The following is a 57671-nucleotide window of genomic DNA, read 5'->3' on the forward strand; positions in this document are numbered from 1 at the left end:
CGGTGGAGTCCTCCCGGGTCGGCTCCAGGAGCTGCAGGTAGGAGGCCCCGCCGTCGGAAGTCTCGTTGATCTTGAGCATGGCCTCGCGCACGCCCTGCTCCTCGTTGACCTCGGAGTGGAACACCTCGAAGCCGTAGGTGGCACGGTAGAACTCGACGGTCTTGTCGAGGTCGAAACAGGCGATTCCGATGTGGTCGATTCGCGTCAGCATGGGTTCAGTGCAGCGCCCCAGAGGTGGTTACGCAACGTGCGCGCGATCACACCGACGGCCCGGTGACGGCACGGAGTGCCACTCAGTACATTCGAAGTAAACCCTCGTTCACTCCTCGGCTGTGCAGGCCGGTAAGGGGATCGCAGCTCATGACTTCTGGAACGTCCGGAACTTCCGGAGCGAACAGCTCGGTGATCGTCGCGGGCGCGCGTACGCCCATGGGACGGTTGCTCGGATCGCTGAAGTCCTTCTCCGGAGCCGACCTCGGCGGCTTCGCGATCAAGGCCGCCCTCGACCGTGCGGGGATCGGCGGCGACCAGGTGCAGTACGTGATCATGGGCCAGGTGCTCCAGGCCGGGGCGGGGCAGATCCCGGCCCGCCAGGCCGCCGTCAAGGCCGGCATCCCGATGAACGTGCCGGCGCTGACCATCAACAAGGTCTGTCTGTCGGGCCTCGACGCCATCGCGCTCGCCGACCAGCTCATCCGCGCGGGTGAGTTCGACGTGGTCGTCGCCGGCGGCCAGGAGTCCATGACCAACGCGCCGCACCTGCTGCCGAAGTCCCGTGAGGGCTTCAAGTACGGCGCCGTCGAGATGCTCGACTCCATGGCGTACGACGGTCTGACCGACTCGTTCGAGGGCGTCGCCATGGGCGCGTCCACGGAGAAGCACAACACCCGCCTGGGCATCGCGCGGCCCGAACAGGACGAGATCGCCGCGCTGTCGCACCAGCGGGCGGCGGCCGCCCAGAAGAACGGCCTGTTCGAGGCCGAGATCACGCCCGTCGAGATCCCGCAGCGCAAGGGCGACCCGGTGCTGTTCAGCAAGGACGAGGGGATCCGCGGTGACACCACCGCGGAGTCGCTCGGGAAGCTGCGTCCGGCCTTCGCCAAGGACGGCACGATCACGGCCGGTTCCGCCTCGCAGATCTCCGACGGTGCCGCCGCCGTCGTCGTGATGAGCAAGGCCAAGGCGCAGGAGCTCGGCCTGGAGTGGATCGCCGAGATCGGGGCGCACGGGAACGTGGCCGGGCCGGACAACTCGCTGCAGTCGCAGCCGTCCAACGCGATCCTGCACGCGCTGAAGAAGGAGGGCCTGGAGGTCTCGGACCTCGACCTCATCGAGATCAACGAGGCGTTCGCCGCCGTGGCCGTGCAGTCGATGAAGGACCTCGGCGTGTCCACCGAAAAGGTGAATGTCAACGGTGGTGCCATTGCCCTGGGTCACCCGATCGGGATGTCCGGTGCGCGGCTCGTGCTGCATCTCGCGCTGGAGCTGAAGCGGCGTGGTGGCGGTGTGGGTGCGGCGGCGCTGTGCGGTGGTGGTGGGCAGGGGGACGCGCTGATCGTGCGCGTGCCCAAGGCCTGAGTCCCGGTACGTCCCTCATCGGTACGTCCCTTATCTGAACGGAGCTGTGATGCAGGACGTCTCCACCCTGGTGGCCCAGGCCAGGGAAGGCCGGCCGCGGGCCGTGGCCCGGCTGATCTCCCTGGTGGAGGGGGCGTCCCCGCAGCTGCGGGAGGTCATGGCGGCGCTGGCGCCGCTGACGGGCGGGGCGTACGTGGTGGGACTGACCGGGTCGCCCGGGGTCGGCAAGTCCACGTCGACCTCGGCGCTGGTCTCCGCGTACCGCAAGCAGGACAAGCGGGTCGGCGTGCTCGCCGTCGACCCGTCGTCCCCGTTCTCGGGCGGTGCGCTGCTCGGGGACCGGGTGCGGATGTCGGAGCACGCGTCGGACCCGGGGGTGTACATCCGGTCGATGGCGACCCGCGGGCATCTGGGCGGGCTGGCGTGGTCGGCTCCGCAGGCGATCCGGGTGCTGGACGCCGCCGGCTGCGACGTGATCCTGGTCGAGACGGTGGGTGTGGGGCAGTCGGAGGTGGAGATCGCCTCGCAGGCGGACACGTCCGTGGTGCTGCTCGCGCCGGGAATGGGGGACGGGATCCAGGCGGCCAAGGCCGGGATCCTGGAGATCGGCGACGTGTACGTCGTGAACAAGGCGGACCGGGACGGGGCGGACGCGACGGCCCGCGAGCTGAACCACATGCTGGGGCTGGGGGAGTCCCGGGGGCCGGGCGACTGGCGTCCGCCGATCGTGAAGACGGTGGCCGCGCGCGGGGAGGGCGTCGACGAGGTCGTCGAGGCGCTGGAGAAGCACCGGGCGTGGATGGAGGAGCGGGGTGTGCTCGCGGAGCGGCGGTTGTCGCGGGCGTCTCGGGAGGTCGAGACGATCGCGGTGACGGCGCTGCGGGAGCGGATCGGGGACCTGCACGGCGACCGGCGCCTCGGGGCGCTGGCGGAGCGGATCATCGCGGGCGAACTGGATCCCTACCGGGCGGCTGACGAGCTGGTGGCCGGGTTGACGGAGGGCTGAGCCGGTGGTGGGGTGCGCGTTCCTTTCGCCCTCGCGTGGGGTGTGGGTCGGGGCCGCGCCGGGGGGTGTCCGTCCTCGGAACGGCGCGATGGGGTTGCGTACCGACTAACTCCCCGTTGACGCGCCAACCGCTGCGGGCGGACACCCCCCGACACGACCCCTTGCGCCGTCCGGCGGCTAGCTGCGGGCATGCGTGCCGCTAAGGGCGGCACGGGTGGGCGCAGCGGCACCCCGTTCCGCCGGGCTGCGAGCCCACCCGGCCTCAGCGCCGATGCCGAGCACCCCGAGACGCCGAGCTGAGGACCCACCCCGCCTCAGCACCGACGCCGAGCCTCCCGAGACGCAGGGTCGGTGCAACCGCTGATCAGTCCTGGTCGTCGTCCTCGTCGTCGTCCTGGTCGTCCGCCGTGACCTTGCCCGAGGCGAGGTCGATCTTCCAGTCCTGCTCGGCGCCGCCGGACTTGCGGGTCTCGGCCTCCCAGGACGTGTTCTTGCCGTCGTCGTCGAGGTCCACGGACGTCACCACGCCCTTGCCGGCGGCGGCCTTCGCCGCCTCCTCGGCCGTCACCGACGAGCCCTTCAGAGCCGCCCGCACCTGCGCCGTGTCGTCCTCGTCGTCGGTGTGCGAGCCGAGGACCTTGCCGCTGGCCGGGTCGACGCTCACGCTGTGCCAGGTGCTGTCGCCCGAGAGGACGTCGACCGTCCAGACGACCTTGTCGCCGTCGTCCTCGTCGTCCAGCTCGGCGGAGACCACCGTGCCCGACGTGTGCTTCAGCGCGGAGGCGATCGCCTCGGACGCCGTCACGTCCGCCGACACCGTCTTCTCGGCGTCGTCGTCCCGGTCGCCGTCGTCGTCCCGGTCGTCGTCGTTCGACGCCTGCGTGGTGGCCGCCTGCCGCGCCGCGCCCTGGTCGCCTCCCGCGGTCGCGAGAGCCGTGGCCGTCCCGCCTCCGATCAGGGCGGCGGCGGTCACAGCGGCGATCACGATGTTGCGCTTCATGCGGATTCCTCCCGAGTCGTTTTGTTTGCGACGTCTTCGACTCTGGCCGACGGAGGCTGAGAGGAACCTGAAGCCCCCTGAAGGGATCTTCAGGTTCCTTTTGCCACTCTTTACGGATGCGCCTGTTGATCGTGGAGGACGAGAAGCGGCTGGCCCTGTCGCTCGCCAGGGGCCTGACGGCCGAGGGGTACGCCGTGGACGTCGTCCACGACGGGCGGGAGGGGCTGTACCGGGCCTCGGAGGGCACGTACGACCTGGTCATCCTCGACATCATGCTGCCCGGCCTCAACGGCTACCGGGTCTGCGCCGCCCTGCGCGCCGCCGGGCACGACGTGCCGATCCTGATGCTGACCGCCAAGGACGGCGAGTACGACGAGGCCGAGGGGCTCGACACCGGTGCGGACGACTATCTGACCAAGCCGTTCTCCTACGTCGTGCTCGTCGCCCGGGTCAAGGCGCTGCTGCGGCGGCGCGGGCAGGGCGCGGGGGCCTCGCCTGTGCATGTGCACGGGGACCTGAAGGTGGACACCGCGGCCCGGCGGGTGTTCCTGGGCGAGGACGAGATCACCCTCACCGCCAAGGAGTTCTCCGTACTGGAGCAGCTCGTGCTGCGGGCCGGCGAGGTGGTGTCCAAGTCGGAGATCCTGGAGCACGTCTGGGACTTCGCGTACGAGGGTGATCCGAACATCGTCGAGGTGTACGTCAGCACGCTGCGGCGGAAGCTGCGGGCGGGGCTGATCCGGACCGTGCGCGGGGCCGGATACCGGCTGGAGCGGTCGCCGTGAGGCGGCTGTTCGGGTCCGTCCGGGCGCGGGCCACGCTGGGCGCGACCCTCGTGGTCGCGGTGGCGCTCGTGGCCGCCGGGGCCGCGGTGCTGCTGTCGCTGCGGTCCAACCTGATCGGCGAGGCCGGCACGCAGGCGGAGCGCTCCGCGCGGGCGGTCGCCTCCGAGCTCGCCGCCGGGACGTCGTACGACAGGCTCTCGGGGCTGGACGGCGACGACGGGCCTGTGCAGGTCCTGGACGAGCACGGGCGGCTGGTCGCGGCCAGTGAGGATCTGGAGGAGATCAGCGGGACCGACAGCGGGCAGGTGAAGCCGCGGCCGGCGGTGCAGCCGACCGGGGACGACGATGACGACTCCGACGACGCGGGCGAGTCCCTCGAAGCCGGTGAGATCTCCGGGGAGAGCGTCTTCAGCAACGGGTCGGCGACCATCGACGGGGACGCGGAGGACTACCGGTTCGCCGCCGTCGAGGTGGAGACCCACGACCGGGGGCACCTCACGGTCTACGCCGGTTCCCCGCTGGCCGCCGAGCACGGGGCCGTGCGGACCGCGCTGACGGTGATGCTGATCGGCTTCCCGCTGCTGCTCGGTGTCGTCGCGGCCGTGACCTGGCTGGTCACCCGGCGGGCCTTGCGGCCCGTGGAGGGGATCCGGCGCGAGATGGCCGCGATCACCCAGTCCGAGGACCTCGCGCGGCGCGTTCCGGAGCCGGACACGCACGACGAGATCGCCCGGCTCGCCAGCACCACCAACGAGACGCTCGCGGCGCTGGAGACATCCGTGGAGCGGCAGCGGCGGTTCGTCGCCGACGCGTCCCACGAGCTGCGCAGTCCGATCGCCTCGCTGCGGACCCAGTTGGAGGTGGCCGCCGCGCATCCCGAACTGCTGGATCTGGACGGGGCCGTGGAGGACACCGTCCGGCTGCAGCGGCTGGCGGCCGACCTGCTGCTGCTCGCCCGGCTGGACGCGGGGGAGCGGCCCGGCGACGCGACGGTCGACCTCGCCGGACTCGCCCGGGAGCAGGCCGAGGGGCGGTCGGCTGTCACCGTGGACGCGGAGAGGGTGGAGGTGGCCGGGTCGCGGGGGCAGTTGGGGAGGGTGCTCGCCAATCTGCTCGACAACGCCCAGCGGCATGCCCGGTCGGCCGTGACGGTGAATGTGCGGCGCGAGGGTGACCTGGCCGTGGTCGGGGTGGCCGACGACGGTGACGGGGTGCCGGAGGACGACCGGGAGCGGATCTTCGAACGGTTCGTCCGGTTGGACGCGGCCCGCAGCCGCGACGACGGCGGAGCCGGGCTGGGACTCGCCATCGCCCGCGACGTGGCCGTCCGGCACGGCGGCACGCTCACGGCAGGACGGGGGCCCGCAGGCGGAGCCCTGTTCGAACTCCGCCTGCCGCTCGTCCAGCGGGGATCGCGGTAGCGGGCGCCGCGGTTACGGGCGCCCGCGCTGGCCGCGCAGGTGCTCCGCGATGGGCTTGAGGGCCTTGTCGAGCTCGGTCAGGGCCTCGGGGGACAGCAGGTCGATGAAGTGCCTGCGCACGGACGCCACATGGTGGGGCGCGACCTTCTGCATCGTCGTCATGCCGTGGTCGGTCAGGACCGCGTAGAGCCCCCGGCGGTCCGACTCGCAGTTCTCCCGCCGGACCAGGTTCGCGTTCTCCATGCGCGTGATCTGGTGCGAGAGGCGGCTCTTGGACTGGAGGGTGGCGGACGCGAGGTCGCTCATCCGCATCCTCTGGCCCTCGGACTCGGAGAGATTCACCAGGATCTCGTAGTCGTTCATTGTCAGGCCGAACGGCTGCAGGTCCTTCTCGAGCTGGTACGTCAACAGCCTGTTGACCTCCAGGTGGGTGCGCCAAGCGCACTGCTCCGCTTCGGTCAGCCAGCGGGTGGCCGTCTCGGTCTCCATGAATGAAGTCTACCTAAAATGTTGAAAGGCGAACTAGTGAGGGGTGGCGTGTGACCGCGCACGCCTGGCGAACAGCAGTGCGCAGACGTTCGATGTCACACTCCGCAGACTACCGCTCACAGCCCGAAGCGACGCTGGAGGTCCCCCAGCTGTCCGGGAAGGCGCGGTACGCCGGACTGTCCGGCCTGGGGGCTGTGCGCTCCGCCGCCGGGCACCCCGGCCTGGTGCGGAACGGCCCCCGTGGCCTGCTCGGCCATCAGGGTCTCGGACGACTGGAGCAGCACCGTCCCGGCGCCGACGAACTCGAACTGGTGCTCCTCGCCGGAGGCCCCGCCCAGGCCCGTCAGCGCACGTAGACCGCCCATGACGCCGGTCATGTACCCATGGTCGTAGTGGTGGCACGGGGAGGGGCAGTCGGCCCAGCCGACCAGGGCCTGGGGGTCGACCCTGATCGGGGGTTCCATGAAGACCACCGGTCCGTTCGACGCGGCCACGAACTTTCCGGTTCCGATGAGGGTCAGGAAACCCGGCACGATTGACTGCTTGAGCGACAGAGTTGGCTGAAAAGCAAGCAGGTTGCCGCTGCGAATGGTCAGGTTGCCGTCCTCGAGGTCGTACGAATTGACGTCGAAGGCCCGGTCGGCGAGGAGCATCTTGCCCGAGCCCTCCGCCACGACCCAGTCGCTCGCGTGCAGTGGCGAATGGAACGACGTGCGGACGAGACGGTCCAGCCGGCCGTGTCCGACGCCGTTGAAGTCGATCGACCCGTAGTAGGCGATCATCTTCCCCTTCTGCAGGAACCACTGGCTCCCCTTCAGTTCCACGCAGAAGGTGTACGCGTTGACGTTGTCGTCCGCCGGCAGCGTCGCCGGGTCGAGGACCACGGGGCCGGCGCCGGGGCTTCCGTACGTGCTCACAGCTTCTCCTCCGACGCCTGGACGTACACCGCACCGCTGCCGCTCAGCTCCAGCTGGAAGGCCTCGCCCGAGCCGCGGCCCACCATGTCCCGCCAGCCGAGCGCCGTGGACAGCTTGTTGCGGACGTCGCCGTGGTGGGCGACGTAGGCCTGCGGGTCCACATGGACCGGCCGCTGCGGGCTGATCGGGATCTCGATGACGCCGCCGTGCGCCATGACCGCGACGGCTCCGTGGCCCTTCAGCGTCGTCGTGAACAGCCCCTGGCCGCTGACCTGGCCCCGCACCATGCCCATGACGCCCCCCTGCGAGCCCAGGAACATCGTGCCCTGCTGGAGCGTGCCCTCGAAGGCCAGGAGGCGGTCCGCCTCCACGTACAGCGTGTCGCCGGAGAGCCGGATCACCTGGACGTGGTGCCCGCCGTGCCCGAACAGGACCGTGCCGCTGCCCTCGACGGACATCAGGGGGGTGTCCTCGTTCGCCACCCGGCGGCCGATCATCGACATGAGCCCGCCCTGGCCGCCCGCCATGCTGGGCGTGAACGACACCTCGCCCTTGTACGCGAGCATCGCGCCACGCTGACTGAACAGCCGCTGTCCCGGCACGACCGTCGCCTCGACCATCTTCCCGTTGATCTCCCGGAAGGCCATCTCACACGTCTCCCGCGATCGTGTTCCGCTCGCTCGGCTGCACGTACACCAGCCCGTCCCCCTCGAACCGCATCTGGAAGGCCTCGCCGCCGCCCTCTCCGAGCAGCGTGCGGAACGTCACACCGGACTGGAAGGACTGCCGCAGATTCCCCTGGTGCGCCACGTACGCCCCCGGGTCGACGGTCAGCGGGTACTGCGCGCTCACCCGCAGCACCACCGCCGGGCCGTCCGACATGATCGCCGCCTGGCCGTGGCCCTCGACGGTCGTCGTGAACAGCCCGTTGCCCTGCGAGGCGCCGCGCAGACCCGTGAACTCCGTGCCCGTGCGCAGCCCGCCGTCGGTCGCGAGCAGGTTGCTCGACTCGACGTAGAGCTTGTCGCCCTGGACGCTGACCAGGTTGATCTCGGAGGCGCGGTCCGCGAACCAGCAGGTCCCGCGCCCCTTCACCTCCATCAACGTCATCTGCTCACCGGTCAGCCGCCGGGTCACCATGCCCCGGATGCCCTCACCGCCGCCGCTGAGCTTCTTGAAGGCCATCTCCCCGTCGTACGCGACCATCGAGCCGTTCTTCGCCTTCACGGCATCCCCGGTCATGTCGACGGCGAGCACCTTGCTGCTCTGAAGTCGGAACATCGCCACGACTGGAAGGTAGCCGCAGGTCCGGCCCCCGGGACAGGGCCCGTGGGTGGAGAACGTCCCTGAGCGCACCCCTGGGGGCCGGGGGCCCGGGCGGTTTGCCACAATGGGCGGGACGCTTGTGCGCGTGTTCACAAACTGTTTCTCTCCACACCGAAGGTGACCCGTGGACCTCAAGACCGCCACCGCCATCCGCCGCCTCCGCCTGGTCTCGGCCCCCGAGGCGATCTCCTTCCTCCTCCTGCTGGTCTGCTCGGTGCTGAAGCGGACCACGGAGTTCAACGCCGTGCCGGTGATGGGCGCGGTGCACGGCGCCCTGTTCGTGCTGTACGTGATCTTCTGGGCCGACGCGTGGAACCGGGCGAAGTGGTCGCTGAAGACGGCCGGGCTGTACTTCGTCCTCTCGGTGCTGCCGGCCGGCGGGTTCTTCGCCGAGCGCATGCTGCGGCGTGAGGCCGAGGACGCGGTTATCGCCTCCCGGGCCCGCAAGGAAGACGTGGTGGGCGCGTGATCGTCGCCTTTTCCGTGACGCCGCTCGGGGTCGGCGAGGACGTGGGGGAGTACGTCGCCGACGCCGTGCGGGTGGTGCGCGAGTCGGGGCTGCCGAACCGCACCGACGCGATGTTCACGTCCGTCGAAGGAGAGTGGGACGAGGTCATGGACGTCGTCCGGCGCGCGGTCGCCGCGGTCGAGCGCCGGGCACCCCGGGTCTCCCTCGTCCTCAAGGCGGACATCCGCCCCGGCGTGACGGACGGCCTCACGTCCAAGGTGGAGACCGTGGAGCGGCACCTCGCCGAGTAGCGGCCCCGCACACGCACCCGACCCCGCCCGCCCGAAGGGCGAGACAGGGCTGACCGCCATGTGACCGGCCGGTAAGGTCGGGTTCGTGCCGAAGCCGCTCAGTCTCTCCTTCGATCCGATCGCGCGCGCCGACGAACGCTGGAAGCAGCGCTGGGGAAACGTGCCGTCCATGGCCGCGATCACCTCGATCATGCGCGCTCAGCAGATCCTGCTGGGCGAGGTCGACGCGGTGGTCAGGCCCTACGGGCTGACCTTCGCGCGCTACGAGGCGCTGGTGCTGCTCACCTTCTCCAAGTCCGGCGAGCTGCCGATGTCCAAGATCGGTGAGCGGCTCATGGTGCACCCCACGTCCGTGACGAACACCGTGGACCGGCTGGTCAAGTCGGGTCTGGTCGCCAAGCGGCCCAACCCGAACGACGGCCGCGGCACCCTCGCCAGCATCACCGACAAGGGCCGCGAAGTCGTCGAGTCGGCCACCCGGGACCTGATGGCGATGGACTTCGGGCTCGGGACGTACGACGCCGAGGAGTGCGCGGAGATCTTCGCGATGCTGCGGCCGCTGCGCGTCTCGGCCGGTGACTTCGAGGAGGAGTGACCCGGGGCAAGATCCCCCGGAACGGGTCGTTACGCTCGACGGCATGAAGAAGAGCGTGCTGACCCGCTACCGGGTCATGGCCTACGTCACCGGTGTGCTGCTCGTCGCGCTGACCCTCGGCATGATCGGCAAGTACGTCCTGCACCTGGGCGGCGCGGCTGATTTCACCCAGGTGGTCAGCATCGCGCACGGCTGGTTGTACGTCGTCTACCTGGTTTTCGCCTTCGACCTCGGCTCCAAGGCGAAGTGGCCGGTCAAGAAGCAGCTGTGGGTGCTGCTGGCCGGCACGATCCCCACGGCCGCGTTCTTCGTGGAGCGCAGGATCAGCCACGAGCTGGAGGGCCGGCTCGCCCAGGACGCGCCCGCGACGGTCAAGGCTTAGGCGCCCCCGGACCGCCGCACGCGTGCGTGCGGCGGTCGTTCTCACCCGTTCGCCAGGTCACTGCCGTCAGCCATCGACATTTACTAGGACGTCCAAGTAAATTCGAGGGTATGGACGCTGACGCCATCGAGGAGGGCCGCCGCCGCTGGCAGGCCCGGTACGACGCCGCACGCAAGCGCGAGGCCGACTTCACCACGCTCTCCGGCGACCCCGTGGATCCGGTGTACGGGCCGCGGCCCGGTGACACCTACGACGGGTTCGACCGGATCGGCTGGCCCGGGGAGTACCCCTTCACCCGCGGCCTGTACGCGACCGGCTACCGAGGGCGGACGTGGACCATCCGGCAGTTCGCCGGGTTCGGCAACGCCGAGCAGACCAACGAGCGCTACAAGATGATCCTCCGCAACGGCGGAGGCGGGCTCTCCGTCGCCTTCGACATGCCGACGCTCATGGGCCGCGACTCCGACGACCCGCGCTCGCTCGGCGAGGTCGGGCACTGCGGCGTCGCCATCGACTCGGCGGCCGACATGGAGGTCCTGTTCAAGGACATCCCGCTGGGTGACGTCACGACGTCGATGACCATCAGCGGCCCGGCCGTCCCCGTCTTCTGCATGTACCTGGTCGCCGCCGAACGGCAGGGCGTCGACCCGTCCGTCCTCAACGGCACGCTCCAGACGGACATCTTCAAGGAGTACATCGCCCAGAAGGAGTGGCTCTTCCAGCCCGAGCCGCACCTGCGGCTCATCGGCGACCTCATGGAGCACTGCGCGGCCGGCATCCCCGCGTACAAGCCGCTGTCCGTCTCCGGCTACCACATCCGCGAGGCCGGGGCGACGGCCGCGCAGGAGCTGGCGTACACGCTGGCGGACGGCTTCGGGTACGTGGAGCTGGGTCTGTCGCGCGGGCTGGACGTGGACGTCTTCGCCCCCGGTCTGTCCTTCTTCTTCGACGCGCACGTCGACTTCTTCGAGGAGATCGCCAAGTTCCGCGCGGCCCGGCGGATCTGGGCCCGCTGGATGCGAGACGTCTACGGCGCCACGTCCGAGAAGGCCCAGTGGCTCCGCTTCCACACGCAGACCGCGGGGGTCTCCCTCACCGCGCAGCAGCCGTACAACAACGTCGTACGGACGGCCGTGGAGGCACTGGCGGCCGTGCTCGGCGGGACGAACTCGCTGCACACCAACGCCCTCGACGAGACCCTCGCCCTGCCGAGCGAACAGGCCGCGGAGATCGCGCTGCGCACCCAGCAGGTGCTGATGGAGGAGACCGGCGTCGCCAACGTGGCCGACCCGCTGGGCGGTTCCTGGTACATCGAGCAGCTGACCGACCGGATCGAGGCGGACGCCGAGAAGATCTTCGACCAGATCAAGGAGCGCGGGCTGCGGGCGCACCCCGACGGGCGGCACCCCATCGGCCCGGTCACCTCCGGCATCCTGCGCGGCATCGAGGACGGCTGGTTCACCGGGGAGATCGCCGAGTCGGCGTTCCGCTACCAGCAGGCGCTGGAGAAGGGCGACAAGCGGGTCGTCGGCGTGAACTGTCACGACGGGTCGGTCACCGGTGACCTGGAGATCCTGCGCGTCAGCCACGAGGTGGAGCGCGAGCAGGTCCGGGTGCTCGGCGGGCGCAAGGCGGCCCGGGACGACGCCGCGGTGCGCACCGCGCTCGACGCCATGCTGGCCGCCGCCCGCGGCGGCGCCAACATGATCGAGCCGATGCTGGACGCGGTACGGGCGGAGGCCACGCTCGGGGAGATCTGCGGCGTGCTGCGGGACGAGTGGGGGGTGTACACGGAGCCGGCCGGCTTCTGACGGCCTACGACCCCAGCCCCTGCAACAGCACCCTGGTGAAGCCGCGGACCCATTCCTCGTCGGCCGGTTCCGCGCTCACCAGGGTGCGGTGCACCACCGCGCCCGCCACCATGTCGAAGATCAGGTCCACCGTGCGGGCGGCCGACTCCGGGTCCTCCTCCGCCGGGAGTTCGCCCCGCGCCTGGGCCCGTGCGCGGCCCTCCAGGACCAGCCGCTTCTGGCGGTCGACCACGGACGCGCGGATGCGTTCACGCAGGGCCTCGTCGCGGGTGGCCTCCGCCACGACCGCCATCAGGCCGCTCCTCGCCTCCGGCAGGGCGAGGATCGCGGCGAACTGCAGCACCACGCCCTCGATGTCGGCGGCCAGCGAGCCGCAGTCGGGCAGCTCCAGCGCGTCGAACAGCTCGGCCACGGCGTCGACGACCAGTTCGTTCTTGCCCGCCCAACGGCGGTAGAGCGTCGTCTTCGCGACGCCGGCGCGCGTCGCCACGTCTCCCAGGGTGAGCTTGGACCAGCCCAGCTCCACCAGCGCCTCACGGGTCGCGGCCAGGATCGCCGTGTCCGCCTCGGCGCTGCGCGGGCGCCCGGAACGGACGGCTGGGCTGCGACTGTGCATGTACCCGACCATAAACCGGCGGTTCCCGCGCGGCCCCGTGAGGGAGATCACCGGGAGGTGGTGTCCCGGCGCCCCGGCGTGGCATTACGCTACGACTCGTAGCGAAAGCCCGTGACGGACGTACACGGGCCTTGCCACACGCGGCGTGGGTGGGGACCCGGCGCCGAAGGGCACGGACCGGCCCGGCTTTTCACACCGTTTTTCACACGCGCGCGGGACGGGGGAGTATAGGCGTATGCAGCCACGGAACATGTCCATGAGCGGAGTCGTCGACCTCGCCGCGGTGAAGGCGGCCCAGGAGGCCAAGGCGAAGGCGGAGCAGGCGCGCGCGCAAGCAGCCCGGGAGGGCGGGACGGGGGCGATCTCCCCGGCCGATCTCGTCATCGACGTCGACGAGGCGGGGTTCGAGCGGGACGTCCTGCAGCGCTCCGCCGAAGTGCCCGTCGTCATCGACTTCTGGGCCGAGTGGTGTGAGCCCTGCAAGCAGCTCAGCCCGGTCCTGGAGCGGCTGGCCGTCGAGTACAACGGCCGGATCCTGCTCGCCAAGGTCGACGTCGACGCCAATCAGATGCTGATGCAGCAGTTCGGCATCCAGGGGATCCCCGCGGTGTTCGCGGTCGTCGCGGGGCAGGCGCTGCCGCTCTTCCAGGGGGCGGCGGGCGAGGCGCAGATCCGCCAGACGCTCGACCAGCTGGTGCAGGTCGGCGAGCAGCGCTTCGGTCTGACCGGTCTCACCGTCGACCCCGAGGCCGAGCCGGGCGGCGGCCCGGCGGCGGCCGCCGAGCAGCCGGCCGGTCCGTACGACGGGCTCCTCGAGGCCGCCGTGCAGGCGCTGGACTCGGGCGACCTGGCCGGTGCCGTCCAGGCGTACAAGAACGTGCTGAACGAGGACCCGGGCAACGAGGAGGCCAAACTGGGTCTCGCGCAGGCCGAGTTGCTCCAGCGGGTGCAGGGCTTCGACCCGCAGCAGGTGCGCCGGGACGCGGCCGAGAAGCCGGCCGACGTGCAGGCGCAGATCGCCGCCGCCGATCTGGATCTGGTGGGCGGCCATGTCGAGGACGCCTTCGGCCGGCTCATCGAGACCGTGCAGCGCACGGTGGGTGACGACCGGGACACCGTGCGGATGCGGCTGCTGGAGCTGTTCGACGTCGTCGGGCCCGACGACCCCCGTGTGATCGCGGCGCGCAGGGCTCTGGCGCGCGCCCTGTTCTGACCAGTCGTTAAACGCGCGGGCCTGTGGTGCCCGCGTGAAAACTCTGCCGACAGAGGGTCACTGCGGCCGCGCTTTACCAAAACTTGGTAATCGCGGCCGCTGTTACTGCGAGTAAGTCATGGACGTTGATCTGTCGGATTCTGTCCATCGATCAACAGCTTTGTACCGCCCCCCGGCAGCACCCTGTGTGGCCGGCCGAGACCTATGGGTCGTTGTTCGGTTATCCGGCCGTTACTAGCCAGTAACGAACCCCCTTGTGCGGGCGGCGAGAATGCACCACGATCGGCCACGCTCGGTCCATTCCCGTACCCCGGCAGCCGGTTGGGTCGCGGACAACCTGGGTCCCCACCGAGCAGAGCCGGCGGCAGTGGCGCCGGCTCTTGGACAGGGGGGTCTTCGCCCTTCCGGCGAAGCCTGTCCAGCAGGGTTGTGCGTGATGCGTGTCAGGCGCGACCAGTGGTTGTCGCTCGGGGGTGATCGCCGGTGATTCGGGCGCAGTTGCGCCGCCGAGTGCAGGCGCTCTCCTTCCCGAGGACGTAGCACTTCTCCCATCCCTGCCCGGCTGAGCCGCCAATCGGGGCGAGCCAGGACAGGAGATGTACGTCCGAGAAGGAGGAAATATGGAGTCCCAGGTGCGTGGCGGGACCAGATGGAAGCGGTTCGCTGTGGTCATGGTGCCCAGCGTCGCCGCCACGGCTGCGATAGGTGTCGCCCTCGCGCAGGGCGCTCTCGCCGCGTCGTTCAGTGTCTCCGGGCAGTCGTTCAAGGTCACGACCGACCAGCTCGTCGGCACGGGCTTCTCGCAGTACGGCGCCCTCGATGAGGGATACACGATGGACGGCAAGAAGGCCGTCCACCCGGTCGCCGTCTCGTCGTTCAAGCAGGCGACGATCAAGAACCTGTGCCAGTCGGTCGTCACCCCGAACATTCCGGTGCTCGGGAACGTCAGCCTGATCCTGCGTGCGGGTCAGGGTGCGAAGCCGGTGGAGGCCCAGAACCTCTACATCGACGTCGCCGACCTCAGCGCCGATGCGACGTTCGAGAACATCGACATCGGTGTGGCGGCCAAGGACGCCAACAAGGGCCCGGCCATGCGGAAGGGCGAGTCGGCCAACCCGTACGGCTTCGCCCAGCAGGCGGACAAGGCGACCCTGACCGACGTGAAGCAGACGGCGTGGGCGACCACCGCCGGAACCTTCAAGCTCAGCGGCCTGAAGATGTCGCTGTCGACGGGTGTCAAGGAGTGCTACTAAGCACTCGATGACGGGCGGGGGAGCCGGTGGCGCCCCCGCCCGTCCACCTTCCGGCCGCGCCTTCACGCGGGGCCCACATCACCACCACAGCAACGCTGTACCAGGGAGCTGTTTTTCCATGAGCGCCGAGACTCCTGCCGCCACCGGCCAGTTGACCCTCCGGAGGCAGCAGTTCCGCGCCTGGCGGGGTGAGCGGCCGTTCTGGGCCGGGCTGTTCGTCCTCCTCAGTGGACTGCCCATCGCCTACTTCCCGTACGCGAATCTCCAGATCGGTCACCTGACGCTGGCGATGGCGACCACCGCGGGTGCCGGGTCCCTGATCATCGGCGTGCTGCTCGTCGTACTGGGCGTGAGCCTCTGGTTCCAGAAGCACGTCCGCGTCTTCGCGGGAGTCGCGGCGATCCTGCTGGCGCTGGTGTCCATTCCCGTGTCCAATCTCGGCGGCTTCCTCATCGGCTTCCTCTTCGCCCTCGTGGGCGGGGCGATGGCCGTGGCCTGGGCGCCGGGCGGACGTCCCGCGGGACAGCCCGCCGCGATGGCAAGCACCGGCACGGGCGGGACTCCCGAGGCCACGGACCACGAGACCACGGAGCTGCGGCCCGTGGACGGGGTGGATGAGCCGAACGATCTGTCAGGAACGAACCCGGCCAACGGGGCGAACGGGAGGCACAGTGCCGGCTGACGAGGTGACCCACGGGGCTGATGTGGAGGCATCCCGTGTGAGAACCGGGCCGCGCCACGCGGCTCCCAAGAAGCCGCTGTTCACCAGGTTCAACAGGCCGGCCGGCAAGGCGATAGCCATGGCGGCGATGCCGACGGCGGTGCTCATGGGCATGGGCTTCACATCGACGCTCGCCATAGCCGACAGCGACACCCCGGCGGCGCCGACCTCCAAGAGCCTGACGGCCGACGAGTACAAGGACTGTGTGGCGGCCCTGGAGGACTCCGACAAGGACTCCAAGGGTGACGCGTCCGCCTCGCCCACGCCGTCCCCCTCGGCGAGCGACGGCGCGACGGACGAGAAGGACGACCAGGGCGACACCGCCCCGAAGCCGTCCCCCTCGGGTGGTACGGAGGCGAACAACGGCGGTTCCTCTTCGTCGGATTCAGGTTCCGACGACAAGGCCGAGCCGAAGCCGACCCCGTCCACGAGCGCGCCCGACGCAGGCGGCGACGACGCGGCCGCCACTCCGTCCCCCGAGCCGTCCGAGAGCCCCGGCAACATCCTGGAGGGCATCGGGGACGCGATCGGCGGCATCTTCGACGGCGGGAAGGGTGAGGACGGGGCGAGCCCCAGCCCGACCCCGACCCCGTCCGTGTCGGCGTCGCAGAGCGCCGAGAAGCCGGCCGAGGACGCCTCCGACGCCGCCGAGGACACGACCGGCAAGGTCGAGGACACCGTCGAGGACACCACCGGCAAGGCGTCCGACCCGGTGAAGGACACCGGCAAGACGGCGGAGGACACCACCAAGGCCGTCGAGAAGGCGGCCGAGGACGCGGCGGAGAAGGCGGAGGAGGCCACCGCCTCGCCCAGCCCCTCCCCGAGCGCCACCACGGACGCCGACGACTGCCCGGCCGCCACCGACGCCGAGGGCGGTGTCGACAACAAGGTGCCGCTGCCGGACGACCCGTGGTTCCTCAACGCCAGCTCGCTGACGCTGAAGGGCGCCGACTACAAGGGCGTCGTCGAGGTGCGGACCGCCAACGGCTCCGTCAAGAAGGTGCTGAAGTACGTCATATCCGGCGGCACCGACATCGGCGACCTGCACCAGACCGTCCAGGACAAGCAGTCCGGCAAGACCTACCACGTGCAGGCGGCCAAGGGCTCGACGTCCACGATCCGCAACGGCGACACCGTGATGTACACGGAGAGCATCTCCGGCAACCTGCTCGGGCTGATCCCGATCACGTTCGACCCGGAGCACCCGCCGCCGCTGAACATCCCGCTGATCTACTTCACCAACGTGAAGGTCCAGCAGGCCGGCCAGTTCGGCGGGACGCTGCACGTGCCGGGGCTGCACAACTTCGTCACCGGCTGAGCGCCCCTCACAGCCCGTTCGCGAGCCGCACACACCGAGGGCGCCCCCTGGAATCCAGGGGGCGCCCTCGGTGGCGTCCAGGGGCTTTCACGGCCCGTGGACGGATCAGCCCTTGGCCTCGCCCAGGTGGTGGACCCGCACCATGTTGGTGGTGCCGGGCACGCCGGGGGGCGAACCGGCGGTGATGACCACGATGTCGCCTTCGTTGAAGCGGTTCAGCTTCACCAGCTCCTGCTCGACGAGGTCGACCATCTCGTCCGTGCTGTTCACGAACGGCACCACGTACGGCTCCACGCCCCAGCTCAGCGCCATCTGGTTGCGGGTGCCCTCGTCGGTGGTGAAGGCGATGATCGGCTGCGCCGCGCGGTAGCGCGAGAGACGGCGGGCGGTGTCGCCGGACTGCGTGAAGGCCACCAGGCCCCGGCCGCCGAGGAAGTCGGCGATCTCGCAGGCGGCCCGGGCCACCGAACCGCCCTGCGTGCGCGGCTTCTTGCCCGGCACCAGCGGCTGCAGGCCCTTGGACATCAGCTCCTGCTCGGCCGCGGTGACGATCTTCGACATCGTCTTCACGGTCTCGATCGGGTACGCGCCCACGCTCGACTCGGCCGACAGCATGACCGCGTCGGTGCCGTCCAGGATGGCGTTGGCCACGTCGGAGGCCTCGGCGCGGGTGGGACGGGAGTTGGTGATCATCGACTCCATCATCTGGGTCGCCACGATCACCGGCTTGGCGTTGCGACGGCAGAGCTCGATCAGGCGCTTCTGCACCATGGGGACCTTCTCGAGCGGGTACTCGACGGCCAGGTCACCGCGGGCGACCATCACACCGTCGAACGCCATCACGACGTCCTCCATGTTCTGCACCGCCTGCGGCTTCTCCACCTTGGCGATGACGGGGACGCGGCGGCCCTCCTCGTCCATGACGCGGTGCACGTCGTGGACGTCCTTGGCGTCCCGGACGAAGGACAGCGCGACCAGGTCGCAGCCCATCCGCAGGGCGAAGCGGAGGTCGTCGACGTCCTTCTCGGACAGCGCGGGCACGTTGACGGCCGCGCCGGGCAGGTTGATGCCCTTGTGGTCGGAGATGACGCCGCCCTCGATGACGATCGTCCTCACCCGGGAGCCCTCGACCTTGGTGACCTTCAGCTCGACGTTGCCGTCGTTGATGAGGATCGGGTCGCCCTTGCTGACATCGCCGGGCAGACCCTTGTAGGTCGTCCCGCAGATCGTCTTGTCGCCCGGGACGTCCTCGGTGGTGATGGTGAACTCGTCACCGCGCACCAGCTCCACGGGACCCTCGGCGAAGGTCCCCAGACGGATCTTCGGGCCCTGGAGGTCGGCGAGGACACCGATGGCCCGGCCGGTCTCCTTGGCGGCGGCACGGACCCGGTCGTACCGGCCCTGGTGCTCGGCGTGGCTGCCGTGGCTGAAGTTGAAGCGGGCCACGTTCATGCCGGCTTCGATCAACGCGACAAGCTGATCGTGGGAGTCGACCGCAGGGCCGAGAGTACAGACGATTTTCGAACGGCGCATGGGGCGATCCTATCGGTTTGTTTCGCAGCGGAATATTCCGTCTGGCGGAAAATACAAAAGGGCGGCATGCCGCTCAGGTGTGATTCCCCGAACCAATTACCAGCGCGTAGGTCTGTGTCGCGATCTCCAATTCCTCGTCAGTGGGCACCACCGCCACGGCGACCCGGGCGCCCTCGGGCGAGATCAGCCGTGCCGCGTCGCCGCGTACGGCGTTGCGCTCGCCGTCCACCGCAAGGCCCAGCTCCTCCAGCCCCGCCAGGGCGGCAGCCCGCACAGGAGCCGCGTTCTCGCCCACACCGGCCGTGAAGGCGACCGCGTCCACCCGTCCGAGTACGGCGTAATAGGCGCCGATGTACTTCTTCAGCCGGTGAATGTAGATGTCGAACGCCAGCTCGGCCTGCTCGTCGCCCTCGTCGACGCGGCGGCGGATCTCCCTCATGTCGTTGTCACCGCACAGACCGATCAGACCGCTCTTCTTGTTGAGAAGAGTGTCGATCTCGTCGGCGGACATTCCACCGACACGCATCAAATGGAAGATGACGGCCGGGTCCATGTCTCCGGAGCGCGTACCCATCACGAGCCCCTCCAAAGGCGTCAGCCCCATGGAAGTGTCCACGCAGCGACCGCCCCGCACGGCCGACGCCGACGCCCCGTTGCCCAGGTGCAGCACGATCACGTTCGCCTCGGAGGGGTCCTTGCCCAGCAGCGCGGCGGTGGCCCGCGAGACATAGGCGTGCGACGTGCCGTGGAAGCCGTAGCGCCGGATGCGGTGCTCGTCGGCGGTCTTGACGTCGATCGCGTAGCGGGCGGCCGACTCCGGCATGGTCGTGTGGAACGCCGTGTCGAAGACGGCGACCTGCGGCAGGTCCGGCCGCAGCACCCGGGCGGTGCGGATGCCGGTGAGGTTGGCCGGGTTGTGCAGTGGGGCCACCGGGATGAGCCGCTCGATCTCGGCGAGCACGGCGTCGTCGACGACGGTCGGCTCGGTGAAGAACTTCCCGCCGTGCACCACGCGGTGCCCGATCGCGGCCAGCTCGGGCGAGTCCAGGCCCAGGCCGTCCTTGGCGAGCTCCTCGGCCACGGCCTTCAGGGCGGCGTCGTGGTCGGCGATCGCACCGCCGCGCTCCCGGCTCTCGCCGCCGGCCCGGGTGTGCTTCAGCCGGGACGTCTGCTCGCCGATGCGCTCGACCAGGCCCACCGCCAGCCGGCTGCTGTCGCGCATGTCGAGCAGCTGGTACTTCAGCGACGAGGAGCCGGAGTTGAGGACGAGGACACGGGCGGGGCTCACTGGGCGGTCGCCTTCTCGCTCGGGGACGGGGCGGGCGTCTGGGCCTGGATCGCGGTGATCGCGACGGTGTTCACGATGTCGGAGACCAGGGCGCCCCGGGACAGGTCGTTCACCGGCTTGCGCAGACCCTGCAGCACCGGGCCGACGGCGATCGCGCCGGCCGAGCGCTGTACGGCCTTGTAGGTGTTGTTGCCGGTGTTCAGGTCGGGGAAGATCAGCACGCTCGCCTGCCCGGCGACCTCGGAGCCGGGCAGCTTGGTCGCCGCGACCGACGGCTCCACCGCGGCGTCGTACTGGATCGGGCCCTCGATCTTCAGGTCGGGCCGGCGCGCGCGTACCAGCTCGGTGGCCTCGCGCACCTTGTCGACGTCGGCTCCGGAACCCGAGGTCCCGGTGGAGTACGACAGCATCGCGATCCGCGGCTCCACGCCGAACTGCTCGGCCGTGGTCGCCGACTGGATGGCGATGTCGGCGAGCTGCTCGGCGTTCGGGTCCGGGTTGACCGCGCAGTCGCCGTAGACGAGGACCTTGTCGGCCAGGCACATGAAGAAGACGGACGAGACGATGCCGGCGTCCGGCCTGGTCTTGATGATCTCGAACGCCGGACGGATCGTCGCCGCCGTGGAGTGCACCGAGCCCGACACCATGCCGTCGGCGAGGCCCTCCTGGACCATCAGCGTGCCGAAGTAGTTCACGTCGGAGACGACGTCGTGGGCGAGCTCCACGGTGACGCCCCGGTGGGCGCGCAGGGCCGCGTACTTCTCGGCGAAGGTGTCGCGCAGTTCGGAGGTGGCCGGGTCGATCAGCTGGGACTCGCCGAGGTCGACACCGAGGTCGGCGGCCTTCTTGCGGATCTGGTCGACCGGGCCGAGCAGCGTCAGTTCGCACACGCCCCGGCGCAGCAGCACCTCGGCGGCGTGCAGCACCCGCTCCTCGGTGCCCTCGGGCAGGACGACCCGGCGCAGGTCGGAGCGGGCCTGCTCCAGCAGCTTGTGCTCGAACATCATCGGCGTGACGCGGTCGCTGCTCGGCGCGGAGACGCGGCGGGCGAGGCCGGCGGTGTCGGCGTACCGCTCGAACAGGCCGAGGGCCCGCTCCGCCTTGCGCGGGGTGGCCGCGTTCAGCTTGCCCTCCATGGAGAACAGCTGCTCGGCGGTGGGGAAGCTGGTGCCGGCCACCGACAGGACCGGGGTGCCGGGGGCGAGGCGGTCGGCGAGGGTGAGGATGTGGTCGCCGGGCACCTCGTCCAGGGTGAGCAGCACGCCCGCTATCGGCGGGGTGCCGGCGCTGTGCGCGGCGAGCGAGCCGACGACCAGGTCGGACCGGTCGCCCGGGGTGACCACGAGGCAGCCCGGGGTCAGGGCGCCCAGGAAGTTCGGCAGCATGGCGCCGCCGAAGACGAAGCCGAGCACGTCCCGGGCGAGCCCGGAGTCGTCGCCCAGCACCACCTCGGCACCGAGGGCGTGGCCGATCTGCGAGACGGTCGGCGCGGACAGGGCGGGCTCGTCGGGCAGGACGTAACAGGGCACGGGCAGCCGGGAGTCGAGCCGGCCGGCGATCTCGTCGCGGTCCTCGCGGGCCACCCGGTTGGCGACCATGGCGAGGACGTCGCAGCCCAGGGTGTCGTAGGCGCGGTAGGCGTTGCGCGTCTCGGCGAGCACGGACTCGACGGTCTGCTTGCGGCCGCCGACGACGGGGATCACGGACGCGCCGAACTCGTTCGCCAGCCGGGCGTTGAGCGACAGCTCGTCCGGCAGCTGTGTGTCGGCGTAGTCGGTGCCGAGGACCAGGACGACGTCGTAGTCCCGCGCGACCCGGTGGAAGCGGTCGACGAGGGTGGAGACCAGCTCGTCGGTGCCGGCCTCGGCCTGGAGGGCGGACGCCTCGTGGTAGTCCATGCCGTAGACGGTCGCCGGGTCCTGGGTGAGCCGGTAGCGGGCGCGCAGCAGCTCGAAGAGGCGGTCGGGTCCGTCGTGGACCAGGGGGCGGAACACACCGACCCGGTCGACCTGCCGGGTGAGGAGCTCCATGACCCCCAGTTCGACGACCTGGCGTCCGTCGCCGCGGTCGATGCCGGTCACGTACACGCTGCGGGTCACGCGCGCTCTCCGTTTCGTCTCGATGGGGGGCGCAGGCCTCACACCCACCGCTGTCCAGCCGGGGGCACAAAAATCGCCCACCGAGGTGAGCAGAACCCTCTTGACAATACCTCTGTCGCTGGATAAGGCGCCCGTCAGGCCAGGGGTTCCGCGGCGGGCTGTGGAGCGTGAAACAATCGGCAGTGGCTCACCGGTGTCAACAGCGAGCAGGAGACACAGCACGATGCGTATCGGAGTTCTCACCGCAGGCGGCGACTGCCCCGGCCTGAACGCCGTGATCCGGTCGGTCGTGCACCGGGCGGTCGACAACTACGGCGACGAGGTCATCGGCTTCGAGGACGGCTACGCCGGCCTGCTCGACGGCCGCTTCCGCAACCTCGACCTGGAGTCCGTCAGCGGCATCCTGGCCCGCGGCGGCACCATCCTCGGGTCGTCCCGGCTGGAGCGCGACCGGCTGCGCGAGGCCTGCGAGAACGCCTCCGACATGATCCACGAGTTCGGCATCGACGCGCTCATCCCGATCGGCGGCGAGGGCACGCTGACGGCCGCGCGCATGCTGAGCGACGCCGGCCTGCCCGTCGTGGGTGTCCCGAAGACGATCGACAACGACATCTCCTCCACGGACCGCACCTTCGGCTTCGACACCGCCGTGGGTGTCGCCACCGAGGCGATGGACCGGCTGAAGACCACCGCCGAGTCCCACCAGCGGGTGATGGTCGTGGAGGTCATGGGCCGGCACGCCGGCTGGATCGCCCTGGAGTCGGGCATGGCGGCCGGCGCGCACGGCATCTGCCTGCCGGAGCGGCCGTTCGACCCGGCCGACCTCGTGAAGATGGTCGAGGAGCGGTTCTCCCGCGGCAAGAAGTTCGCGGTGGTCTGCGTCGCCGAGGGCGCCCACCCCGCCGACGGCTCCATGGACTACAACAAGGGCGCCATAGACAAGTTCGGCCACGAGCGCTTCCAGGGCATCGGCACCGCCCTCGCCCACGAGCTGGAGCGGCGCCTGGGCAAGGAGGCCAAGCCGGTCATCCTCGGCCACGTCCAGCGCGGTGGTGTCCCGACCGCCTACGACCGGGTGCTCGCCACGCGGTTCGGCTGGCACGCGGTGGAGGCGGCGCACCAGGAGCAGTTCGGCAGGATGACCGCCCTGCGTGGGACGGACATCGTGATGGTCCCCCTCGCGGAGGCCGTGACCGAGCTGAAGACGGTGCCGAAGGACCGCATGGACGAGGCCGAGTCGGTCTTCTAGCCGGCCTCCAGGTCGGTGTCGTCCTGGAGTTTCGTCCAGAAGTGCTCCACGATCCGGTCGAGGAAGTCCTGGCCTGCGTCGCCCGCGTCGCCGCTGCCGCCGCCCCAGCTCAGGGTGGCCGCCATGTGCCCCTGGTAGTCCTCGTGCAGTCCTTGCAGGGCGTCCTCCAGGAACCGCCGGTCCAGGGGCACGAGTTTGGCCACGGGGCGGACGTAGGCCTGCCAGCGGGTGGTGGCCGCACTGCGCAGCAGACCGCCGAGTCTGCCGTCGCGGCCGGTGACCGTGACGAAGTCGGGCAGGCCGAGCCCGAGCAGATCGGCCAGGGCGGCGGACTGGCGGTCCGTGCCGCGCCAGGAGTCGGTCTCCTCCATGTGCAGATACGCGAGCACGTCGTGCCCCACGCTCCGGGCCACGTCCTCCGGGGCTAGGCAGCGGGCGATGCGGTGTTCGCGCAGGGTGCGCGGTCGGCCGATGAGTTCGGCGGGTGAGCACCACAGCACGCCCGCGAGCGCGGTGAGTTCGGAGTTGGTCGGGGCGGCGGCCCCGCGTTCCCAGGCGATCACGTGGTCCGGGGTGATGTGGGGGTGCCCGTACGAGACGCGCATGCCGTAGGCGACGTGCTCGGGGGCCATGCCGAGGGCCGCGCGCAGCCGGCGGGCGGCGGGGGCGTTGAAGGGCGGGGTCGTGGGGGCGGACGGGGGTGGAAGAAGGGGTGGGGGCTGGCTCGGTCGGGCTGAAGGTCGGCGCACGGCCCACAAGCTAGGGCGGCGGGGGTGGGCTGACTACGGTCTGTTCGGCCAGGAACACGGATTGTAGGAAGCTACGGCTACCGGCGGGTTCGACCGGGGGTGAAGATCGTCTGTCGGCCGGGGTGCGGGCGGGGCGAGGGTGGCGCCGGGTCCGGTGATCATGGGCCCGGCAAGGCGGTGACTCCCGTGAACGGCAAGCTCAACGGGCATATGTGCGGGCGTCTCCTCGCGGCGGTGGGGCCGGACGGGGCGCCTCAGGTGTCGCGCGTGTGGGCGGACATCGAAGAGCAGTACGTCGTGGTCGACACCTCGCTGGGGCGGGTGAAGGAGGAGAACCTGCGGCGCAATCCCGCCTGACCGGCGGGTGGTGGGTCGGGGCCGCGCCGGGGGGTGTCCGTCCTCGCAACGGCGCGATGGAGCTTCATACCGACCGACTGTCCGTTGACGCGCCAACCTCTGCGGGCGGACACCCCCCGGCACGGCCCCTTCTCGCCGTACGCGGGTGCGGGAGCGTTCCCGTCCGGGCTGCGGACCCATCGCCTCCGCCGTCGCGCTGTTCAGCCCTTGACCGCGCCCCCCAGGGCGAAGCCGCCTCCCAGGCGGCGGGCTATCAGGACGTACAGGAGGATCACCGGGGTCGAGTAGACGATGGAGAACGCTGCCAGCTGGCCGTACGCCACCATGCCGCGGTTGCCGAAGAAGTCGTTGATGCTGACCGAGGCCGGCATCTGGTCGGGGGTGAGCAGAAGCATGAAGGGGACGAAGAAGTTGCCCCACATCATGACGAAGGAGAACACCGTCACCACGGACACGCCCGGGCCCATCAGGGGCAGGACGATGCGGAGAAGGGACTGGAACGCCGAGGCGCCGTCGGTCCAGGCCGCCTCCTCCAGTTCTCTCGGTACGCCGTCCATGAAGTTCTTCATCAGCCAGATGGCGAAGGGGAGTTGGGACGCGGCGAAGAAGAGGATCGTGCCCTGCATGGTGTCGATCAGGTCCACCCGCACGAAGAGCGCGTAGACCGGAACCATGATCGCCGTGATGGGCAGGCTCGTGGCGAAGAGGATCGTGAGGAGGAAGGGGCGGTTGAAGCGGGAGCGGAAGCGCGAGAGCGGGTAGGCGGCCAGGGCCGCGCAGACCACCGTGAGCAGGGTCGCGCCGCCGCACAGGAGCAGGCTGTTGAGCAGCGGCGTGAAGGTGATCTCGGGGGTGAGGATCGCGTCGAAGTTGTCGAGGGTCAGGGCGTCGGGGGTCTTCACCCTCAGGTTCGCGTGCGGGTCCAGGGCCGACAGGACCACCCAGGCGAGGGGGAGGACGAAGGCCGCCGCGACCATCAGCAGGCCCGCGTCCGCGGCCAGGCGGCGTGTCGTGCGGCGGGAGGTCATGCGCGTCAGACCTCCGTTCGCAGCAGGCGCAGGTAGAGGAGGGAGAAGAGCGAGCCGACCAGGAGCAGGAGCAGGGCGACCGCCGTGCCGTAGCCGATCAGGCTGTTCTGGAAGGCCTGTTCGTACATGAAGAGAGGCAGGGTCTGGGACCTGCCGCCGGGGCCGCCTCTCGTCATCACCCAGATCAGGCCGAAGACGGAGAGGGTCTGGAGGGTGTTGAGCATCAGGTTCGTGGCGATGGAGCGGCGGATCATGGGGAGCGTGATGTGCCACATGCGGCGCCGGCCTCCTGCCCCGTCGACCTCCGCCGCCTCGGTGATCTCCTTGGGGATCTCGTTCAGCGCGGCCGAGTAGACCAGCATCGAGAAGGCGGTGCCGCGCCAGACGTTCGCGAAGGACACCGCCAGGATCGGGAGGGTGAACAGCCAGTTCTGGGAGGGCAGGTGGAGCCAGTCCAGGATGGCGTTCAGGGTGCCCTCGCGGCGGAAGAAGGCGTAGAGGAGGAAGCCGGCGACGACCTCCGGCAGGACCCACGCCGTGACCACGATGCCGCCGGTCAGGGTGCGCACCGGCTTCGACGCGCGCTGTATCAGTGCCGCCAGGGCGAGACCCAGCGTGTTCTGTCCGATCAGGGAGGACAGGACGGTGAACACCAGGGTCAGCCATACGGCGTTCAGGAACGCCTCGTCGCCGAAGGCCCGGGTGAAGTTGTCGAAGCCGACGAACGACTCCTGGGCCTGGCCGGTGAGCTGGAGGTCGGTGAAGGCGATGTAGACGCAGTAGGCGATGGGGCCCGCGAGGAAGAGCAGCAGGAGGACGATCGCGGGGGTGAGGGGCAGGATCCGCACCGGCAGGCGGGGGCCGTGTACCGGGTGCTCGGCGTCGGGGGTCTTGGTCAGCCGGGGGCGGGGTGCCGTGGTGGTCATGCCCGGAGGTCCTCGCTCACCGTTCGACCACCTGGTTGTCCGTCGCGTCCTTCAGCGCGTCCGTGTACGAGCTCGTCGCCTCCGCCACCGACGTGTCGCCCGTGGTCACGCCCTCCATCGCCTCCTGGATGGCCGTGGAGACCTTGGGGTAGGCCGGGTAGGCGGGGCGGTAGTGCGTCGTCGCCACCAGGTCCGTGAAGAACTTGATGCCGGGCTGGGCGTCGACGTAGGCGGGGTCCTCGGCGACGTCCTCACGGACCGCGATGCCCGAGTTGGCGACGTACCACTTCTGCGCGTTGGCCTTGGTCTGCATCGTCTTGACGAACTCGAAGGCCAGGTCGGGGTTGCCCGCCTTGGCGGGGATCGACCAGGTCCAGCCGCCGGACATGCTCACCTTGCCGGGCGCCTGCCCGTTCTGCGTGGGCATGGCCGCCAGGCCCAGCGTCTTCGACCACTCGGGCCACTCGTGGCCGCTGCCGGGCAGCCAGTCCTGGGGGAGCCAGGAGCCGTCGAGGGCGATGGCCAGCTTGCCCTGCGGGAGCCACTCGCCGCGGACCCGGGTCATGACGTTCGGGTCGAGGGCGTCCGAGACGTCCGGGCCGAGCTTCTCCTTGTAGACCGTCTCGACGAAGGAGAGGGCGTCCTCGAAGCCCTTGCCGCCGGCGATCCACTTCTTGGAGGTCTTGTCGTAGAGCGGGTCGGTACGGCCGTCGCCCGTGCCGTAGAGGAGCATCTCGAAGGTCTGCATGGTGGCCGCCTCGCCGACCGGTTTGCCGGTGTAGGCGTTGAGCGGGATGACGTCGGGGACCTTCTTCTTGATGGTGCGGGCGGCGGTGAGGACGTCGTTCCAGGTCCTGGGCTGCCAGTCGGCGGGGAGGCCGGCCTTCTCGAAGATGTCCTTGTTGAACCACAGGCCGCGGGTGTCGGTGCCGTCGGGGACGCCGTACGTCTTGCCGTCCTCGCCCTGGGCCGCCGCCTTCGCCGTGTCGATGAACCTGTTCCAGTCCGGCCACTTGGCGAGGTAGGGGTCGAGGGGCTTCAGATAGCCGCTGGTGATGTCGGAGTTGATGAGGAACGTGTCCTCGTAGACCAGGTCGGGGGCGGTCTTGGGGGAGCGGAGCATCTGCTGGAGCTTGGTGTAGTACTCCGAGTCCGGGGCCTTGATGGGGACGAGTTCGACCTTCTTGCCGGGGTGGGCCTTCTCGAACTGCTTCGTGATGTCCGCGAGATAGGTGTCCATCACCTTCACGGAGTTGTCCGTGGACTGTTTGAAGGAGACCTTCACGGTGTCCGGGTCGCTGCCGGATCCGCCCCCGCAGGCGGTGAGCGTGGTTGCGGCGACGGCCAGGGCGACGAGGGGGGTGAGAGCGGCGGTGGGGCGCACGGCAACGACCTCCTACGGGCGCACTTCTTTGTGGCCGGGACGGCTGCGTCGTGAACCTAAGTTGAGTGGTCTAGTCAGGTCAATGCGTGTGCGGGGGTTTGATCGGCGACCGGTGAACCGTCACTGGCCCGTGACCCAGCGGTACTGCAACTCCGGGCGCCCCACGGTGCCGTACTGCGGGCGGCGCGCCGCGCGGCCCGCGTCGACCAGGTGCTCCAGGTAACGGCGGGCCGTGATGCGGGAGATGCCCACGGATTCCGCGACGCCGGCGGCCGTGAGGCCCTCCGCGCTGTCGCGCAGGGCGACCGTCACCCGCTCCAGCGTCGGTGCGCTGAGACCCTTGGGCAGCGCGGCCGGGCCCGGTGCGCGCAGGGCACCGAGCGCCCGGTCCACCTCGTCCTGGCCGCTCGCCTCGCCGACCGCCGCGTGGAACTCGGCGTAGCGCACGAGCCGGTCGCGCAGGGTCGCGAAGGTGAACGGCTTCAGCACGTACTGCACGACCCCGAGCGAGACGCCCTCGCGGACGACGGCCAGGTCGCGCGCCGACGTCACCGCTATCACGTCCGCGTGATGGCCGGCCGTCCTGAGGGACCGGGCCAGTTGCAGGCCGTGCACGTCCGGCAGATGCAGGTCGAGCAGGAGCAGGTCGACCGGGGTGCGCTCCAGGGCCCGGCGGGCCTCCGCACCCGAGTGCGCCTTGCCCACGGCCACGAAGCCGGGCACCCGGCCCACGTACAGTACGTGCGCGTCGGCGGCGACCGGGTCGTCCTCCACGACCAGGACGCGGATGGCCTTCTCGCTGCTCGTCATGCGTCGCCTCCAGCGCCTCTGGCCACCGGGGCCGCGGATGCCACGCCCGCGTCCGCCGCCCCGGCCTCACCCAGCGCCAGCCGTACCGCGAACTCCGCCCCGCCCCCGTCGGCCTCCGCCACCGTCAGGGAGCCGCCGTGCCGCTGGGCCGCCTGCCGGACCAGCGCCAGCCCGAGACCCCGGCCGGCCGGGCCCGCCGGTTTCGTCGAGAAGCCCCGCTGGAAGACCGCCTCGGCGTGCTCGGGGTCCACGCCCGGGCCCGTGTCCGAGACCCGCAGCACCAGCTCCGGGGCGTCGCAGGGGTTCCTGGTGTACGCGGCCACCGTCACCCGCGCCCGGGCGCTGCCCTGCGCCGCGTCCACGGCGTTGTCGATCAGGTTGCCGAGGATGGTCACCAGGTCCCGCGCCGGCAGGGTCTCGGGCAGCAGGCCGTCGTCCAGGCTGCTGTCCTGCGACACCACCAGCTCCACGCCCCGCTCGTTCGCCTGGGCGGTCTTGCCCAGCAGCAGCGCCGCCAGCACCGGTTCGCTCACCGCCGCCACGACCTGGTCGGTCAGTGCCTGCGCCAGCTCCAGCTCGGCCGTCGCGAACTCCACCGCTTCCTCCGCCCGGCCCAGCTCGATCAGCGAGACGACCGTGTGCAGCCGGTTCGCCGCCTCGTGCGCCTGTGAGCGCAGCGCCTGTGTGAAACCCCGCTCGGAGTCCAGCTCGCCCATCAGCGACTGGAGTTCGGTGACATCGCGCAGAGTGACGACCGTGCCGCGCCGCTCACCGCCCGACACCGGCGAGGTGTTGATCACCAGGACCCGGGACGCCGTCAGATGCACCTCGTCGACCCGGGGCTCCGAGGCGAGCAGGGCACCCGTCAGCGGGGCCGGCAGCCCCAGCTCCGCCACCGACCTGCCCACCACGTCCCCGGCCACGCCGAGCAACTCCCGACCTCCGTCGTTGATCAGCGCCACACGGTACTGCCCGTCCAGCATCAGCAGCCCCTCGCGCACGGCGTGCAGGGCGGCCTGATGGTAGTCGTGCATGCGGCTGAGCTCGGTCGCGTTCATGCCGTGGGTGTGGCGGCGCAGCCGGGCGTTGACGACGTACGTGCCGACCGCGCCCAGCACCAGCGCCCCGGCCGCGACGCCGAGCAGGGCCGTCAGCTGGTCCTGGACCCGCTGGGTGATCTGCTCGACCCGGATCCCCGCGCTGACCAGGCCGACGACCCTGCTGCCGTCCTGGATCGGGGTGACGGCGCGGACCGACGGGCCGAGCGTGCCGGTGTAGGTCTCGGTGAAGGTCTGGCCCTTCAGGGCCCGCTCGGTGTGCCCCCGGAAGGTCTGGCCGATCTGCCGGGGGTCGGGGTGCGTCCAGCGGATGCCCCGGGGATCCATGATCGTGATGAAGTCGACCTCGGTGTCCCGCATCACCTTCAGCGCGTACGGCTGGAGCTCGGCGGTCGGGTCGTCGCCGCGGGCCGCGGCCAGTACGGACGGGGAATCGGCCACCGAGCGGGCCACCGCCCGGGCCTGGCGCGCCGCGGCCTCCTCGGCCTGGCTGCGGTCGCTGACATAGGTGAACAGCGCGTATCCGGCCACGACGACCGCTATCAGGACGGCCTGCATGGCGAAGAGCTGGCCGGCCAGGCTGCGGGGACGGGGGACGGTGAAGCGCATGCGGTCAGTCTGCACCGTGGCTGATTGTGAACTAAATGAACGGAAGGGTGACCGCGCTCACAGAGCAGGACATAGTCACGGCATTCCCTATAACGCATCTCCGGGAGCCCCGCTCCGCGTTTGCCGGGCCTCCCGGAGTCTTTTCCGGACGTGAGCCGCACGCCGGTGATGCCGACGACGTCGTCAAGGAGGGCCGCCGTGACCAGCGCAGCCGATACGGCACCTGCCGCACGCAAACCCAAGCGGGACCGCACGCACTACCTCTACATCGCGGTGATCATCGCGGTCGCCGCCGGTATCGCGGTGGGACTGGCCGCACCGGAGTTCGCGCAGGAGCTGAAGCCGATCGGCACGGGCTTCGTGGCCCTGATCAAGATGATGATCTCGCCGATCATCTTCTGCACGATCGTGCTCGGTATCGGCTCGGTACGGAAGGCCGCCAAGGTCGGTGCCGTCGGCGGTATCGCCCTGGGCTACTTCATGGTGATGTCGCTGGTCGCGCTGGGCATCGGCCTGGTCGTCGGCAACATCCTGGAGCCGGGCACCGGCCTCGCGGTGACCGACGCGGTCAAGGACGCCGGTCACGCGCAGATCGACACCGAGGCGAAGGACACCACGGAGTTCCTGCTCGGCATCATCCCGACCACGATCGTCTCGGCATTCACCAACGAGTCGGTCCTGCAGACCCTGCTGATCGCCCTGCTCGCGGGCTTCGCCCTGCAGGGCATGGGCTCGGCCGGCCAGCCGGTCCTGCGCGGCATCGAGCACATCCAGCGGCTCGTCTTCCGCATCCTCGCGATGGTCATGTGGGCCGCGCCGATCGGTGCCTTCGGCGCCATCGCCGCCGTCACCGGCTCCGCGGGCCTGGAGGCGCTCAAGAGCCTCGCCGTGCTGATGCTCGGCTTCTACGTGACCTGTTTCCTGTTCGTCTTCATCGTGCTCGGCGCCCTGCTGCGCGCCATCTCCGGCCTGAACATCTTCACGCTGTTCAAGTACCTCGGCCGGGAGTTCCTGCTGATCCTGTCCACGTCCTCCTCCGAGTCCGCGCTGCCGCGGCTCATCGCGAAGATGGAGCACCTGGGCGTCAGCAAGCCGGTGGTCGGCATCACCGTCCCGACCGGCTACTCCTTCAACCTCGACGGCACCATGATCTACATGACCATGGCCTCGCTGTTCATCGCCGACGCCATGGGTACGCCGATGTCGATCGCTGAGCAGATCCCGCTGCTGCTCTTCCTGCTGGTCGCCTCCAAGGGCGCCGCCGGTGTCACCGGCGCCGGTCTCGCGACTCTGGCCGGTGGCCTGCAGTCGCACAAGCCGGCCCTGGTGGACGGCATCGGCCTCATCGTCGGCATCGACCGCTTCATGAGCGAGGCCCGCGCCCTGACCAACTTCGCGGGCAACGCCGTCGCCACGGTGCTGATCGGCACCTGGACCAAGGAGATCGACAAGGACCGCGTGAACCAGGTCCTCGCCGGTCGGCTGCCCTTCGACGAGAAGACCCTGCTGGACGACGGCCACGACGGCCCGTCCGAGGAGCACGTCGAGGCGCCCGAGCAGGGCGGCGAGAAGGAGCTGGCGAAGGCCTGACGGCCGCGCCGCTCCCGTGAGAATCCGGGCGGCTGGGTGTCCCCCCGTCGCTCAGCCGCCCGGTTCACAGCACACAGACGGATCAAGCGTCCAGCTTCGCCACCAGTTCGGTGGCCTCGGAGGCGGGCACGCCCGCCGCGGTCAGAACGGTGACCGCGGCGCAGCGGCCCGCCTCTCGCGCTGCCAGCAGGCCGTCGTTCACCGCCTCCATCACCGCGAACAGCGTCTGCTCGTGCACATACGCCAGGGCCGGAGCCGGCAGCGGTGAGCTGAAGACGTCCTCGTCCAGCCCGCGCTGCAGCAGCCCGATGCTCTCCTGCCGGACCGGGGCGAGCCGCTCCCGGATGCCCTGCATGGTGACCGTGCGCTGGGCGAGCGCGACCAGCAGCCGGTAGCGGTCGGCGATCGCCCACACCGCCAGCACCGAGCGCGCCACCGCCTCCGCCGGGTCCCGCACGTCCTCGCGGCCCGCCGCGTGCGCGGCCGACAGCGCCTCCACGGCCTCGTCGACGAGCGTGCTGATCAGCGCCTCGCGGCTCGGGAAGTGCCCGTACACCGTCCGCCGTACGACGCCCGCGGCCCGTGCGATCTGGTCCATGGACGCGTCGGGGTCGCGCAGCAGCTCGGCGAGGGCGACGTCGAGGATGCGGCGGCGGTTGGCGTCGGCGCGGCTGGTACCCGTGGTCATGGACGCCATTGTGCCCTTCCCGGATCGACTTGCACAGTGCTGTGCAACGGCGTAGATTGCACATCGTTGTGTAAATGCACAGCCATGTGCAAATCAAGCCGGGAAGGCAACCCCCGCCATGCGACTCGTCATGAATGAACCGGCCGAGAGGATGGACCGCCCCTACGCACGCCGCTGGTGGGCGCTCCTCGTGCTCTGCCTCAGCCTGCTGATCATCGTGATGGCCAACACCGCCCTCACCGTCGCCGCGCCCGACATGACCGCGGACCTCGGCCTGAACAGCGCCGACCTGCAGTGGGTGATCGACGGCTACACCGTCCCCTACGCCGCGCTGATGCTGCTGCTCGGCGCGATAGGCGACAAGTACAGCCGCCGGGGCGCGCTCGTCCTCGGGCTGGTCGTGTTCGCGGGCGGCTCCGTCTTCGGGTATCTCGCCGACAGCTCCACGACGGTCATCGCCGCACGGGCCGTGATGGGCGCCGGCGCCGCGATGATCATGCCCGCCACGCTGTCCCTCCTCGCCTCGACCTTCCCGCGCGCCGAACGCGCCAAGGCCATCACCCTGTGGACCGCCACGGCCGGTCTCGCCATCGCGGCCGGACCGCTGGTCGCCGGCGCGCTGCTGGAGAACCACGGCTGGTCGTCGACGTTCCTCATCAACGTCCCCATCGCGCTCCTCGCCGTTTTCGGCGCCTTCGTCCTCGTACCGCCGTCCAAGGCCGCGGACCGCGGGCGCATCGACTACGGCGGCGGACTGCTGTCGGTGGTGTGGATCGCCGCGCTGGTCTACATGATCATCGAGGGGCCGCACTTCGGCTGGGGCGTCAAGGCCGTCACGGCGGCGGTCGTCGCCGGCGTCGCGCTCGTCGCCTTCGTCGTCTGGGAGCTGCGCCACCCGCGCCCGCTGCTCGACGTCCGCCGCTTCACCCACCGCGGCTTCGCCGGCTCCAACCTCGCCGTCGCCCTGTTCTTCCTGGCGGTCTTCGGCGCCTTCTACTACCTCACGCAGCACCTCCAGTTCGTCCTCGGCTACGACGCCCTGGACACGGGTCTGCGGATGCTGCCCCTGGCCGGCGCCGTGTTCGTCGGGTCGGCCCTCACCGGTTTCCTCACGCCCCGGGTCGGCATGAAGTGGACCGTCACGGCCGGCATGGTCGGTGGCACGGCGGCCCTGGCGCTGCTCACCCGGGTCGACGCCGGTGCGTCGTACGGCGACTTCGTCGCGCCGCTGGTCGTCCTCGGCCTCTCCATCGGGCTCGCGCTCTCGCCCTGCACGGACGCGATCATGGGGGCGTTCCCGGAGTCGGAGCTGGGCGTCGGCGGCGCGGTGAACGACACGTCGCTGGAGCTCGGCGGTTCGCTGGGCATCGCCATCCTGGGCTCGCTGCTGGCGACGTCGTACTCCGGCCACCTCTCGGACGCCACGGCCGGCAGCAAGCTCCCCGCCGGCTCCCTGTCCACCGCCCAGGACTCCGTCGGGGCCGGATACGCCGTCGCCCACGGCATCGGCGACAAGGCCCGGCAGCTCGCCGAGCAGGCCGCGCACACCGGCGACCCCCAGCAGGCGGAGCGGCTCCGGACCCAGGCCGAGCAGCTCGGCGGCGGCGCCCGGCAGATGGCCGACGCGGTCGGATCCGCGTTCTCCGACGCGGTCGCCCACACCAGCCTGATCGGGGCCGTGATCCTGGGCATCGGCACGGTGGTGGTGGCACTGCTCCTGCCCGGCAAGAAGCCGGTGGACGAGCCGGCGGCCGAGAACAAGGAACTGGAATCCGCCGGGGCCCGCTAGCCCGTGCCCGCGAAGTCCCGCCGTTCGCCTTCGGCAGGCGGGACTTGTGCACAGGGCCCTCGCCTCCGAGGAGGGCGACCGGCTGGAGGAGCTCTCCGACGTGCTGTGAGCGCGAGCGCGGAGCACGGCCCGGATACAGGAAATCCCCCGAGCAATTGCACTCGGGGGATTTCCTTGCGTATATTTGTCTGTTCGTGACTTCACATGGATCGAACTCCATTGAAGCCACAGTGAAGTTCAGTGAGCACAGTATATCCGGGCGGGAGCGGAATTGTCAAACACCGAATTTCCGGACGATGAATTGCGACAGGAACAGGAATTCATCGACGGGTTGTACGCGCGCGTGGACGCGCTGCGCGGCGATGCCGAGACCTCCGTCACGGACGCGCTCGCGCAGGGCAACACCCCCATGCAGGCCAGACTCGAGCGGGACATCCTCGTGGCCGAGCGCTCCGGGCTGCTCGCCGCGCTGAACGCGGTGGACGGCTCCCTGTGCTTCGGCCGGATCGACCTCACCTCGGGTACCACCCACCACATCGGCCGCATCGGCCTGCGCACCGACGACGCGGAGCGCACGCCCGTCCTCATCGACTGGCGGGCCGACGTCGCCCGCCCCTTCTACCTGGCCACCGGCCACACCCCGATGGGCCTCAGGCGCCGGCGGCACATCGCCACCGACGGCCGCCGGGTCACCCATCTGCACGACGAGATCCTCGACCTCGGCGACGCGACCCGCACCGGCCACGAGGACCCGACGGGCGACGCCGTGCTGCTCGCCGCCCTCAACTCCGCGCGCACCGGCCGCATGAGCGACATCGTGCGGACCATCCAGGCCGACCAGGACCGCATCATCCGGGCCCCGCACCGCGGCGTCATGGTCGTGGAGGGCGGCCCGGGCACCGGCAAGACGGCGGTCGCCCTGCACCGCGCCGCCTATCTGCTCTACGAGCACCGGGAACTGCTCGCCAAGCGGGCCGTGCTGATCGTCGGACCCAACCCGGCGTTCCTCGGCTACATCGGCGAGGTGCTGCCCTCCCTCGGTGAGACCGGTGTGCTCCTCGCGACCGTGGGCGAGCTGTTTCCCGGGGTGAAGGCGAGCGCGACCGACACGCCCGAGGCCGCCGCGGTGAAGGGCCGGGCCGACATGGCCGATGTCCTCGCCGACGTCGTCCGCTCCCGGCAGGCGCTGCCCGACCCGGTGATCGCCATCGAGCACGACCGCGAGGTCCTCATGCTCGACGACGGCCTGGTCAACGTCGCCCGTGAGCGCACCCGCGCCGCCAAGCTGCCGCACAACGCCGCCCGCGAGCACTTCGAGGGCTACATCCTCAACGCCCTCACCGACCTGTACGCCGAGCGGATCGGCACCGACCCCTTTGACGGATCCAGCCTGCTCGACCCCAGCGACATCACCCAGATCCGCGACGACCTCGCCGAGAACCCCGACGTCTGGTCCGCGATCGACCAGCTGTGGCCGGTGCTCACCCCGCAGCGCCTCGTCGCCGACTTCCTCGCCGCGCCCGAGGGGTTCCTGCCCGCCGAGGACGCCGAGGCCGTACGCCGCCCGGTGACCCGGCGCTGGAGCGTCGCGGACGTGCCGCTGCTCGACGAGGCCGCCGAACTCCTCGGCGACGACGACCGGCTGGCCCGGGAGCGTGCCGCGCGCGAGCGCCAGGAGCAGATCGCCTACGCGCAGGGCGTGCTGGAGGTGTCGTACGCGTCCCGGACCTACGAGTTCGAGGACAAGGAGGAGGACGACCCCGAGAGCTCCGAGGTGCTGTCCGCGCACGACATCATCGACGCCGAGCGGTTCGCCGAGCGGCACGAGGAGGACGACCACCGCAGCGCCGCCGAACGCGCGGCGGCCGACCGCACCTGGGCGTTCGGGCACATCATCGTCGACGAGGCGCAGGAGCTGTCGCCAATGGCGTGGCGGCTGCTGATGCGGCGCAGCCCGACCCGCTCGATGACCCTGGTCGGTGACCCGGCCCAGACGGCGGAGGCGGCCGGGGTCGGCTCCTGGTCGGGCATCCTCTCCCCGTACGTCGAGGACCGCTGGGAGCACACCCGGCTGGGCGTCAACTACCGCACCCCGGCCGAGATCATGGACGTAGCCGCGGCCGTGGTACGCGCCGAGCACCCGGAGTTCGAGCCGCCCAGCTCGGTCCGCTCCACCGGCGTACGGCCCTGGGCACGCGCCACCGACGACCTCCCGGGCGCCGTCGCCAAGGCGGTCGGGGAGCTCATCCCGGCCGAGGGGCGGCTCGCGGTGATCGCGCCGCGCGACCTCCACCGCTCCCTCGCGGCCCGGCTGGACGGGGTGACGGCGGGGGCCGAACCCGACCTCACGCAGACGGTGGTCCTGCTCGACCCGCGCCAGGCCAAGGGCCTGGAGTTCGACTCCGTCCTCGTGGCCGAACCCGGCCGGTACGGAACCAGCGATCTGTACGTGGCCCTGACCCGGGCCACCCAGCGGCTGGGCGTGCTCCACACCGGCGAGCTGCCGAAGCCCCTGGCGGACGCCTTCGCGTAGCGGAGCGGCCCCGTACCCGGCCGGGTACGGGGCCCGCCCACCGCCTACCGCAGGAGCGACCTCGGATCCCGCAGCGCGTGCCACAGCCCGGCCCCGAGCGGTACGACCGTCAGGGCGAAGAAGACCCAGAACAGGAACTCGGCGCCGGGCGCGAGGTCGTAGACGGTGCCGTCCTCCCAGACGCAGTAGGCCCGCGGCGGGAACGGGGTGGAGACGCCCGTCACCTTCCCGCTCCCCATGACGCCCTCCTGATACGGCTCCCTGGGGCAGGGCGCGGTCTCCGGGAACAGGAAGGCGTCGTCCGCCGTCATGATCACCAGCCAGGTGGCGGCGCCGAGCGGCACCGACCAGAAGACCGCCGTCCGCACCCACAGCGGCAGCAGCGGATGCGCCAGCAGCCCCCGCAGCGCGACCCACCCGACCACGAGCCCGACGAACACCGCGAGCAGCGTCATGGCGTCTTCGCGGCCTTCCGGGCGCGCAGTTCGGCCGCGTAACCCGCGCCGATGAAGAGCAGCGCGGCGCCCAGGGCGAGTGCGGCGCTCGCCCCGTTCATCCAGCCGTAGTCGGGGTCGCTGGAGTACACGGAGCCGTCGCCGCGGACGCAGTCGAAGCGCAGGGGCAGGTACGAGGACCGGTGATGGGTCAGCCCCTCCCTGGTGGCCTCGTCGAAGCCGTCGCGGCAGGCCGGGGCCGGGATGGAGTCCGCACCGTCACCGAACGCGTGCTCCGACGCCAGCACGCCGAACAGGCCCAGCGAGTACACGGTCGCCGCCGCCCACGCGGCCGTCGCCCCCGCCCGGCGCATCAGCTGGTCCGGCCACGGCTCCGGCCGCCCGGGAAACGCCATCGCGACGACACCCAGCCCGGCGATGAGCGCGCCGACGGCACAGGCCACGGGGACCGCAATCATCAGCACGGCGGGACCCGCGAGGCGAGGGCGACGGTATTCATGCCGCCACCCCACCAGGACCCCACCGCGCGGGCTGTGGCGGAGGCCACTCCTCCGGTCACAGCCGTGTCACAGCACCTCGCGCCAGCGCTGACGGGAGCGGCCGGACGAGCCGCCCCCCAAACGCTCCTTGAGCTCTCTGTCGCCCGGCCGGCCCCCTAAGCCGGCCGCAGCCACACCGTCGCCAGGGGCGGCAGGGTCAGGCGGATGCTCGCCGGGCGGCCGTGCCAGGACTGGGGTTCGGGCTTGACCGGGTGGGGGTTGGTGACGTCGCTGCCGCCGTAGCGGGCCGCGTCGGTGTTGAGCGCCTCGTGCCAGGCGGGGACGTCGTCGGGGACGCCCAGGCGGTAGTCCTGGCGGGTGACCGGCGCGAAGTTGGACACCGCCAGCACCGGGACGCCCTCCGGGTCCAGCCGCAGGAACGCGAGGACGTTGTCGTCGGCGGCGTCCCCGACGATCCACTCGAAACCGGCCGGGTCGGTGTCCAGGCGCCACAGCGCGGGGGTCGCCCGGTAGACGGTGTTCAGGTCGCGGACCAGGTCCCGCACACCCCGGTGGTCGGGCTCCGCCCCGTACCCCGGGTCCAGCAGCCACCAGTCCGGGCCGTGCGCCTCGGACCACTCGGCGCCCTGCGCGAACTCCTGGCCCATGAACAGCAGTTGCTTGCCCGGATGGGCCCACATGAAGCCGAGGTAGGACCGCACCCCGGCGCGCTGCTGCCACCAGTCGCCCGGCATCTTCGACACCAGGGACCGCTTGCCGTGCACGACCTCGTCGTGGGAGATCGGCAGCACGTAGTTCTCGCTGTACGCGTACACCATCGAGAACGTCATCTCGCCGTGGTGGTACTTGCGGTACACCGGCTCGTGGCTCATGTACTGCAACGAGTCGTGCATCCAGCCCATGTTCCACTTCAGCCCGAAACCGAGACCGCCGAAGCCGCTCGGGCCCTTGTGGTGGGTGGCGCGGGTGACGCCGTCCCAGGCGGTGGACTCCTCGGCGATCGTGACCACGCCGGGCACCCTGCGGTAGACCGTCGCGTTCATCTCCTGGAGGAACGCCACCGCGTCCAGGTTCTCCCGCCCGCCGTGCTCATTGGGCGTCCACTGGCCCGGCTCGCGCGAGTAGTCCAGGTAGAGCATCGAGGCGACGGCGTCCACGCGCAGGCCGTCGATATGGAACTCCTCGCACCAGTACACGGCGTTGGCCACGAGGAAGTTGCGCACCTCGTTGCGCCCGAAGTCGAACTCCAGCGTGCCCCAGTCGGGGTGCGCGGCCCGCAGCGGATCCTCGTGCTCGTACAGGGGCCTGCCGTCGAACTCGGCCAGCGCCCAGTCGTCGCGCGGGAAGTGCGCGGGCACCCAGTCCATGAGGACGCCGATGCCGGCCCGGTGCAGCGAGTCGACCAGGTACCGGAAGTCGTCCGGCGTGCCCAGCCGGGCCGTCGGCGCGTAGAAGCCGGTCACCTGATAGCCCCAGGAGCCGCCGAACGGATGCTCCGCGACCGGCATCAGCTCGACGTGCGTGAAGCCCAGGTTCTTCACGTACCCGGGCAGCTGCTCGGCGAGCTGGCGGTACGTCAGACCCGGTCGCCAGGAGGGCAGATGCACCTCGTACACCGAGAACGGTGCCTCGTGCGCCGGGACTTCGGCACGCCGGGCCAGCCACTGCGCGTCGCCCCACTCGTACTCCGAGGAGGTGATGACCGACGAGGTCGCGGGCGGCACCTCCGTGCGGCGGGCCAGCGGGTCGGCGCGCAGCGTCTTCGAGCCGTCGGGGCGCGTGATCTCGAACTTGTACAGCTCGCCCTCGCCGACGTCCGGCAGGAACAGCTCCCACACCCCGGACGAGCCCAGCGACCGCATGATGTGCCCGGTGCCGTCCCAGAAGTTGAAGGTGCCGGTCACGCGCACGCCCTGCGCGTTCGGCGCCCACACCGCGAACCGGGTGCCGGTCACGCCCTGGTGGACCGTCGGGTGGGCGCCCAGCGCCGTCCACAGCTCCTCGTGCCGGCCCTCGCCGATCAGGTGCAGGTCGAGGTCGCCGAGCGTGGGCAGGAAGCGGTACGCGTCCTCGGTCTCCAGGACCGTCCCCTCGTACTCCACGACCAGCCGGTACGCCGGGACCTCCCGCAGCGGCAGCAGCCCCGAGAAGAACCCGTCCCCGTCGTCGTGCAGCTCGGCCCGCAGTTCCCCGGAGACGACGGTCACCGACAGGGCGTACGGACGGAGCGCCCGGAAGGCGACGCCGCCGGGCACGGGGTGCGCGCCGAGCACGGAGTGCGGGGCGTGGTGCGTGCCGCCGAGCAGCCGCTCCCGGTCCACCGCGTCGACGGCGGGCGAGACGGCGACCTCCACCTCCGGCGGAGCGACCTGTACGGAAGCGGCTTTCCCGGCGGGTGCGTGCCCGGTGGGGGCCTTATCGGGGGATGCTTGCCCGGTGGGGGCCTTCTCGGCGGTGGCTTGCCCGGTGGGGGCCTTCTCGGGGGGTGCCTTCTCGGGGGGTGCCTGCCCGGAGGGGGCCTGCGTGGCGGGAGCCTTGCGGGCTGGGGCCTTCTTGGCCGCGCTCTTCTTGGCCGCGCTCTTCTTCGCGACGGGCTTGCCCGCGGGCGCCGCGCCGGCGCCGGTCCTCTTCGCGGCGGCCTTGGCGACCGTGGTCCTGGCGGGGGTGGTCTTCTTGGCGGCGGCCTTCTTGGCCGGTGCGCCAGCGCCGGGTGCCTCAGCGGCGTGTGCTCCAGCGGCGGGTGCGCCAGCGCCGGGTGCCTCAGCGGCGTGTGCTCCAGCGGCGGTGGCCCCAGCGCCGGTGGCCCCGGCGCCGGTGGCCTCGCCGACGGTCGTCTTGGCCGTGGTGGGCTTCTTGGCGGGCGCCTTCTTGGCCGGAGCCTTCTTCGCCGCGGTCTTCTTCGCCGCAGTCTTCTTCCCAAGGGTCTTAGCCGCAGGGGACTTCGCGGCCGCTGCCTCGTCGGCGACGGATTCCGCAGCCGTGGACTTCGCCGCCGCGGCCTTCACCGCAGTGGTCCTGCCCGCCGTCGCCTTGACCCTCGTGGCCTTCTTGGCCGCCGACTTCTTGACCGCGGCCTTCTTCGCGGCGGCCTTCTTCACCGTTGCCGTCTCTGGCGTCGGCTGCTCGACCGCCGTCTTCTTGGCGGAGGCCTTCTTCACCGTCGCCGTCCCGGCCGTCGCCGCCTCTGGCGTCGGCTGCTCGACCGCCGTCTTCTTGGCGGAGGCCTTCTTCACCGTCGCCGTCCCGGCCGTCGCCGCCTCTGGCGTCGGCTGCTCCACCGCCGTCTTCTTCGCGGCGGTCTTCTTCGTCGCCGCCTTCTTGGCCGCCGTCTTGCCGACGGTGGTCTTCCCGGCGGTGGCCTTCCTGGCGGTCGCCTTCGCCGGTGCCGCCTTCTTCGCCGCTGCCTGTTTGGGCACCGCCGTCTTCTTCGCGGCGCTCTTCTGCTGGGCGGCCGTGGGCTGCTCGGGGATCTTCTCCCCGGCGGTCCCCTTGGGACGCGAACCGCTGGACTCAGGGCGGGGGGTCACGGGCGGAGCCTCCAGGGCGAGGAATGGTCGGTCAGGTCAGGTGGCCGGTCGAGGCGAGCCGGTCTATGGCGGCCAGCGGCACCGGCAGCCAGTCGGGGCGGTGCCGGGCCTCGTACACCACCTCGTAGATCGCCTTGTCGGTCTCATAGGCCCGCAGCAGCACCGGGTCGGTGCGCGGATCGAGGCCGGAGGCCTCCGCGTAGCCGGCGCAGTACGCGGAGCGGCAGGTCTCGGCCCAGTCCGGCTGGGGCGGATCGACCGAGCGCGCCGCGTAGTCGAAGGACCGCAGCATGCCGGCGACGTCCCGCACGGCCGGCTGCGGCATGCGCCGCTCGGCGAGCGGCCGGGCCGGCTCGCCCTCGAAGTCGATCAGCCACCACTCGCCGGACGGCGAGCGCAGGCACTGCCCGAGGTGCAGATCGCCGTGCGCCCGCTGCGCGGTCCACGTGCGACCCTCGGCGGCCAGATCGCCCAGCGCCGTGAACGCGGAGCGCAGCCCGCCGGCGTACGGCCGCAGCGCGGGCACCGCCTGGACGGCCGCGTCCAGCCGCTCGATCATGCCGTCGACCATGAGCTGGAGCTGCATGTGACCGAGCGTGACGGTCGGCAACGCCCGGGCCAGCGCGGTGTGCACCTCGGCGGTGGCCCGCCCCAGTGCCCGTGCCGCGGCGCCGAAGTCCTCACCCTTGGCGAGCTCCCGCAGCGCCAGCTCCCAGCCGTCGGAGGCGCCCTGCAGGAACGGCTGCAGCACCCCCAGGACGTACGGCTGGCCCGCCAGGTCCGCCGCACCCGACGGCAGGACCGGGTCCGCCGTGGGGGCGATGTCCGCGACCATCCAGGCCGTCGGCGCGGGCACCCGGGGGCAGCCCTCGCGGGCCAGCGCGAGCGGCAGTTCCAGATCGGGGTTGACCCCGGGCACGATCCGCCGGAGCAGCTTCAGAATGAACGTATCTCCGTAGACGACCGACGAGTTGGACTGCTCGGCGGTCACCACGCGCGGCACGAGACCGGAGCGGATGTCCTGGCCGGGGTCCCGCTCGAAGCGGAGCCTGCCGATCCGGGCCTGGCTGCGCAGCGCCTCCAGGAGCAGCTCGGAGGGCCTGGTGTCGTGCAGGGCGTCGTAGACCGTCCGGCCGGCCAGCGGCCCCGTCGGCACGTGTCCGATGAGCGCGGGCGCCAGCCGAGGCGGCAGCGCCTCGCGCACGCCTATCAGCAGCTGGTAGCAGTCACCGGGGTGGCCGGGTGCCCCGTGGGACGACGGCCCGACGGGCTGATGGGCGCGCACGAGCAGGTGGTACAGGCCCAGCTTGGACGTGGCCGGGAGCAGCTCGGTGGCCTCGACCAGCGTGAACCCGGTGACCGGCCGCCCCTTGCCCGCGAACCAGCGCTGCCGCGGCAGCCACTCCCGCAGCAGCGGGTCGAGGGAGGCAAGGAGGCCGGGCGGGGTGGTGACGGTGCGTGTGACGGCTTCCGACATGGCGTCGCGTCCTTTCACCCATTCTTGGTGCGCCTCCGGGCGCCTGCAACCGGCCCCGGACGGCGCCCCTCCGGCTCACGCGGGTGGGCGGGGTGTTACTGATGCGTGCCCCGGGCGGGGCGGAGGAAACGCCCCGCCGCCGGGGTTTGCGGCCCGCCCCGCGGGTCAGGCCTCAACAGGCCTTTTCAGGCCTCACATGGTCTCTCTGCGGAGCCTGAACCAGTAGAACCCGTGGCCCCCGAGGGTCAGCAGGTATGGCAGCTCGCCGATGGCCGGGAAGCGCACCCCGCCGAACAGCTCCACCGGGTGCCGCCCCTCGAAGGCGCTCAGATCCAGCTCCGTGGGCTGCGCGAACCGCGAGAAGTTGTTGACGCACAGCACCAGGTCGTCCTCGTACTCGCGCAGGAACGCCAGCACCGCCGGGTTCGTCGACGGCAGCTCGGTGTACGAGCCGAGCCCGAAGGCCGGGTTCTGCTTGCGGATCTCGATCATGCGGCGGGTCCAGTGCAGCAGCGAGGACGGCGAGGCCATGGACGCCTCGACGCTCGTGACCTGGTAGCCGTAGACCGGGTCCATGATCGTGGGCAGGAACAGCCGTCCCGGGTCGCACGAGGAGAACCCCGCGTTGCGGTCGGGCGTCCACTGCATCGGCGTGCGCACGGCGTCCCGGTCGCCGAGCCAGATGTTGTCGCCCATGCCGATCTCGTCGCCGTAGTACAGGATCGGCGAGCCCGGCAGCGACAGCAGCAGGGCCGTGAACAGCTCGATCTGGTTGCGGTCGTTGTCCAGCAGGGGTGCGAGCCTGCGGCGGATGCCGATGTTGGCGCGCATGCGGGGGTCCTTGGCGTACTCGGCCCACATGTAGTCGCGCTCTTCGTCGGTGACCATCTCGAGCGTCAACTCGTCGTGGTTGCGCAGGAAGATGCCCCACTGGCAGCCCGAGGGGATGGCCGGGGTCTTGGCCAGGATCTCGGACACCGGGTAGCGCGACTCGCGGCGTACGGCCATGAAGATGCGCGGCATGACCGGGAAGTGGAAGGCCATGTGGCACTCGTCGCCGCCGCTCGGGTAGTCGCCGAAGTAGTCGACGACGTCCTCGGGCCACTGGTTGGCCTCCGCCAGCAGCACCGTGTCCGGGTACTGCGCGTCGATCTCCTTGCGCACCCGCTTCAGGAAGTCGTGCGTCTCCGGGAGGTTCTCGCAGTTCGTGTCCTCCTGCTGGTACAGGTACGGCACCGCGTCCAGCCGGAACCCGTCGATGCCCAGGTCCAGCCAGAACTTCAGGGCGGAGATCATCTCCTCCTGCACGGCCGGGTTCTCGTAGTTGAGGTCCGGCTGGTGGGAGAAGAAGCGGTGCCAGTAGTACTGCTTGCGGACCGGGTCGTAGGTCCAGTTGGAGGCCTCGGTGTCGACGAAGATGATCCGCGCGTCCTGGAACTGCTTATCGTCGTCGGCCCACACGTAGTAGTCGCCGTAGGGGCCGTCGGGGTCCTTGCGCGACTCCTGGAACCAGGGGTGCTGGTCGCTGGTGTGGTTCATGACGAAGTCGATGATCACGCGCATGCCGCGCTGGTGGGCGGCGTCGACGAACTCCACGAAGTCGGCCAGGTCGCCGAACTCGGGCAGCACGGCCGTGTAGTCGGAGACGTCGTAGCCGCCGTCGCGCAGGGGTGACTTGAAGAACGGCGGCAGCCACAGGCAGTCGACGCCGAGCCACTGGAGGTAGTCCAGCTTCGCGGTCAGGCCCTTGAGGTCGCCGACGCCGTCTCCGTTGCTGTCCTGGAAGGAGCGGACGAGCACCTCGTAGAAGACGGCGCGCTTGAACCACTCCGGGTCACGGTCCCTGGCAGGGGTGTCCTCGAAGGTGTCCGGAACGGGTTCGTTGACGATCATGTTGTGGGTGACCCTCCGATCTCCGGGGTGGACGGTCGCAGAACCGTGAAGACGTGCGCGGGCCGGTGGCCCGGTTCGAGGCGCACATAGTTGGCCCTGCCCCAGTGGTAGGTCTCGCCGGTGAGCTCGTCGCGCACCGGCACCGACTCGTGCCAGTCCAGGCCGAGTTGCGGCATGTCCAACGAGACCGTGGCCTCCTGGGTGTGGTGGGGATCGAGGTTGGCGACCACCAGAACCGTGTTCGAACCCTTGCGCTTCGAGTAGGCGATCACCGCCTCCTGGTCGGCGTGGTGGAAGTGGAGGTCGCGCAGCTGCTGGAGGGCGGGGTTCTCCCGCCGGATGGTGTTGAGGCGGGTGAGCAGCGGGGTGATGGTGCGGCCCTCGCGTTCGGCCGCCGCCCAGTCGCGATGCCGGAGCTGGTACTTCTCCGAGTCGAGGTATTCCTCGCTGCCCTCGCGCAGCGGGGTGTTCTCGCACAGTTCGTAGCCGGAGTAGATGCCCCAGGCCGGTGACAGCGTCGCGGCGAGCACGGCCCGGACCTCGAAGGCGGGACGGCCGCCGTGCTGGAGGTAGGCGTGCAGGATGTCGGGGGTGTTGGGGAAGAAGTTGGGCCGCATGTAGGAGGCGGCCTCACCCGACAGCTCCGTCAGGTACTCGGTCAGTTCCTGCTTGGAGGTGCGCCAGGTGAAGTAGGTGTAGGACTGCTGGAAGCCGATCTGGGCCAGGGTGTGCATCATCGCCGGCCGGGTGAACGCCTCGGCCAGGAAGATCACATCGGGGTCGGTGCGGTTGATCTCGCCGATCACCCGCTCCCAGAACACCACCGGCTTGGTGTGCGGGTTGTCCACCCGGAAGATCCGCACCCCGGCGTCCATCCAGTGCCGCAGCACCCGCACCGTCTCCGCGACCAGACCGTCCATGTCGGCGTCGAAGGCGATGGGGTAGATGTCCTGGTACTTCTTCGGCGGGTTCTCCGCGTAGGCGATGGTGCCGTCGGGGCGGTGGTGGAACCACTCCGGATGCTTCTGCACCCACGGATGGTCCGGTGAGCACTGCAGCGCGAAGTCCAGCGCCACCTCCATGCCCAGCTCCCGCGCCCGCCCGACGAACCGGGTGAAGTCCTCCAGCGTGCCCAGGTCGGGGTGCACGGCGTCGTGCCCGCCCTCCGGCGAACCGATCGCCCACGGCACCCCCACATCGTCCGGGCCGGGGGAGAGAGTGTTGTTCCTGCCCTTGCGGAACGTCGTCCCGATGGGGTGGATCGGCGGCAGGTAGACCACGTCGAAGCCCATCGCCGCGATCGCCGGCAACCTGCGGGCGGCGGTGCGGAAGGTGCCGTGGGGCTGCTCGGGCGTGCCCTCCGAACGCGGGAAGAACTCGTACCACGAGCCGTACAGGGCCCGCTCCCGCTCCACCAGCAGCGGCAGCGGCTCACTGCTGGTCACCAGGTCCCGCAACGGATGCCGCTCCAGGACCGCGTCCACCTCCGGCGTCAGCGCCGCCGCCAGACGAGCCGCCGCGGGGCGGTCCTCGTCCCGCAGGGCGTCGACGGCGGTGAGGATCACGTCGCGCAGTCCCTCCTCCTCGGGCACGCCCGCGGCCGCCCGCTCGTACAGACGCGCACCCTCCTCCAGGACGATGTCCGTGTCCATGCCCGCCGGGATCTTGATCTCGGCGTGGTGGCGCCAGGTGGCGACCGGGTCCCCCCATGCCTCGACGGTGAACGTCCACAGTCCGGGTTCCCCGGCGGTGACCGTCGCACCCCACCGGTCCGTACCCGGGGCGAGTTCGCGCATCGGCGTCCACGGGCCGGGACGGCCCTCGGGGTCCTTCAGCACGACATTGGCGGCCACCGCGTCGTGCCCCTCCCGGAACACGGTCGCCGAGATCTCGAAGGTCTCGCCGGTGACGGCCTTGGCCGGCCGGCGTCCCCGCTGGACCACCGGGCGGACATCCAGTACGGGTATGCGCCCCACGGCGGTCGCTTCGTCCACCGGTGGAGGTGGCGAGGCCGGTGAACCGTCGTCACCCGGGCGCGCGGGGCGTGCTTCGCCGCCGGGTGCGCGCGCCCCGGTGGTGCGGCGGTTGGGGGGTGCTGGCGAATGGTGCTTGGCGGGCATGACCGCTCCTGTCCGCGTCAACGTGGGTAGGCGGATGTCTGTGGGGAGGTGGGTCCTGCGTGGTGCTCCTGAGAGGGGTACCCGCAGGAGCCTTCCCACCCTATTCGGGTGGGCAATCCGGCACTTTGTTAACTACTCACGCGTATGTCGACACACAAGACCGGCCTCGTCCGCGATGGACGAGGCCGGCCCCCTGGCATGACTGCTCCTTCGCCCTACGCGCGCGGCACCCGCAGCAACTTGTCCGGTGAACCGACACCCCGGCCGGAGACCTTCCCGGCCGCCGCCGTGGTGGTCAGGACCGCCCCGACCTGGGCCGGAGTCGCTTTGGGATGATCGGCCAAGTAGAGCGCGGCCGCGCCCGCGGCATGCGGGGACGCCATCGATGTACCCGAAAAGGTGGCCCGCGCCCGGTCGCTCGCGGCGGACGCGGAGGTGATTCCGACGCCCGGGGCGAACAGATCGAGCGCCGGACCGTCGTTGGAGAAGGCCGGTTTCTTATCCCCGCGGCCGGTCGCGCCGACCGTGACGGCCTGCTTGACGCCGCCCGGGGAGTACAGGCCGGCCGGCCTGCCGTCGTTGCCCGCGGCGACCGTGTAGGTGACGCCGGAGGCGATGGAGGCGCGCACGGCGGCGTCGAGCCGGTCGTTGCGCGGGCCGCCCAGGCTGAGGTTGGCGACCGCGGGCTTCCTCGCGTGCCGGGTCACCCAGTCGATCCCGGCGATCACCCGGGCCGTGGTGCCCCCGCCCGCTGCGTCGAGGACGCGCACGGAGACGATCCGGGCCCGCTTCGCGACGCCGAAGGACGTGCCGGCGACCGTGCCGGCGACATGGGTGCCGTGGCCGTTGGCGTCCGAGGCGACCCGGTCGTTCCCCACGAAGTCCCAGCCGTGGCCCGCCCGCCCGGCGAACTCCTCGTGGGTGGTGCGGACGCCGGTGTCGATCACGTACACCGTCACCCCCGCGCCGGCCGACCCGGGCCAGGTGTAGCTCCGGTCCAGCGGCGGCCTCGGCTGGTCGATCCGGTCGAGCCCCCAGGACGGCGGGTTCCGCTGCGTGCCGTCGAGTCGCACGCGGGTGTCCTGGACGACCGAGGCGACCCGGGGGTCGGCGGCCAGTCGCGCGGCCTGTCTCCCGCCCGCCCGCACCGCGTAGCCGTTCAGGACCGTGCCGTAGGTGTGGCTGATCTCCGCCCCGTGCTGTTCGGCGAGGTCCCTTCCGGCCGCCGACCGGGCCCGCGTGCCCTCCTTCAGTGTCACCAGATAACTTCCGTGCACGGAGCCGGGTGATCCGGCGCCGACTATCCGCCCCTCCGATACGGCGTGCGCGGGCAGGGTGGTGGCCGAAAACACCGCGGCGCAGATCGCCGCCGTCAGGCCCCCCGCCCGGCGCAGACGCCGCTCGCGCGTCCGAGCCATGGTCCGAGTTCCCCTCCTCGACTCGGCGTACGGCCGCCGCGCGGAGCCGCGTGCGGCGGGCGCGGGCCGGTACGCCACAGGCAGCCTCTCGTGGCGTGTGAAGCACCACAAGGACGCCTATGGGTGCGGAATCGGCCATATCCGCGGATGGTGCGGTTCAGGCCGATCGGGGGTCGGGTGGCGGAGCCTCAGCGGAGCGGGCGCCGACGCCGGTACTGTCATAGGAGACGTCGTCGAAGCCCTGCGAAATCCAGCGAACGCGCCGAGGTGGAACCCGTGAAGGCGATCCGTCGATTCACCGTCCGACCCGTTCTCCCCGAACCCCTCCGGCCGCTCAGCGATCTGGCCCGCAACCTGCGCTGGTCGTGGCACGCGGAGACCCGTGACCTGTTCCAGTCGGTCGACCCCGAGCGGTGGGCCTCCTCGGGCGGCGACCCCGTCCGGCTGCTCGGCAGCGTGCCACCCGCGCGGCTGGCGGAGCTCGCCGGGGACCGCCCGTTCCTGCGCCGCCTCGCCGCGGTCGCCGGCGATCTGCACGACTACACGACCGGCGAGCGCTGGTACCAGACCCAGCCCGACGAACTGCCCGCCGCGATCGCCTACTTCTCACCCGAGTTCGGCATCACCGCCGCCCTGCCCCAGTACTCCGGCGGCCTCGGCATCCTGGCCGGCGACCACCTCAAGGCGGCCAGCGACCTCGGCGTCCCGCTGATCGGCGTCGGCCTGCTCTACCGGCACGGCTACTTCCGCCAGACCCTGTCCCGGGACGGCTGGCAGCAGGAGCACTACCCGGTCCTCGACCCCAACGAGCTGCCCGTCGTCCAGCTGGAGGAGCCCGACGGCACCCCCGCCCAGGTCGCCCTCGCCCTGCCCGGCGGCAGGCAACTGCGCGCCCGGATCTGGCTCGCGCAGGTCGGCCGGGTCCCGCTGCTGATGCTGGACTCCGACGTCGAGGAGAACGACCTCGGCGAGCGCGGCGTGACCGACCGGCTCTACGGCGGCGGCAGCGAGCACCGGCTGCTCCAGGAGATGCTCCTCGGCATAGGAGGTGTCCGGGCGGTACGGACGTACTGCCGGCTGACCGGCCATCCCGCGCCGGAGGTGTTCCACACCAACGAGGGGCACGCCGGGTTCCTCGGCCTGGAGCGCATCGCCGAACTGTGCGCCGACGGGCTGGACTTCGACTCCGCGCTGGAGTCGGTGCGCGCCGGGACCGTCTTCACCACCCACACGCCCGTCCCGGCCGGCATCGACCGCTTCGACCGCGAGCTGGTCGCCCGCCACTTCGGCCCCGACGCCGAGCTGCCGCGCATCGACGTCGAGCGCGTCCTTCGGCTCGGCATGGAGACCTACCCCGGCGGGGAACCCAACCTCTTCAACATGGCCGTGATGGGCCTGCGGCTGGCCCAGCGCGCCAACGGCGTCTCCCTGCTGCACGGCAACGTCAGCCGCGAGATGTTCGCCGGCCTGTGGCCCGGCTTCGACGCCGACGAGGTGCCCATCACGTCCGTGACCAACGGGGTGCACGCGCCCACCTGGGTCGCCCCCGAGGTGTTCCGGCTCGGCGCCCGCCAGATCGGCGTGCAGCGCGCCGAGGACGCGCTGACCGTCGGCGGCTCGGACCGCTGGGACACCGTGGCCGACATCCCCGACCAGGACATCTTCGACCTCCGGCGGGTGCTGCGCGAGCAGCTCGTGACCGAGGTGCGCGAGCGGCTGCGGGCCTCCTGGCGGCAGCGCGGGGCGCACACGGCCGAGTTGGGCTGGATCGACGGCGTCCTCGACCCGGACGTCCTCACCATCGGCTTCGCCCGGCGCGTCCCCTCGTACAAGCGCCTGACGCTGATGCTGCGCGACCGGGACCGGCTGATGGACCTGCTGCTGCACCCCGAGCGGCCGGTCCAGATCGTCGTGGCGGGCAAGGCGCATCCCGCGGACGACGGCGGCAAGCGGCTGGTGCAGGAGCTGGTGAGGTTCACGGACGACCCGCGGGTGCGGCACCGGATCGTGTTCCTGCCGGACTACGGCATGGCGATGGCGCAGAAGCTGTACCCCGGCTGCGACATCTGGCTGAACAACCCGCTCAGGCCGCTGGAGGCCTGCGGCACGTCAGGGATGAAGGCCGCGCTCAACGGCTGTCTCAACCTCTCCGTCCTCGACGGCTGGTGGGACGAGTGGTTCCAGCCCGACTTCGGCTGGGCCATCCCGACCGCGGACGGCGTGGGGACCGATCCCGACCATCGCGACGACATAGAGGCCGCGGCGCTGTACGACCTGCTGGAGCAGCGGGTGACGCCCCGCTTCTACGAGCGCGGGCGCAGCGGGCTGCCCGACCGGTGGATCGAGATGGTCCGGCACACGCTGAGCCAACTCGGGCCGAAGGTGCTGGCGGGACGGATGGTCCGCGAGTACGTCGAGCGGCTCTACGCGCCGGCCGCGCTCGCCCACCGCTCGCTCGGGCCGGACTCGGCGCGGGAGCTCGCCGAGTGGAAGGGGCGGGTGCGGGCGGCCTGGGCGGAGGTCACGGTCGACCATGTGGAGACGTCCGCGGTGGCCGCGCTGGCGGAGCTCGGTACGACGCTGGGGCTCCGGGTGCGGGTCGGGCTCGGGGAGCTCGGGCCGGACGACGTGGAGGTGCAGGTCGTCTCGGGGCGGGTGGACGAGGAGGACTGGATCGGTGACGCGACGGTGGTTCCCCTGAAGCCGGTGGGCTCCCCCGACGAGGAGGGGCGCTGGGTCTATGAGGGGCCCTTGTCGCTGGATCGCACCGGGCCTTTTGGGTACACGGTGCGGATCCTTCCGGCGCATCGGCTCGTGGCTTCCAGCGCGGAGTTGGGGCTCGTGGCCGGGCCTTCCGAGGAACTGGTGGAGGCTGCGGGGTTGTTGATGCGGTGAGTGTCGGCTGAGGCCCCCGCGCCCCTAGGTACCGTCACCACCCTGCGTCGCGAGGTCCCGGAGGACGTTGCCGCACCTGCGGGCGTACGCGTGCTGGAAAGCCCTCGTCGCCGGGCCGCCCGCCTTGGCGTACCACTTGGCGGGCCGGCTGAAGGCGTTCACCGTCAGCCACACCGTGCCGTCTCCCGTGCGGTCCACGATGAACGACTCCTCGCCGGTCTCCGGGTGGCCGGGCAGCGTGCCGTAGGCCCAGCCCGCCCGGCGGGGTTCCTCGACCGTCCAGACCACCCGGCAGGGGGCCTTGATCATGCCGGCGAGGGTGACGGTGACGTCGACGCCGGGGGCGGCTCGTTCCGCGCTCGCGTCGAGGCCGACGCCCATCGACCGGTGCATCTCCCAGGTGAGGACGGCCTCCGAGGCCCGGCGGAAGACCTCCTCGCCCTCGCCCAGGCGCGTGCGTACGGTCATGGGATGGAAGCCCGGAGGGCAGAAACCCTGGTCACGGGTGGCGCCGACATCGGCGTAGGTGAAGTCCTGCGAATCCGTAGAAGACACGGTCCCCAAGACTAGGGCGGTACCCGGACCCGCTTCGGATCCGGGTACCGCCCATGGTCGTGGATCGGTCAGCCTCGATCAGCCGACGTTCACGGCGGACCAGGCGGACGCGACCGCCTTGTACTCGGTGCTGGACGCGCCGTACAGCGCCGAGGCCGCGTTCAGGGTCGCGGTGCGGGCCTGCGCGTACTTGGTCGTCGACGTCATGTACGTCGTCAGCGCCTTGTACCAGATCTGCAGCGCCTTGGCGCGGCCGATGCCGGTGACCGTGGAGCCGTTGGACGTGGGCGAGTTGTAGGTCACGCCGTTGATCGTCTTCGAGCCGCTGCCCTCGGACAGCAGGTAGAAGAAGTGGTTGGCGGGACCGGAGGAGTAGTGGACGTCCACTCCGCCGAGGCTGGAGGACCAGCTGTCCTTGGACGCGCCGTCCTTGCTGGGCTTGTCCATGTAGCGCAGCGGCGTGCCGTCGCCGTTGATGTCGATCTCCTCGCCGATGAGGTAGTCACCGACGTCGGAGGAGTTGCCCGCGAAGAACTCGGCGCCCGCGCCGAAGATGTCGGAGGTGGCCTCGTTCAGACCTCCGGACTCGCCGCTGTAGTTCAGGCCCGCCGTGGCCGAGGTCAGGCCGTGGCTCATCTCGTGCGCGGCCACGTCGAGCGAGGTCAGCGGGTTGGTGTTGCCCGCACCGTCGCCGTAGGTCATGCAGAAGCAGCTGTCGGACCAGAAGGCGTTGACGTAGGCGTTGCCGTAGTGGACGCGCGAGTAGGCGGCCTTGCCGTCGTTGCGGATGCCGTTGCGGCCGAAGGCGCTCTTGTAGAAGTCCCAGGTGATCTGGGCTCCGTAGTGCGCGTCGGCGGCGGCGGTCTCGGCGTTGGACGGGTTGCCGTTGCCCCACACGTCGTCGGAGCCGGAGAAGAGGGTGCCGGTGCCGGAGGTGCCGCGGTTGAGGTTGTACGTCTTGTGGCCGCCGCGGGTGGAGTCGGTGAGGTTGTACGTCGACCCGGACTTGGTGGTGCTGAGCGTGACCGAGCCGCTGTAGGTGGTGTTGCCGGTGCCGGTCTCGATGCCCTGGTACTCGTAGAGCTTCTTGCCGGTGGCGGCGTCGGTGACGACGTGCAGTTCGTTCGGGGTGCCGTCCTCCTGGAGGCCGCCGACCACGGTCTCGTAGGCGAGGACCGGCTTGCCGCTCGCGGCCCAGATCACCTTGCGGGGAGCGGAACTCGCCTCGGTCCTGGCCGATCCGGCCGCCTTGGCGAGGGTCACGGCCTGCTTCTCCGCCTTGGCGGCGGTGACCTCGGGCTTGAGCGAGGCGACCTTCAGGGCCGCCTTGGTGGCTCTGGTGACACCCTTGGCCGCGCCGGACTTCGACTGGTGCACCACGAGGTCGCCGCCGAGGACCGGCAGGCCCGCGTAGGTGCGCTCGTAGCGGGTGTGGACCGAGCCGTCGGCGTCCTTCACGACGTCCTTGACGACCAGCTTCTCCTGGGCGCCGAGGCCTATCTCGTCGGCGGTCCCGGCGGCGTCCGCCTGCTGCTCCTGGATGAGCGCGGTGCGGGCCGGCGCGGAGAGCAGGACCGGGGCGGCGGCGAGGGCCGGCTTGCTCGCGGATTCCGCGGCGGCGCTGCTGCCGGAGGTCAGACCGGTGGTGAGCAGGGCGCCTGCGGCGACGGCGGTGGCGATGGCGAGCGTGGCGCGCTTTTGACGCGCGTAGACAGAAGTGGACACACGAGCTCCTCGGTGTGGGGGAAGTGCTGCGGTGCTGTGCGGCGTGGGGGAACAGTGGCATTAGAGACGCGTACATGTCAGGAGTGAAGCGTGATGTTGGCCGGAATTCGACGGCCAGATGTACGCGAGGGCAGGTGAAACGGACGCCGCCCCGGGGGATTCGAACCCACCGGGGCGGCGCCCTGACTCTGAGGCCCTTGCGGCCTGCGGATTTCCGGGTCCACGGATCACCGATCCACGGATCTACCGGTCTACGGGAACGTCAGCTTCCAGCTGTTGATGTAGCCGGTGTCGATGGCCGCGTTGTCCTGCACCCGCAGCTTCCACACGCCGTTGGCCACCTCGGAGGAGGCGTTCACCGTGTACGTGGTGTTGATGTTGTCGGCGCTGCCGCCGGTGCCGTACCCCTTCAGCGTGTACGCCGTGCCGTCGGGGGCCACCAGCTCCACCTTGAGGTCACCGATGTACGTGTGGACGATGTTCACCGCGACCTGGAGGTTGGACGGCGCGTTGCCCGTCCGGCCGGAGACGGTGACCGACGAGGTGACCGCCGCGCCCCGGTCCGGTATCGCCACGTCGGCCGTGTTCTCGAAGGACGTGCCGCCGCCGCCCCCGCCGCCGGAGCGCTCACCGACGTTGATGCCCGCCCACGCGTCCTGGACCGCCTTGTACTCGGCGCTGTCCGTGCCGTAGAGCTCACCCGTGGCCGCGAGGGTGCCGGTGCGGGCGCCCGCGTAGTTGGTGTTCGAGGTGAACTTCGTGGTGAGCGCGCGGAACCAGATCTTCTCCGCCTTGTCCCGGCCGATGCCGGTGACCGGAAGGCCGTCCGAGGTGGACGAGTTGTACGTGACACCGTTGATGGTCTTGGTGCCGCTGCCCTCGGAGAGCAGGTAGAAGAAGTGGTTCGCCGGGCCCGACGAGTAGTGCACGTCGATCGAGCCGATGCCCGAGTACCAGCTGTCCTTGGACGCGCCGTCCTTGCTGGGCTTGTCCATGTAGCGCAGCGGCGTGCCGTCGCCGTTGATGTCGATCTCCTCGCCGATGAGGTAGTCACCGACGTCGGAGGAGTTGTTCGCGTAGAACTCGACCGTCGATCCGAAGATGTCGGAGGTGGCCTCGTTCAGGCCGCCGGACTCGCCGCTGTAGACGAGGCCCGCGGTGTTGGACGTGACGCCGTGGGTCATCTCGTGACCGGCCACGTCGATCGACGTCAGCGGGTGGGTGTTGCCCGACCCGTCGCCGTAGGTCATGCAGAAGCAGCTGTCGGACCAGAAGGCGTTGACGTAGTTGTTGCCGTAGTGGACCCGGGAGTAGGCGCCGACGCCGTCGCCCTTGATGCCCGAACGCCCGTGCACGTTCTTGTAGTAGTCCCACGTCAGCGCGGCGCCGTAGTGGGCGTCCGCGCCCGCGGTCTCCGCGTTGGACGGGCTGCCGTTGCCCCACACGTCGTCGGGACCGGAGAAGAGGGTGCCGGTGCCGGAGGTGCCGCGGTTGAGGTTGTACGTCTTGTGGCCGCCGCGCGCACCGTCGGTGAGGTTGTACGTCGACCCCGACTGCGTGCTGCCGAGCGTCACCGTGCCGCTGTACATCGTGTTGCCGGTGCCGGTCTCGATGCCCTGGTACTCGTAGAGCTCGGCGCCCGTGGCCGCGTCGGCGACGACGTGCAGCTCGTTCGGCGTGCCGTCCTTCTGGAGGCCGCCGACGACGGTCTCGTAGGCGAGGACCGGCTTGCCGCTCGCGGCCCAGATCACCTTGCGCGGGGCTTTGTCGACGTCGGCGCTCTTGGTGTCGTCCGCCTGCGCGGCGGCCAGCGCCTGCTTCTCCGCCTTGGTGGCGGGGACGGCCGCGGTGGTGGTGGCCGGCTTGATGGCGGCGCGGGTCGCCTTGACGACCGCCTTGGTCGCACCGGACTTGGCGGCCTTGACGACGAGGTCGCCGCCCAGGACGGGCAGGCCGTCGTAGGTGCGCTCGTAGCGGGTGTGCACCGTGCCGTCGGCGTCCTTCACGACGTCACGGACGACCAGCTTCTCCTTGGCGCCGAGACCGAGGTCCCGGGCGGTCTGCGCCTTGCCGGCCTCGGCCTTGCGGATCAGCTCGGCGCGCTGGGCGGGGCTGAGCCTGACCGATTCCGAGCCGGGGATCGCCTTGCTCGCGGCCGGCGGTGTCCCGGGGGCCGCGGCGGCGGAGCCGCCCTGGACGGCGGCGGCCATCAGCGCGGCGACGCCGAAGAGGGCCACGGCCGCGGTGCGGCGGGGGGTGTGGGGAGTGCGTCTGTGGGAGATGCCTCTTCGCGAGGAACTGCTTCTCAACACTGACTCCTTCTGCGGGACCGGGGGTCGCCCGGCCTGGGGAGGTGGAGGTGTTGCTGTGGGGTTCCTGTGGAGCAGTCGTCGGAAGCGTGGCAGGGGAGCGCGCTTTCTGTCAGGACCGCGTCAAAACTATGGCCGGAAACGGTTCGTTGTCCGGAAGTTCGTGTTCGCTATACGGATACGTGGCGATGCGGACGCTTCGCTCTGCGCGGGCAGAACCGCTCTGCGGGCGCTGTGTAGTCCGTGGGCAGGACTGCTCTCGGGCGCTGTGTTGTCCGTGGGCAGAGCCGCTATGCGGGCGCTGTGCTGTCCTCCGGCAGATCCCCGTGCCAGGAGTGCCACAGTGCCGCGTAGGCCCCGCCGGCCGCCACCAGTTCGTCATGCGTGCCGAGTTCGGTCAGCCGGCCGTCCTCCATCACGGCCACCCGGTCGGCGTCGTGCGCGGTGTGCAGCCGGTGCGCGACGGCGATGACGGTGCGCCCCTCGAGGACGGCGGCCAGGGCCCGCTCGGTGTGCCGGGCGGTCGCCGGGTCGAGCAACGCGGTCGCCTCGTCGAGGATCAGCGTGTGCGGGTCCGCCAGCACCACCCGGGCCAGGGCCAGTTGCTGGGCCTGTGAACCGGCCGTACGGCAACCGCCCTGCCCCAGCGGGGTGTCCAGCCCCTGCGGCAGCTTCCGCACCCACGCGTCGGCGCCCACCACCGCCAGCGCGTCCCACAACTCCTCGTCCCCGGCCGACGGTTCGGCGATGCGCAGGTTGTCGCGGACCGAGCCGAGGAACACGTGGTGCTCCTGGGTGACCAGGACGACCTGGCGGCGCAGCCGCTCCGGCCCCAGCCCGGCGACCGGCACACCACCGACCGTCACCGAGCCCGCGGTCGGTGCGTCGATGCCCGCCATCAGCCGGCTCAGCGTGGTCTTGCCGGCGCCGGACGGCCCGACCAGGGCGAGCCGCTCCCCGGGCCGCACCGTCAGATCGACGCCGCGCAGCACCTCCACGCCCCCGTCGTACGCGTAGCGCACCCCGGTGACGTCGATCCGGTCGCCGTCGGGATCCGGACAGTCGCCCTCGCCGGGTGCCTGCGGGGCCCGGGCGAGCCCCTCCACCCGGGCGAAGGAGGCGCCGCCGGACTGGAGTTGCTCGATCCGCACCAGGACCTCGTCCAGGGGTGCGCTCAGCTGGTGCAGATACAGCGTCGCCGCCACCACCGCTCCGAGGCTCATCGAGCCGGACGCGTGCAGCGCGCCGCCGATCACCAGCACCCCGGCCACCGGGAGGACGTACGACGTCTCCATCACCGGGAAGAACACCGAGCGCAGGAACAGCGTGTAGAAGCGGGTGCGGCGGGAGGTCTCCAGGGCGTCCCGGCTCGCGGCCGTGCGCTGCTCCCGGAGCCCGAAGGCCTCCACCGTGCGGGCCCCGGCCGCCGTGGACGCCACGATCTCCGCCACGTCCGAGGTGGCGGCGCCCTCGGCGAGGTACCCGTCCCGGGCCCGGCGCAGATACCAGCGCAGCGCGATCCAGATCGGCGTCAGCGTCAGCAGCGCGAGGGCGCCCAGCAGCGGGTCCAGCAGGAACACCGCGACGATCAGGAACAGCGCCTGGACCAGGTTGACCAGCAGGACGGGACCGGCGTCCCGCAGGGTGTTGCCGACCGTCGTCACGTCCGCCGTACCGCGGGCCGTCAGGTCACCGGTGCCGGCCCGCTCCACCACCGAAGCGGGCAGCGTCAGCGCCCGGTCCACGAACCGCTCCCGCACCCTGGCCAGGGTCCGCTCCCCGAAACGGTGCCCCACGTACCGGGCCCAGCGCGCCAGCAGCACCTGCGCGAGGGCGGACAGCAGCAGGAGCAGGGCCAGCCGGTCCACGGCCGCCGTTCCGCGCCCGGCCCGCACGTCGTCGATCATCCGGCCGAGC

Annotated in this window: 47 protein-coding genes (2 of these 47 running past the window's edge); 19 read left to right on the forward strand and 28 right to left on the reverse strand. The window is 70.9% G+C overall.

Annotated features, from left to right (window positions below):
• On the reverse strand, positions 1-211 hold the beginning of the coding sequence (gene mce, locus IGS69_RS24260; RefSeq protein ID WP_190902624.1) for a methylmalonyl-CoA epimerase. The gene continues 230 nt to the left of window position 1, outside the view; only the first 211 of its 441 coding nucleotides appear in the window; it begins with the start codon at positions 209-211; its stop codon lies off the left edge, out of view.
• A 149-nt stretch (positions 212-360) separates the two neighbouring features.
• Between mce and IGS69_RS24265 the strand changes: the two genes are divergently transcribed.
• A complete protein-coding gene (locus IGS69_RS24265; protein WP_190902625.1) occupies positions 361-1578 on the forward strand; it encodes an acetyl-CoA C-acetyltransferase in 1218 nt (405 codons plus the stop codon).
• Between the two features lie 49 nt (positions 1579-1627).
• Entirely contained in the window at positions 1628-2584 is a 957-nt protein-coding gene (gene meaB / locus IGS69_RS24270; RefSeq protein ID WP_030854298.1) for a methylmalonyl Co-A mutase-associated GTPase MeaB, read from the forward strand.
• Positions 2585-2948: 364 nt separating this feature from the next.
• Here meaB and IGS69_RS24275 read toward each other — a convergent pair whose 3' ends face one another.
• Positions 2949-3584 (reverse strand): PepSY domain-containing protein, encoded by a 636-nt coding sequence (locus tag IGS69_RS24275; RefSeq protein ID WP_190902626.1) that lies wholly within the window; start codon positions 3582-3584, stop codon positions 2949-2951.
• 116 nt (positions 3585-3700) lie between these two features.
• Between IGS69_RS24275 and IGS69_RS24280 the strand changes: the two genes are divergently transcribed.
• Positions 3701-4369, forward strand: a complete 669-nt coding sequence (locus tag IGS69_RS24280; RefSeq protein WP_190902627.1) for a response regulator transcription factor — start codon at positions 3701-3703, stop codon at positions 4367-4369.
• A complete protein-coding gene (locus IGS69_RS24285; RefSeq protein WP_190902628.1) occupies positions 4366-5790 on the forward strand; it encodes a sensor histidine kinase in 1425 nt (474 codons plus the stop codon). Before IGS69_RS24280 ends, IGS69_RS24285 begins: the two co-directional genes overlap by 4 nt.
• 12 nt (positions 5791-5802) lie before the next feature.
• Here the strand turns inward: IGS69_RS24285 and IGS69_RS24290 are convergent, their stop codons facing one another.
• From IGS69_RS24290 to IGS69_RS24305, 4 genes are all read right to left on the reverse strand, one after another.
• On the reverse strand, positions 5803-6279 hold the full coding sequence (locus IGS69_RS24290) for a MarR family winged helix-turn-helix transcriptional regulator (protein ID WP_190902629.1): 477 nt from the start codon (positions 6277-6279) through the stop codon (positions 5803-5805).
• A 116-nt stretch (positions 6280-6395) separates the two neighbouring features.
• Complete coding sequence (locus tag IGS69_RS24295; RefSeq protein ID WP_190902630.1) at positions 6396-7196, reverse strand: AIM24 family protein; 801 nt, start codon at positions 7194-7196, stop codon at positions 6396-6398.
• Positions 7193-7843 carry an AIM24 family protein gene (locus IGS69_RS24300; protein ID WP_190902631.1) on the reverse strand — a complete coding sequence of 217 codons (651 nt, stop codon included), beginning with the start codon at positions 7841-7843 and terminating at the stop codon, positions 7193-7195. The genes IGS69_RS24295 and IGS69_RS24300 overlap by 4 nt, the downstream gene beginning before the upstream one ends.
• A 1-nt stretch (position 7844) precedes the next feature.
• A complete protein-coding gene (locus tag IGS69_RS24305) occupies positions 7845-8477 on the reverse strand; it encodes an AIM24 family protein (protein ID WP_102911820.1) in 633 nt (210 codons plus the stop codon).
• 169 nt (positions 8478-8646) lie between these two features.
• Here IGS69_RS24305 and IGS69_RS24310 point away from each other — a divergent pair, with 169 nt between their 5' ends.
• From IGS69_RS24310 to IGS69_RS24330, 5 genes are all read left to right on the forward strand, one after another.
• Positions 8647-8991: a DUF3817 domain-containing protein gene (locus tag IGS69_RS24310; protein WP_190902632.1), complete on the forward strand. Its 345-nt coding sequence runs from the start codon at positions 8647-8649 to the stop codon at positions 8989-8991.
• Positions 8988-9281: an MTH1187 family thiamine-binding protein gene (locus tag IGS69_RS24315; protein WP_030854324.1), complete on the forward strand. Its 294-nt coding sequence runs from the start codon at positions 8988-8990 to the stop codon at positions 9279-9281. Before IGS69_RS24310 ends, IGS69_RS24315 begins: the two co-directional genes overlap by 4 nt.
• An 85-nt stretch (positions 9282-9366) precedes the next feature.
• Positions 9367-9876 carry a MarR family winged helix-turn-helix transcriptional regulator gene (locus IGS69_RS24320; protein WP_031105038.1) on the forward strand — a complete coding sequence of 170 codons (510 nt, stop codon included), beginning with the start codon at positions 9367-9369 and terminating at the stop codon, positions 9874-9876.
• Between the two features lie 43 nt (positions 9877-9919).
• Complete coding sequence (locus IGS69_RS24325) at positions 9920-10258, forward strand: DUF3817 domain-containing protein (RefSeq protein WP_190902633.1); 339 nt, start codon at positions 9920-9922, stop codon at positions 10256-10258.
• 110 nt (positions 10259-10368) lie between these two features.
• Positions 10369-12069, forward strand: coding sequence for an acyl-CoA mutase large subunit family protein (locus tag IGS69_RS24330; RefSeq protein ID WP_190902634.1), 1701 nt, complete (start codon positions 10369-10371; stop codon positions 12067-12069).
• Positions 12070-12073: 4 nt separating this feature from the next.
• Here IGS69_RS24330 and IGS69_RS24335 read toward each other — a convergent pair whose 3' ends face one another.
• Positions 12074-12685, reverse strand: coding sequence for a TetR/AcrR family transcriptional regulator (locus IGS69_RS24335; protein ID WP_190902635.1), 612 nt, complete (start codon positions 12683-12685; stop codon positions 12074-12076).
• A gap of 235 nt (positions 12686-12920) precedes the next feature.
• Here IGS69_RS24335 and IGS69_RS24340 point away from each other — a divergent pair, with 235 nt between their 5' ends.
• The 4 genes from IGS69_RS24340 (at position 12921) to IGS69_RS24355 (ending at position 17190) form a co-directional block, all read left to right on the forward strand.
• On the forward strand, positions 12921-13898 hold the full coding sequence (locus tag IGS69_RS24340; RefSeq protein WP_190902636.1) for a tetratricopeptide repeat protein: 978 nt from the start codon (positions 12921-12923) through the stop codon (positions 13896-13898).
• Positions 13899-14518: 620 nt separating this feature from the next.
• Entirely contained in the window at positions 14519-15151 is a 633-nt protein-coding gene (locus IGS69_RS24345; RefSeq protein ID WP_190902637.1) for a DUF6230 family protein, read from the forward strand.
• A 118-nt stretch (positions 15152-15269) separates the two neighbouring features.
• Positions 15270-15833, forward strand: coding sequence for a DUF6114 domain-containing protein (locus IGS69_RS24350; RefSeq protein ID WP_190902638.1), 564 nt, complete (start codon positions 15270-15272; stop codon positions 15831-15833).
• Complete coding sequence (locus IGS69_RS24355; protein WP_190902639.1) at positions 15823-17190, forward strand: prolipoprotein diacylglyceryl transferase; 1368 nt, start codon at positions 15823-15825, stop codon at positions 17188-17190. Before IGS69_RS24350 ends, IGS69_RS24355 begins: the two co-directional genes overlap by 11 nt.
• Before the next feature lie 105 nt (positions 17191-17295).
• On the opposite strand, the gene pyk is transcribed toward IGS69_RS24355, so the two are convergent.
• The 3 genes from pyk to pta all read right to left on the reverse strand — a co-directional run bounded on the left by pyk (position 17296) and on the right by pta (position 22110).
• Positions 17296-18723: a pyruvate kinase gene (gene pyk / locus IGS69_RS24360; protein ID WP_190902640.1), complete on the reverse strand. Its 1428-nt coding sequence runs from the start codon at positions 18721-18723 to the stop codon at positions 17296-17298.
• A gap of 73 nt (positions 18724-18796) precedes the next feature.
• Complete coding sequence (locus IGS69_RS24365; protein ID WP_190902641.1) at positions 18797-20011, reverse strand: acetate kinase; 1215 nt, start codon at positions 20009-20011, stop codon at positions 18797-18799.
• The gene (pta, locus tag IGS69_RS24370; RefSeq protein WP_190902642.1) at positions 20008-22110 is read right to left on the reverse strand and encodes a phosphate acetyltransferase; all 2103 of its coding nucleotides are present in this window, start codon (positions 22108-22110) and stop codon (positions 20008-20010) included. Before pta ends, IGS69_RS24365 begins: the two co-directional genes overlap by 4 nt.
• Before the next feature lie 223 nt (positions 22111-22333).
• Here pta and IGS69_RS24375 point away from each other — a divergent pair, with 223 nt between their 5' ends.
• Positions 22334-23359, forward strand: a complete 1026-nt coding sequence (locus IGS69_RS24375) for an ATP-dependent 6-phosphofructokinase (RefSeq protein WP_190902643.1) — start codon at positions 22334-22336, stop codon at positions 23357-23359.
• Here IGS69_RS24375 and IGS69_RS24380 read toward each other — a convergent pair.
• A complete protein-coding gene (locus IGS69_RS24380; protein WP_385863381.1) occupies positions 23356-24117 on the reverse strand; it encodes a helix-turn-helix domain-containing protein in 762 nt (253 codons plus the stop codon). The genes IGS69_RS24375 and IGS69_RS24380 overlap by 4 nt on opposite strands.
• A gap of 177 nt (positions 24118-24294) precedes the next feature.
• Between IGS69_RS24380 and IGS69_RS24385 the strand changes: the two genes are divergently transcribed.
• On the forward strand, positions 24295-24465 hold the full coding sequence (locus IGS69_RS24385) for a pyridoxamine 5'-phosphate oxidase family protein (RefSeq protein WP_190904782.1): 171 nt from the start codon (positions 24295-24297) through the stop codon (positions 24463-24465).
• Positions 24466-24665: 200 nt separating this feature from the next.
• Here the strand turns inward: IGS69_RS24385 and IGS69_RS24390 are convergent, their stop codons facing one another.
• The 5 genes from IGS69_RS24390 to IGS69_RS24410 form a co-directional block, all read right to left on the reverse strand.
• The gene (locus IGS69_RS24390; RefSeq protein WP_190902645.1) at positions 24666-25493 is read right to left on the reverse strand and encodes a carbohydrate ABC transporter permease; all 828 of its coding nucleotides are present in this window, start codon (positions 25491-25493) and stop codon (positions 24666-24668) included.
• 5 nt (positions 25494-25498) lie between these two features.
• Positions 25499-26419 (reverse strand): carbohydrate ABC transporter permease, encoded by a 921-nt coding sequence (locus IGS69_RS24395; RefSeq protein ID WP_190902646.1) that lies wholly within the window; start codon positions 26417-26419, stop codon positions 25499-25501.
• Positions 26420-26435: 16 nt separating this feature from the next.
• The gene (locus IGS69_RS24400; RefSeq protein WP_190902647.1) at positions 26436-27803 is read right to left on the reverse strand and encodes an extracellular solute-binding protein; all 1368 of its coding nucleotides are present in this window, start codon (positions 27801-27803) and stop codon (positions 26436-26438) included.
• Positions 27804-27923: 120 nt separating this feature from the next.
• Positions 27924-28613, reverse strand: a complete 690-nt coding sequence (locus tag IGS69_RS24405) for a response regulator (protein ID WP_190902648.1) — start codon at positions 28611-28613, stop codon at positions 27924-27926.
• Entirely contained in the window at positions 28610-30280 is a 1671-nt protein-coding gene (locus IGS69_RS24410; RefSeq protein ID WP_190902649.1) for a sensor histidine kinase, read from the reverse strand. Before IGS69_RS24410 ends, IGS69_RS24405 begins: the two co-directional genes overlap by 4 nt.
• 198 nt (positions 30281-30478) lie before the next feature.
• Here IGS69_RS24410 and IGS69_RS24415 point away from each other — a divergent pair, with 198 nt between their 5' ends.
• The gene (locus tag IGS69_RS24415) at positions 30479-31870 is read left to right on the forward strand and encodes a cation:dicarboxylate symporter family transporter (protein WP_190902650.1); all 1392 of its coding nucleotides are present in this window, start codon (positions 30479-30481) and stop codon (positions 31868-31870) included.
• A gap of 82 nt (positions 31871-31952) precedes the next feature.
• Here the strand turns inward: IGS69_RS24415 and IGS69_RS24420 are convergent, their stop codons facing one another.
• Complete coding sequence (locus IGS69_RS24420) at positions 31953-32567, reverse strand: TetR/AcrR family transcriptional regulator (RefSeq protein ID WP_190902651.1); 615 nt, start codon at positions 32565-32567, stop codon at positions 31953-31955.
• Positions 32568-32676: 109 nt separating this feature from the next.
• Between IGS69_RS24420 and IGS69_RS24425 the strand changes: the two genes are divergently transcribed.
• Together IGS69_RS24425 and IGS69_RS24430 are read left to right on the forward strand one after the other, a co-directional pair.
• On the forward strand, positions 32677-34347 hold the full coding sequence (locus tag IGS69_RS24425) for a DHA2 family efflux MFS transporter permease subunit (protein WP_190902652.1): 1671 nt from the start codon (positions 32677-32679) through the stop codon (positions 34345-34347).
• Positions 34348-34648: 301 nt separating this feature from the next.
• Positions 34649-36880 (forward strand): HelD family protein, encoded by a 2232-nt coding sequence (locus IGS69_RS24430; RefSeq protein WP_190902653.1) that lies wholly within the window; start codon positions 34649-34651, stop codon positions 36878-36880.
• A gap of 44 nt (positions 36881-36924) precedes the next feature.
• Here IGS69_RS24430 and IGS69_RS24435 read toward each other — a convergent pair whose 3' ends face one another.
• From IGS69_RS24435 to IGS69_RS24465, 7 genes are all read right to left on the reverse strand, one after another.
• Complete coding sequence (locus IGS69_RS24435) at positions 36925-37335, reverse strand: hypothetical protein (protein ID WP_190902654.1); 411 nt, start codon at positions 37333-37335, stop codon at positions 36925-36927.
• On the reverse strand, positions 37332-37793 hold the full coding sequence (locus tag IGS69_RS24440; protein ID WP_190902655.1) for a hypothetical protein: 462 nt from the start codon (positions 37791-37793) through the stop codon (positions 37332-37334). Before IGS69_RS24440 ends, IGS69_RS24435 begins: the two co-directional genes overlap by 4 nt.
• 197 nt (positions 37794-37990) lie before the next feature.
• Positions 37991-40993: a 1,4-alpha-glucan branching enzyme gene (glgB, locus tag IGS69_RS24445; RefSeq protein ID WP_408647953.1), complete on the reverse strand. Its 3003-nt coding sequence runs from the start codon at positions 40991-40993 to the stop codon at positions 37991-37993.
• A 400-nt stretch (positions 40994-41393) separates the two neighbouring features.
• On the reverse strand, positions 41394-42839 hold the full coding sequence (locus IGS69_RS24450; RefSeq protein ID WP_190902656.1) for a maltokinase N-terminal cap-like domain-containing protein: 1446 nt from the start codon (positions 42837-42839) through the stop codon (positions 41394-41396).
• Positions 42840-43031: 192 nt separating this feature from the next.
• The gene (gene treS / locus IGS69_RS24455; RefSeq protein WP_190902657.1) at positions 43032-44732 is read right to left on the reverse strand and encodes a maltose alpha-D-glucosyltransferase; all 1701 of its coding nucleotides are present in this window, start codon (positions 44730-44732) and stop codon (positions 43032-43034) included.
• Positions 44729-46852 (reverse strand): alpha-1,4-glucan--maltose-1-phosphate maltosyltransferase, encoded by a 2124-nt coding sequence (locus tag IGS69_RS24460; RefSeq protein ID WP_190902658.1) that lies wholly within the window; start codon positions 46850-46852, stop codon positions 44729-44731. The genes treS and IGS69_RS24460 overlap by 4 nt, the downstream gene beginning before the upstream one ends.
• Positions 46853-47067: 215 nt before the next feature.
• A complete protein-coding gene (locus IGS69_RS24465; RefSeq protein ID WP_190902659.1) occupies positions 47068-48270 on the reverse strand; it encodes a S8 family peptidase in 1203 nt (400 codons plus the stop codon).
• A gap of 276 nt (positions 48271-48546) precedes the next feature.
• Here IGS69_RS24465 and IGS69_RS24470 point away from each other — a divergent pair, with 276 nt between their 5' ends.
• Complete coding sequence (locus IGS69_RS24470) at positions 48547-51165, forward strand: glycosyltransferase family 1 protein (RefSeq protein ID WP_190902660.1); 2619 nt, start codon at positions 48547-48549, stop codon at positions 51163-51165.
• 24 nt (positions 51166-51189) lie between these two features.
• On the opposite strand, the gene IGS69_RS24475 is transcribed toward IGS69_RS24470, so the two are convergent.
• The 4 genes from IGS69_RS24475 to IGS69_RS24490 all read right to left on the reverse strand — a co-directional run.
• Positions 51190-51729, reverse strand: coding sequence for a DUF1990 family protein (locus IGS69_RS24475; RefSeq protein WP_190902661.1), 540 nt, complete (start codon positions 51727-51729; stop codon positions 51190-51192).
• Positions 51730-51798: 69 nt separating this feature from the next.
• A complete protein-coding gene (locus tag IGS69_RS24480; RefSeq protein WP_190902662.1) occupies positions 51799-53445 on the reverse strand; it encodes a M4 family metallopeptidase in 1647 nt (548 codons plus the stop codon).
• Between the two features lie 251 nt (positions 53446-53696).
• Entirely contained in the window at positions 53697-55754 is a 2058-nt protein-coding gene (locus IGS69_RS24485; protein WP_190902663.1) for a M4 family metallopeptidase, read from the reverse strand.
• Between the two features lie 290 nt (positions 55755-56044).
• Positions 56045-57671: the 3' portion of an ABC transporter ATP-binding protein gene (locus IGS69_RS24490; RefSeq protein WP_190902664.1), read on the reverse strand. The gene runs 146 nt beyond the window's last position; only the last 1627 of its 1773 coding nucleotides appear in the window; its start codon lies beyond the right edge, outside the window; its stop codon occupies positions 56045-56047.

It is taken from the genome of Streptomyces tuirus, from assembly GCF_014701095.1.
Lineage (GTDB): Bacteria > Actinomycetota > Actinomycetes > Streptomycetales > Streptomycetaceae > Streptomyces > Streptomyces tuirus.

Excerpts from the sequence above, each read along its gene's own strand:
- IGS69_RS24265 (WP_190902625.1), top strand. The coding sequence starts at position 361 with ATGACTTCTGGAACGTCCGGAACTTCCGGAGCGAACAGCTCGGTGATC.
- meaB (WP_030854298.1), top strand. The coding sequence starts at position 1,628 with ATGCAGGACGTCTCCACCCTGGTGGCCCAGGCCAGGGAAGGCCGGCCG.
- IGS69_RS24275 (WP_190902626.1), bottom strand. The coding sequence starts at position 3,584 with ATGAAGCGCAACATCGTGATCGCCGCTGTGACCGCCGCCGCCCTGATC.
- IGS69_RS24280 (WP_190902627.1), top strand. The coding sequence starts at position 3,701 with ATGCGCCTGTTGATCGTGGAGGACGAGAAGCGGCTGGCCCTGTCGCTC.
- IGS69_RS24290 (WP_190902629.1), bottom strand. The coding sequence starts at position 6,279 with ATGGAGACCGAGACGGCCACCCGCTGGCTGACCGAAGCGGAGCAGTGC.
- IGS69_RS24300 (WP_190902631.1), bottom strand. The coding sequence starts at position 7,843 with ATGGCCTTCCGGGAGATCAACGGGAAGATGGTCGAGGCGACGGTCGTG.
- IGS69_RS24305 (WP_102911820.1), bottom strand. The coding sequence starts at position 8,477 with ATGTTCCGACTTCAGAGCAGCAAGGTGCTCGCCGTCGACATGACCGGG.
- IGS69_RS24325 (WP_190902633.1), top strand. The coding sequence starts at position 9,920 with ATGAAGAAGAGCGTGCTGACCCGCTACCGGGTCATGGCCTACGTCACC.
- IGS69_RS24330 (WP_190902634.1), top strand. The coding sequence starts at position 10,369 with ATGGACGCTGACGCCATCGAGGAGGGCCGCCGCCGCTGGCAGGCCCGG.
- IGS69_RS24335 (WP_190902635.1), bottom strand. The coding sequence starts at position 12,685 with ATGCACAGTCGCAGCCCAGCCGTCCGTTCCGGGCGCCCGCGCAGCGCC.
- IGS69_RS24340 (WP_190902636.1), top strand. The coding sequence starts at position 12,921 with ATGCAGCCACGGAACATGTCCATGAGCGGAGTCGTCGACCTCGCCGCG.
- IGS69_RS24345 (WP_190902637.1), top strand. The coding sequence starts at position 14,519 with ATGGAGTCCCAGGTGCGTGGCGGGACCAGATGGAAGCGGTTCGCTGTG.
- IGS69_RS24350 (WP_190902638.1), top strand. The coding sequence starts at position 15,270 with ATGAGCGCCGAGACTCCTGCCGCCACCGGCCAGTTGACCCTCCGGAGG.
- pyk (WP_190902640.1), bottom strand. The coding sequence starts at position 18,723 with ATGCGCCGTTCGAAAATCGTCTGTACTCTCGGCCCTGCGGTCGACTCC.
- IGS69_RS24375 (WP_190902643.1), top strand. The coding sequence starts at position 22,334 with ATGCGTATCGGAGTTCTCACCGCAGGCGGCGACTGCCCCGGCCTGAAC.
- IGS69_RS24390 (WP_190902645.1), bottom strand. The coding sequence starts at position 25,493 with ATGACCTCCCGCCGCACGACACGCCGCCTGGCCGCGGACGCGGGCCTG.
- IGS69_RS24395 (WP_190902646.1), bottom strand. The coding sequence starts at position 26,419 with ATGACCACCACGGCACCCCGCCCCCGGCTGACCAAGACCCCCGACGCC.
- IGS69_RS24405 (WP_190902648.1), bottom strand. The coding sequence starts at position 28,613 with ATGACGAGCAGCGAGAAGGCCATCCGCGTCCTGGTCGTGGAGGACGAC.
- IGS69_RS24410 (WP_190902649.1), bottom strand. The coding sequence starts at position 30,280 with ATGCGCTTCACCGTCCCCCGTCCCCGCAGCCTGGCCGGCCAGCTCTTC.
- IGS69_RS24420 (WP_190902651.1), bottom strand. The coding sequence starts at position 32,567 with ATGGCGTCCATGACCACGGGTACCAGCCGCGCCGACGCCAACCGCCGC.
- IGS69_RS24425 (WP_190902652.1), top strand. The coding sequence starts at position 32,677 with ATGCGACTCGTCATGAATGAACCGGCCGAGAGGATGGACCGCCCCTAC.
- IGS69_RS24435 (WP_190902654.1), bottom strand. The coding sequence starts at position 37,335 with ATGACGCTGCTCGCGGTGTTCGTCGGGCTCGTGGTCGGGTGGGTCGCG.
- IGS69_RS24440 (WP_190902655.1), bottom strand. The coding sequence starts at position 37,793 with ATGATTGCGGTCCCCGTGGCCTGTGCCGTCGGCGCGCTCATCGCCGGG.
- IGS69_RS24450 (WP_190902656.1), bottom strand. The coding sequence starts at position 42,839 with ATGTCGGAAGCCGTCACACGCACCGTCACCACCCCGCCCGGCCTCCTT.
- treS (WP_190902657.1), bottom strand. The coding sequence starts at position 44,732 with ATGATCGTCAACGAACCCGTTCCGGACACCTTCGAGGACACCCCTGCC.
- IGS69_RS24460 (WP_190902658.1), bottom strand. The coding sequence starts at position 46,852 with ATGCCCGCCAAGCACCATTCGCCAGCACCCCCCAACCGCCGCACCACC.
- IGS69_RS24465 (WP_190902659.1), bottom strand. The coding sequence starts at position 48,270 with ATGGCTCGGACGCGCGAGCGGCGTCTGCGCCGGGCGGGGGGCCTGACG.